The organism is Pantoea sp. ICBG 828 (assembly GCF_002928355.1).
GTDB lineage: Bacteria > Pseudomonadota > Gammaproteobacteria > Enterobacterales > Enterobacteriaceae > Pantoea > Pantoea dispersa.
This window is the reverse complement of sequence record NZ_POWN01000008.1, coordinates 56993-114663: the sequence shown is the minus strand read 5'-3', so window position 1 is coordinate 114663 and position 57671 is coordinate 56993. Positions and strand designations below refer to the sequence as shown.

The 57671-nt window shown below is 59.9% G+C and carries 44 protein-coding genes (2 of these 44 running past the window's edge); 34 read left to right on the top strand and 10 right to left on the bottom strand.

Annotated features, from left to right (window positions below; genetic code table 11):
• The 14 genes from dppA to C1Y43_RS18870 all read left to right on the top strand — a co-directional run.
• A protein-coding gene (gene dppA, locus C1Y43_RS18935) for a dipeptide ABC transporter periplasmic-binding protein DppA (protein WP_021507022.1) crosses the window boundary here: on the top strand, positions 1-515 show its final stretch. Its footprint begins 1096 nt before the window's first position; only the last 515 of its 1611 coding nucleotides appear in the window; its start codon lies beyond the left edge, outside the window; its stop codon occupies positions 513-515.
• A 245-nt stretch (positions 516-760) separates the two neighbouring features.
• On the top strand, positions 761-1780 hold the full coding sequence (dppB, locus tag C1Y43_RS18930; protein ID WP_021507021.1) for a dipeptide ABC transporter permease DppB: 1020 nt from the start codon (positions 761-763) through the stop codon (positions 1778-1780).
• Between the two features lie 9 nt (positions 1781-1789).
• Positions 1790-2692: a dipeptide ABC transporter permease DppC gene (gene dppC / locus C1Y43_RS18925; protein WP_021507020.1), complete on the top strand. Its 903-nt coding sequence runs from the start codon at positions 1790-1792 to the stop codon at positions 2690-2692.
• Positions 2693-2704: 12 nt separating this feature from the next.
• Positions 2705-3691 carry a dipeptide ABC transporter ATP-binding protein gene (gene dppD, locus C1Y43_RS18920; protein WP_021507019.1) on the top strand — a complete coding sequence of 329 codons (987 nt, stop codon included), beginning with the start codon at positions 2705-2707 and terminating at the stop codon, positions 3689-3691.
• Entirely contained in the window at positions 3681-4691 is a 1011-nt protein-coding gene (gene dppF, locus C1Y43_RS18915) for a dipeptide ABC transporter ATP-binding subunit DppF (protein WP_021507018.1), read from the top strand. Before dppD ends, dppF begins: the two co-directional genes overlap by 11 nt.
• Positions 4692-5165: 474 nt before the next feature.
• Positions 5166-5798 carry a cellulose biosynthesis protein BcsO gene (gene bcsO, locus C1Y43_RS18910; RefSeq protein WP_104189238.1) on the top strand — a complete coding sequence of 211 codons (633 nt, stop codon included), beginning with the start codon at positions 5166-5168 and terminating at the stop codon, positions 5796-5798.
• A complete protein-coding gene (gene bcsQ / locus C1Y43_RS18905) occupies positions 5789-6589 on the top strand; it encodes a cellulose biosynthesis protein BcsQ (protein WP_031279622.1) in 801 nt (266 codons plus the stop codon). The genes bcsO and bcsQ (C1Y43_RS18905) overlap by 10 nt, the downstream gene beginning before the upstream one ends.
• 61 nt (positions 6590-6650) lie before the next feature.
• Positions 6651-8756, top strand: coding sequence for a UDP-forming cellulose synthase catalytic subunit (gene bcsA, locus C1Y43_RS18900; RefSeq protein ID WP_021507015.1), 2106 nt, complete (start codon positions 6651-6653; stop codon positions 8754-8756).
• Entirely contained in the window at positions 8753-11272 is a 2520-nt protein-coding gene (gene bcsB / locus C1Y43_RS18895) for a cellulose biosynthesis cyclic di-GMP-binding regulatory protein BcsB (protein WP_104189236.1), read from the top strand. The genes bcsA (C1Y43_RS18900) and bcsB (C1Y43_RS18895) overlap by 4 nt, the downstream gene beginning before the upstream one ends.
• Before the next feature lie 11 nt (positions 11273-11283).
• Positions 11284-15087: a cellulose biosynthesis protein BcsC gene (locus tag C1Y43_RS18890; RefSeq protein ID WP_104189235.1), complete on the top strand. Its 3804-nt coding sequence runs from the start codon at positions 11284-11286 to the stop codon at positions 15085-15087.
• Complete coding sequence (bcsD, locus tag C1Y43_RS18885) at positions 15087-15533, top strand: cellulose biosynthesis protein BcsD (RefSeq protein WP_058758083.1); 447 nt, start codon at positions 15087-15089, stop codon at positions 15531-15533. The genes C1Y43_RS18890 and bcsD overlap by 1 nt, the downstream gene beginning before the upstream one ends.
• 9 nt (positions 15534-15542) lie before the next feature.
• The gene (locus C1Y43_RS18880) at positions 15543-16547 is read left to right on the top strand and encodes a glycosyl hydrolase family 8 (protein WP_031279620.1); all 1005 of its coding nucleotides are present in this window, start codon (positions 15543-15545) and stop codon (positions 16545-16547) included.
• A gap of 223 nt (positions 16548-16770) precedes the next feature.
• Positions 16771-17070 (top strand): BrnT family toxin, encoded by a 300-nt coding sequence (locus C1Y43_RS18875; RefSeq protein WP_104189233.1) that lies wholly within the window; start codon positions 16771-16773, stop codon positions 17068-17070.
• Positions 17051-17353, top strand: coding sequence for a BrnA antitoxin family protein (locus C1Y43_RS18870; protein ID WP_058775497.1), 303 nt, complete (start codon positions 17051-17053; stop codon positions 17351-17353). The genes C1Y43_RS18875 and C1Y43_RS18870 overlap by 20 nt, the downstream gene beginning before the upstream one ends.
• A 5-nt stretch (positions 17354-17358) precedes the next feature.
• On the opposite strand, the gene bcsC is transcribed toward C1Y43_RS18870, so the two are convergent.
• From bcsC to bcsR, 5 genes are read right to left on the bottom strand one after another with little or no spacing between them, the layout of a single operon-like run.
• Positions 17359-20739 carry a cellulose synthase complex outer membrane protein BcsC gene (bcsC, locus tag C1Y43_RS18865; RefSeq protein WP_104189231.1) on the bottom strand — a complete coding sequence of 1127 codons (3381 nt, stop codon included), beginning with the start codon at positions 20737-20739 and terminating at the stop codon, positions 17359-17361.
• Positions 20732-23029: a cellulose biosynthesis cyclic di-GMP-binding regulatory protein BcsB gene (bcsB, locus tag C1Y43_RS18860; protein ID WP_369974318.1), complete on the bottom strand. Its 2298-nt coding sequence runs from the start codon at positions 23027-23029 to the stop codon at positions 20732-20734. Before bcsB (C1Y43_RS18860) ends, bcsC begins: the two co-directional genes overlap by 8 nt.
• 15 nt (positions 23030-23044) lie before the next feature.
• Positions 23045-25660, bottom strand: coding sequence for a UDP-forming cellulose synthase catalytic subunit (gene bcsA / locus C1Y43_RS18855; RefSeq protein ID WP_104189227.1), 2616 nt, complete (start codon positions 25658-25660; stop codon positions 23045-23047).
• A complete protein-coding gene (gene bcsQ, locus C1Y43_RS18850; protein WP_104189225.1) occupies positions 25657-26388 on the bottom strand; it encodes a cellulose biosynthesis protein BcsQ in 732 nt (243 codons plus the stop codon). The genes bcsA (C1Y43_RS18855) and bcsQ (C1Y43_RS18850) overlap by 4 nt, the downstream gene beginning before the upstream one ends.
• Entirely contained in the window at positions 26388-26582 is a 195-nt protein-coding gene (gene bcsR / locus C1Y43_RS18845; RefSeq protein ID WP_104189223.1) for a cellulose biosynthesis protein BcsR, read from the bottom strand. The genes bcsQ (C1Y43_RS18850) and bcsR overlap by 1 nt, the downstream gene beginning before the upstream one ends.
• Positions 26583-26781: 199 nt before the next feature.
• Between bcsR and bcsE the strand changes: the two genes are divergently transcribed.
• The 6 genes from bcsE to C1Y43_RS18815 all read left to right on the top strand — a co-directional run bounded on the left by bcsE (position 26782) and on the right by C1Y43_RS18815 (position 35628).
• The gene (gene bcsE / locus C1Y43_RS18840; protein WP_104189221.1) at positions 26782-28326 is read left to right on the top strand and encodes a cellulose biosynthesis protein BcsE; all 1545 of its coding nucleotides are present in this window, start codon (positions 26782-26784) and stop codon (positions 28324-28326) included.
• Entirely contained in the window at positions 28323-28511 is a 189-nt protein-coding gene (gene bcsF / locus C1Y43_RS18835) for a cellulose biosynthesis protein BcsF (protein WP_010617915.1), read from the top strand. Before bcsE ends, bcsF begins: the two co-directional genes overlap by 4 nt.
• A complete protein-coding gene (gene bcsG, locus C1Y43_RS18830; RefSeq protein WP_104189219.1) occupies positions 28504-30141 on the top strand; it encodes a cellulose biosynthesis protein BcsG in 1638 nt (545 codons plus the stop codon). Before bcsF ends, bcsG begins: the two co-directional genes overlap by 8 nt.
• A 204-nt stretch (positions 30142-30345) precedes the next feature.
• Positions 30346-32358: a biofilm formation regulator HmsP gene (gene hmsP / locus C1Y43_RS18825; protein ID WP_199189159.1), complete on the top strand. Its 2013-nt coding sequence runs from the start codon at positions 30346-30348 to the stop codon at positions 32356-32358.
• Between the two features lie 232 nt (positions 32359-32590).
• Entirely contained in the window at positions 32591-33871 is a 1281-nt protein-coding gene (locus C1Y43_RS18820) for a dicarboxylate/amino acid:cation symporter (protein ID WP_031279619.1), read from the top strand.
• A gap of 242 nt (positions 33872-34113) precedes the next feature.
• A complete protein-coding gene (locus C1Y43_RS18815; protein ID WP_058771050.1) occupies positions 34114-35628 on the top strand; it encodes a pitrilysin family protein in 1515 nt (504 codons plus the stop codon).
• 135 nt (positions 35629-35763) lie between these two features.
• Here the strand turns inward: C1Y43_RS18815 and C1Y43_RS18810 are convergent, their stop codons facing one another.
• Together C1Y43_RS18810 and C1Y43_RS18805 are read right to left on the bottom strand one after the other, a co-directional pair.
• The gene (locus tag C1Y43_RS18810; RefSeq protein WP_058771051.1) at positions 35764-36636 is read right to left on the bottom strand and encodes an alpha/beta hydrolase; all 873 of its coding nucleotides are present in this window, start codon (positions 36634-36636) and stop codon (positions 35764-35766) included.
• Between the two features lie 396 nt (positions 36637-37032).
• Positions 37033-37971 carry a sugar kinase gene (locus tag C1Y43_RS18805; protein ID WP_058771052.1) on the bottom strand — a complete coding sequence of 313 codons (939 nt, stop codon included), beginning with the start codon at positions 37969-37971 and terminating at the stop codon, positions 37033-37035.
• Positions 37972-38254: 283 nt separating this feature from the next.
• Here C1Y43_RS18805 and pdeH point away from each other — a divergent pair, with 283 nt between their 5' ends.
• Positions 38255-39028, top strand: a complete 774-nt coding sequence (gene pdeH, locus C1Y43_RS18800; RefSeq protein WP_021506997.1) for a cyclic-guanylate-specific phosphodiesterase — start codon at positions 38255-38257, stop codon at positions 39026-39028.
• A gap of 61 nt (positions 39029-39089) precedes the next feature.
• Positions 39090-41150 (top strand): AsmA family protein, encoded by a 2061-nt coding sequence (locus C1Y43_RS18795; RefSeq protein WP_104189215.1) that lies wholly within the window; start codon positions 39090-39092, stop codon positions 41148-41150.
• Here C1Y43_RS18795 and ppiC read toward each other — a convergent pair whose 3' ends face one another.
• Positions 41151-41432 carry a peptidylprolyl isomerase PpiC gene (gene ppiC, locus C1Y43_RS18790; RefSeq protein ID WP_058758095.1) on the bottom strand — a complete coding sequence of 94 codons (282 nt, stop codon included), beginning with the start codon at positions 41430-41432 and terminating at the stop codon, positions 41151-41153.
• A gap of 163 nt (positions 41433-41595) precedes the next feature.
• Here ppiC and rep point away from each other — a divergent pair, with 163 nt between their 5' ends.
• A complete protein-coding gene (gene rep, locus C1Y43_RS18785) occupies positions 41596-43617 on the top strand; it encodes a DNA helicase Rep (RefSeq protein ID WP_104189213.1) in 2022 nt (673 codons plus the stop codon).
• Positions 43618-43758: 141 nt separating this feature from the next.
• On the opposite strand, the gene ppx is transcribed toward rep, so the two are convergent.
• Together ppx and rhlB are read right to left on the bottom strand one after the other, a co-directional pair.
• Entirely contained in the window at positions 43759-45243 is a 1485-nt protein-coding gene (ppx, locus tag C1Y43_RS18780) for an exopolyphosphatase (protein WP_031279616.1), read from the bottom strand.
• Between the two features lie 6 nt (positions 45244-45249).
• The gene (rhlB, locus tag C1Y43_RS18775; RefSeq protein WP_031279615.1) at positions 45250-46545 is read right to left on the bottom strand and encodes an ATP-dependent RNA helicase RhlB; all 1296 of its coding nucleotides are present in this window, start codon (positions 46543-46545) and stop codon (positions 45250-45252) included.
• 116 nt (positions 46546-46661) lie between these two features.
• On the opposite strand from rhlB, the gene trxA reads away from it, so the two are divergent.
• From trxA to wzxE, 11 genes are all read left to right on the top strand, one after another.
• A complete protein-coding gene (gene trxA / locus C1Y43_RS18770) occupies positions 46662-46994 on the top strand; it encodes a thioredoxin TrxA (RefSeq protein WP_021313352.1) in 333 nt (110 codons plus the stop codon).
• A gap of 346 nt (positions 46995-47340) precedes the next feature.
• Complete coding sequence (gene rho, locus C1Y43_RS18765) at positions 47341-48600, top strand: transcription termination factor Rho (RefSeq protein ID WP_021506991.1); 1260 nt, start codon at positions 47341-47343, stop codon at positions 48598-48600.
• Between the two features lie 280 nt (positions 48601-48880).
• The gene (gene wecA, locus C1Y43_RS18760; protein ID WP_021506990.1) at positions 48881-49957 is read left to right on the top strand and encodes a UDP-N-acetylglucosamine--undecaprenyl-phosphate N-acetylglucosaminephosphotransferase; all 1077 of its coding nucleotides are present in this window, start codon (positions 48881-48883) and stop codon (positions 49955-49957) included.
• 37 nt (positions 49958-49994) lie between these two features.
• The gene (gene wzzE, locus C1Y43_RS18755) at positions 49995-51044 is read left to right on the top strand and encodes an ECA polysaccharide chain length modulation protein (protein ID WP_058771054.1); all 1050 of its coding nucleotides are present in this window, start codon (positions 49995-49997) and stop codon (positions 51042-51044) included.
• 10 nt (positions 51045-51054) lie between these two features.
• A complete protein-coding gene (gene wecB, locus C1Y43_RS18750; protein WP_058758100.1) occupies positions 51055-52179 on the top strand; it encodes a non-hydrolyzing UDP-N-acetylglucosamine 2-epimerase in 1125 nt (374 codons plus the stop codon).
• A gap of 2 nt (positions 52180-52181) precedes the next feature.
• Entirely contained in the window at positions 52182-53441 is a 1260-nt protein-coding gene (wecC, locus tag C1Y43_RS18745) for a UDP-N-acetyl-D-mannosamine dehydrogenase (protein WP_104189211.1), read from the top strand.
• Positions 53438-54514, top strand: coding sequence for a dTDP-glucose 4,6-dehydratase (gene rffG, locus C1Y43_RS18740; RefSeq protein ID WP_021506986.1), 1077 nt, complete (start codon positions 53438-53440; stop codon positions 54512-54514). Before wecC ends, rffG begins: the two co-directional genes overlap by 4 nt.
• Positions 54515-54537: 23 nt before the next feature.
• Entirely contained in the window at positions 54538-55419 is an 882-nt protein-coding gene (gene rfbA, locus C1Y43_RS18735; RefSeq protein ID WP_058781635.1) for a glucose-1-phosphate thymidylyltransferase RfbA, read from the top strand.
• Positions 55397-56092 carry a dTDP-4-amino-4,6-dideoxy-D-galactose acyltransferase gene (rffC, locus tag C1Y43_RS18730; RefSeq protein ID WP_104189209.1) on the top strand — a complete coding sequence of 232 codons (696 nt, stop codon included), beginning with the start codon at positions 55397-55399 and terminating at the stop codon, positions 56090-56092. The genes rfbA and rffC overlap by 23 nt, the downstream gene beginning before the upstream one ends.
• Positions 56092-57222, top strand: a complete 1131-nt coding sequence (gene rffA / locus C1Y43_RS18725) for a dTDP-4-amino-4,6-dideoxygalactose transaminase (RefSeq protein WP_021506983.1) — start codon at positions 56092-56094, stop codon at positions 57220-57222. Before rffC ends, rffA begins: the two co-directional genes overlap by 1 nt.
• Positions 57222-57671, top strand: partial view of a lipid III flippase WzxE gene (gene wzxE / locus C1Y43_RS18720; RefSeq protein WP_058758104.1) — the start only. The gene runs 804 nt beyond the window's last position; only the first 450 of its 1254 coding nucleotides appear in the window; it begins with the start codon at positions 57222-57224; the stop codon falls past the right edge of the window. The genes rffA and wzxE overlap by 1 nt, the downstream gene beginning before the upstream one ends.

The following is a 57671-nucleotide window of genomic DNA, read 5'->3' as shown; positions in this document are numbered from 1 at the left end:
CGGGCATGCCGGATGGCTTCAGCATTGACCTGTGGGCGATGCCGGTACAGCGTCCGTACAACCCGAACGCCCGTCGCATGGCGGAAATGGTTCAGGCTGACTGGGCGAAAATCGGCGTGAAAGCCAAAATCGTTACCTTCGAGTGGGGCGAGTACCTGAAGCGTGCTAAAGCCGGTGAACACCAGACCGTGATGATGGGCTGGACCGGTGATAACGGGGATCCGGATAACTTCTTCGCCACCCTGTTCAGCTGCGCGGCAGCGAAAGACGGTTCCAACTACTCACGCTGGTGCTACAAGCCGTTTGAAGATCTGATTCAGCCAGCGCGTGCTGAAGCCGATCACAACAAACGTATTGAGCTCTATAAGCAGGCGCAGGTGGTGATGCACGACCAGGCGCCAGCACTGATCATCGCGCACTCAACCGTGTACGAGCCAGTGAGCAAGAAAGTGAGTGGCTATGTGGTTGATCCATTAGGTAAACATCACTTCGAAAACGTCGACATCCAGGAATAACCTTTCGGATTATCGCGGTCAGGGCCAGCATGGCTGGCCCTCGGGCGGCACCTTCGCCGCCCGTACTCCGCACTTTATTTCCGGCTAATTTCTTATAAACCCTCAATACCTTGCGCTGATGCAGCGTGAAGTATGACGGGGATTTTGAAGCGCTTCTTGCGTCGCGTCCGGCTATGCCGGCTGCGGATTGTGAGCAATGTAGTCCATGGCGTTAGCGCCACGGAAAATGACTGAGAATCCGGCTTATGCTGCAATTCATACTCCGACGTCTGGGCCTTGTCATCCCGACGTTCATCGGTATTACATTATTGACCTTTGCCTTCGTTCACCTGATCCCCGGCGACCCGGTGCTGATCATGGCCGGTGAACGCGGCATCTCCCCTGAACGTCATGCGCAGCTGATGGCCCAGTTTGGTCTCGATCAGCCGATGTGGAAACAGTACATCACTTACATCAATGGCGTGCTGCATGGCGATCTCGGCATCTCGCTGAAAAGCCGCATCCCGGTGTGGGATGAGTTCGTGCCGCGCTTTAAAGCCACGCTCGAGCTGGGCATCTGCGCCATGATCTTCGCCGTTGCCGTGGGTATTCCGGTCGGCGTGCTGGCGGCGGTGAAACGCGGCTCTATTTTCGATCACACCGCCGTGGGCATCTCGCTGACCGGCTACTCAATGCCGATCTTCTGGTGGGGCATCATGCTGATCATGCTGGTGTCGGTGCAGCTCAACCTGACGCCGGTCTCCGGTCGCGTCAGCGACACCATCTTCCTTGACGACAGCCATCCGCTCACCGGCTTTATGCTGATTGATACGCTGCTGTGGGGCGAAGAGGGCGACTTCAAAGATGCGGTGATGCACATGATCCTGCCGGCCATCGTGCTGGGCACCATTCCGCTGGCGGTGATTGTGCGTATGACGCGCTCCTCGATGCTGGAAGTGCTGGGTGAAGATTACATCCGCACCGCACGCGCCAAAGGCCTGACGCGCATGCGCGTGATCGTGGTGCATGCGCTGCGTAACGCCATGCTGCCGGTGGTCACGGTGATCGGTCTGCAGGTGGGCACGCTGCTGGCGGGCGCCATCCTCACCGAAACCATCTTCTCCTGGCCGGGACTCGGCCGCTGGCTGATCGAAGCACTGCAGCGCCGTGATTATCCGGTGGTGCAGGGCGGCGTGCTGCTGGTGGCAATCCTGATCATTCTGGTCAACCTGCTGGTTGATCTGTTGTACGGCGTGGTGAATCCGCGCATCCGTCATAAGAAATAAGGGGGAATCATGTCTGCTGTTGATCCCGCAAGCGTCACCGCTGCACCGAAGCCGATGACCCCGATTCAGGAATTCTGGCACTATTTTAAACGTAACAAAGGCGCGGTTATCGGCCTGGTTTACATCATTCTGATGCTGCTGATCGCCATCTTCGCCGATGTGCTGGCACCGCATGCCCCGGCTGAGCAGTTCCGCGATGCGCTGTTGCACCCGCCGGTGTGGCAGGAGGGCGGTAGCTGGAAATTTATTCTGGGCACCGATGACGTCGGCCGTGACATCCTGTCGCGCCTGATGTTTGGTGCGCGCCTGTCGCTGCTGGTGGGCTGCATGGTGGTCGTGCTGTCGCTGATTCTGGGCGTGATTTTCGGCCTGATGGCCGGTTATCTCGGCGGCGTGGTGGATGCAGTGATCATGCGCCTCGTCGATATCATGCTGGCGCTGCCAAGCCTGCTGCTGGCGCTGGTGCTGGTGGCCATCTTTGGCCCGTCGATTGTCAACGCCTCGCTGGCGATCACCTTCGTCGCGCTGCCGCACTACATTCGCCTGACGCGCGCAGCGGTGCTGGTGGAAGTCAATCGCGACTACGTGACCGCCTCCAGCGTGGCCGGTGCCGGTACGCTGCGCCAGATGTTCATCAATATTCTGCCTAACTGCCTGGCACCGCTGATCGTGCAGGCGTCGTTAGGTTTCTCCAACGCCATCCTGGATATGGCCGCGTTGGGCTTTCTCGGTATGGGGGCGCAGCCGCCGACGCCGGAGTGGGGCACCATGCTCTCCGACGTGTTGCAGTATGCGCAGAGTGCCTGGTGGGTCGTGACCTTCCCCGGAGTGGTCATCCTGCTGACGGTTCTGGCCTTTAACCTCATGGGCGATGGTTTGCGTGATGCACTCGACCCGAAACTCAAGCAGTAAAGAGGCACCGAGATGGCGTTATTAAATGTAGAAAAACTGTCGGTGCATTTCGGCGACGAAAAGGCACCGTTCCGTGCGGTTGACCGCATCAGCTACCAGGTAGAACAGGGCCAGGTCGTCGGGATTGTCGGCGAGTCCGGCTCCGGTAAATCGGTCAGCTCGCTGGCGATCATGGGGCTGATTGACTATCCCGGCCGCGTGAAAGCAGAGAAGCTGGAGTTCAATCAGCGCGACCTGCAGCGCATCTCCGAAAAAGAGCGCCGCCAGCTGGTGGGCGCAGAAGTGGCGATGATCTTCCAGGACCCGATGACCAGCCTAAACCCGTGCTACACCGTGGGCTACCAGATCATGGAAGCGCTGAAAGTGCATCAGGGCGGCAGCAAGCGCACGCGGCGTCAGCGTGCTATCGACCTGCTGGAGCAGGTGGGCATTCCCGATCCGGCGTCGCGGCTTGATGTCTATCCGCATCAGCTGTCTGGCGGCATGAGCCAGCGCGTGATGATCGCCATGGCCATTGCCTGTAAGCCGAAGCTGCTGATTGCCGATGAGCCAACCACGGCGCTCGACGTAACCATTCAGGCGCAAATCATCGAACTGCTGCTGGAGTTACAGAAGCAGGAGAACATGGCGCTGATCCTGATCACGCACGATCTGGCGCTGGTGGCCGAAGCGGCGCAGCACATCATCGTGATGTACGCCGGTCAGGTGGTGGAAAGCGGCAAAGCGGTGGATATCTTTAAAGCGCCGCGTCACCCGTATACGCAGGCGCTGCTGCGTGCGCTGCCGGAGTTTGCCGCCGACAAAGCGCGGCTGGCGTCGCTGCCGGGCGTGGTGCCGGGCAAGTATGACCGCCCTAACGGCTGTCTGCTCAATCCGCGCTGCCCGTACGTGACTGACCGCTGCCGTACTGAAGAACCTGAGCTGCGCGATATTCCGGGCCGCCAGTCCAAATGTCACTTCCCACTGGATGATGCCGGGAGACCGACTTATGAGTCTTGATAACACCAAGCAGGATTACCTGCTGCAGGCGATTGACCTGAAAAAACACTATCCGGTGAAAAAGGGTCTGTTCGGCCAGGAGCGCCTGGTGAAGGCGCTGGACGGCGTCTCCTTTAACCTCGAGCGTGGCAAAACGCTGGCGGTGGTGGGCGAATCCGGCTGCGGTAAATCCACGCTCGGACGCCTGCTGACGATGATTGAAACGCCGACCGCCGGCGAGTTGTACTGGCACGGGCAGGATCTGCTGAAACACGATCCGCAGGCGCAAAAGCTGCGCCGGCAGAAAATCCAGATTGTGTTCCAGAACCCGTATGGCTCGCTCAATCCGCGTAAGAAAATCAGCCAGATTCTGGAAGAGCCGCTGGTGATCAATACCGCGCTGAGCAAAGCGGAACGGCGGGAAAAAACGCTGGAGATGATGGCCAAAGTGGGCCTGAAAACTGAGCACTACGATCGCTATCCGCACATGTTCTCCGGAGGTCAGCGCCAGCGTATCGCTATTGCACGCGGCCTGATGCTCGATCCCGACGTGCTGATTGCCGATGAGCCGGTCTCGGCGCTCGACGTCTCGGTGCGCGCTCAGGTGCTCAACCTGATGATGGATTTACAGCAGGATCTCGGCCTGTCCTATGTGTTCATCTCGCATGACCTGTCGGTGGTGGAGCACATCGCCGACGAAGTGATGGTGATGTATCTCGGACGCTGTGTGGAAAAGGGCAGCAAAGAGGCGATCTTCAGCAACCCGCGCCATCCGTATACTCAGGCGCTGCTGTCGGCCACGCCACGCCTCAACCCGGACGAACGCCGCGAGCGCATCAAACTGACCGGTGAGCTGCCGAGCCCGCTAAATCCGCCGCCGGGCTGTGCGTTCAACGCACGCTGCCGCCGTCGTTTCGGTACCTGCGTGCAGCTGCAGCCGAAACTGAAGCAGTATGGTGAGCAGCAAATCGCCTGCTTCGCCGTCGACCAGGATGAGAATCAGCCGGTGGCGACGCCGTAATTACGGCCAGTCAGTGCGAAAGGCTCCTGCGGGAGCCTTTGTTATTGGTGGCATGATACATGAGTAAAATTAACCTGACGTGTCTTAATCGCCTGCGATGGCAGAAATGTATTACGCGACTGAATCTTTAAATCGCTGGTCCTGAACGACAGCGAAAAGGTTAAGGCAAATTCTGAATCCGTGCCGCATTGTGTGAGCGCCGTCACGGCCAGAGATAACTGCATATTTCCATGGTAAGTTGTTTATTATCAGTGCTTTAGCTTAATTATCTTGCGGCTACTATTTCCGTTAATCGATTTTTATTAATCCTGCTCAATTAATCAGTGCATGCTTTTTGCATCTGTATATTTTCAATCTTTCAGATAAAACTCTTTTGTCGAATCTGCGGTTTTAATAATCAGAATTCTCTCACCGTGTCTTAACGTGTGTGTTATATTCGCGGAAATTACCCCTCCGCTTTAACAGGCTCTGATCATGAAGAACTACGACGATCTGCAGCGTTTCCAGGAAAAAACGCAAACGCTGGACATTGCTTTTAAGGATATGTCCGGGCAATCGCTGGAAGCCGATCACAGCCAGTGGGCGATCATCCGTCAGCTGGCGACGGATGATGAGCCGGAGCTGGGTAGCGGCCAGCGCGTCGATCTGCCGCAGCCGCAGCCAATTCGCGGCGATGAGTTTGTCGCGCCGCCGCAGGCTCTCAATCCGGCGCCCGTCGCCCGCAGTGAAAAGGCATCGCTGCTGCAGAGCCTCGCCGCCAGCGCGCCGGCACCCGACACAGAAACACCGCGCAGCGCGTTATTCCCGCCAGCAAGCAGCGCGCCCACTGCCGCATCCGTGTCGTCGCTGGTACCGGCAGCCACGCACGTAGCGCGTCAGGCGGCCACTTCACTGTTCCCACCGCCGCCGGTCAGCGCGCCGGTCGCTGAACAGGCGGTCGCCCCTGCTGCCGCAGCACCGGCCACTGCGCCCGCCGTGGCGCAGCCGGAGCCTGCTACGCCCTCGCGCTTTGGCGCACTGTTCCGCTCGCGTGCGGCGGAACCGGTTCATTTATCTAAAGAAACACTGCTCAAACCGTTACTGGAGAAGATCGCGCTATGCCATTAGTTTGTGTGTGCTCGCCAAAAGGGGGAGTAGGAAAAACCACCATGGCGGCCAACCTGGCCTGGAGTCTGGCGCGTGCCGGCAGCAAAGTGCTGGCGATCGATTTTGACGTACAAAATGCGCTGCGCCTGCATTTTGGCGTACCGCTGCACGACAGCCGCGGCTTTGTGGCGCGCTCGGAAGAGCAGGCTGACTGGAGTCAGTCAATCCTTACCACCGGCAGCAACATCTTTGTCATGCCTTACGGTGAAGTGACTGAAGCGCAGCGTGAGCGCTTCGAACACAACCTGGCGCACGATGCCCATTTCTTAAAACGCGGCCTGGATACCGTTCTGAATTATCCGGGTCTGGTGATTATTGCGGATTTTCCGCCAGGACCCGGTCCGGCGCTAAAAGCCATGCAGGCGCTGGCCGATATGCATTTAGTGGTGATGCTGGCGGATACCGCCTCGGTGGCGCTGCTGCCGCAAATTGAAAACCATCGCATGATTGGCCAGCCATTAAATAATCAGCACGGTCATTATTTCGTGCTCAACCAAAGTGATAATCGCCGGAATATCAGCCGTGAAGTAACCGCATTTATGCAGCAGCGGCTGGGCGATAATTTACTCGGCGTGGTGCACCGCGATGAAAGCGTGGCTGAGGCCAATGCCTCGCAGCAGTCAATCTATGATTTCAGCCCGGCTTCAGCAGCGGCGTTTGATATTGAACTGGTGGCAAAACGGGTGGCGAATATCCTGAATATCAATGTAGGCAACGGCGAAGTTCAGGCACCGATCCGCAGTCATTATTAACAAGCCCGGCCGCCAGCGGCCTGGTTCAAATAATAACAACACAGCTTCTTCAGGGTGAATCATGAGTAAACTCGGGTTTTACCTGCTGCTGCTGGTGCTTGCACCGGTCGCTGCGGTAATCGTCATCACGCCTATGGACAGCCAGAAACAGTATATTTTTGGTTTGATCAGTATTGGCATGATGTTTTTACTGGGCTTCAGTAAAAGCCGTAAAATAACCATTGTGATGGTTTTTCTTTCCGCGCTGATGTCTACCCGATATATCTGGTGGCGCACCACGGAGACGCTGCAGTTTAATTCCGAGATTGAAGCGATTCTCGGTATCGGCTTATATCTGGCCGAGCTGTATGTCTGGCTGATCTTAATTCTCGGCTTCCTGCAAACCAGCTGGCCATTAAAACGCACCATCGAACCGCTGCCGGATGATACCCGCTTGTGGCCGACGGTCGATGTCTACGTGCCGACCTATAACGAAAGCCTCGACGTGGTGCGGGATACCGTGCTGGCGGCGCAGTGTATCGACTACCCGCGCGATAAGATCAAAGTTTACCTGCTGGATGATGGCAAACGCAGCGAGTTCGCGGTATTTGCCGCCGACGTTGGCGTCGGCTATATCACCCGTGACGATAACCGCCACGCCAAAGCCGGTAACCTCAATCACGCCATGAAAATTACCAAAGGCGAGCTGATTTGCGTGTTTGACTGCGACCACGTGGCAACGCGTACGTTCCTGCAGGCCACCGTCGGTCCGTTCCTGAAAGATCCGAAGCTGGCGCTGCTGCAAACGCCGCACTACTTTTACTCGCCGGATCCGTTCGAACGTAACCTGCGCGCCGCGCGCAGCATCCCGAATGAGGGCTCGCTGTTTTACGGCCCGGTGCAGCAGGGCAACGACAACTGGAACGCCACGTTCTTCTGCGGCTCCTGTGCGGTGATTCGCCGCAGCGCGCTGGAACAGATTGGCGGCTTCGCGGTGGAAACCGTCACCGAGGACGCGCATACCGCGCTGAAAATGCAGCGTCTCGGCTGGGGCTCGGCGTTCCTGGCAATTCCGCTGGCGGCGGGACTGGCGACCGAACGTCTGGGGCTGCACGTGATTCAGCGTACCCGCTGGGCGCGCGGCATGACGCAGATTTTCCGCGTCGACAATCCGCTGCTGGGCCGTGGGCTCAAGTGGCAGCAGCGTCTGTGCTACCTCAACGCCATGCTGCACTTCCAGTTCGGCCTGCCGCGCGTGGCGTTCCTCACCGCGCCGCTGGCTTACCTGCTGTTTAACCTGAATATTATCCACTCGTCGGCGTCGCTCATCTTTGCCTACGTACTACCGCATCTGGTGATGTCGCTGTACGTTAACTCGCGCATGAACGGCAAATTCCGCTACACCTTCTGGGGTGAAATCTACGAAACCGTAATGTGCTTCCACCTGGTGATTCCGACGCTGCTGACCCTGCTGTCGCCAAAGCACGGCAAATTCAACGTGACGGATAAAGGCGGCCTGCTGGACCAGGGCTTCTTTGACTTCCACATCGTGCGGCCTCACGTCATCGTTGCCGCGCTGCTGTCGATTGGCATCGTGGCCGGCGTGGTGCGTGCCGTGGCGCATGATTACTTCGGGGTGGACCCGTATGTGATTGCGCTCAACGTCGGCTGGGCGGTGTTCAGCCTGATTATTCTGATGGCGGCGATTGCCGTGGCGCGTGAAACCAAACAGGTGCGTAAAACCATTCGTATCGAGGTGCAGATCCCGGCGGTGATTCACTACGCCAGCGGCATCTCTTCGCGCACGCAAACCAGCGATCTGTCGATGGGCGGCGCGCAGCTGGATGCGCCGGACAACCGGCATGAGCATGATGAAATCGAAGAGATCGATCTGCTGCTGAAATCGGGTGCCATCACCATTCCGGTGAGCAAGATCTCCGGTGATGAGGAGACCATTCGCCTGCGCTTTGGCGCGATGCCGCTGGCGCGCCGCCGTGAACTGGTGCGCGTGGTGCTGGCGCGGGCCGATGCGTGGATCCAGCCGGAATATAAGCAGGACAACCCGCTGGTGTCGCTCGGCACCATCATCCGTACCGTCTTTGAGCTGTTCTGGCTGAGCTGGAAAGATCGCCGTGAGGCGCGCAAGCGTGATGGCCAGGCAACGGCCAAAGAGGACAGCGCAGCATGAAAACATTGACGTACACGCTGCTGGCCAGCGCGCTGACCACCACGCTGCTGCTCGCCCCTGCCTGGGCAGAGACGCCGGCAGTAACCCAGGACAGCGCCGCGCTCTCTGACGTACCGCCGCCGCAGGGGCTGGATGGCAGTGCCGATCCGCAGCTGAAGCAGGCCGCGGGCGACGCGCCGTACACGCCGGGCGATGCAGCGCCGGTGCAGGAAAATACAGCACCCGCACAGCCGGCAGAGTCAGCACAGCCGGCAGAGGCAGCAACACCAGCAGCATCGGCGGCGCCTGACATCGTCATACCGCCGGTGGCTGCGGAGGCACCGGCTGCCGCTGAACCCGCTGGCGCGCTGTTAAACCAGCCGGTGAGCAGCACCATTTCGGTGGCGCAGATGGGGCAGCCGCGCGGCATCACCCTGACCGGCGGCCAGCTGCAGTCCGGTATTCTGTTTACCCTGCCGGGCGATGAGGTGATCACTAATGCGCGGCTCAACCTGTCGCTGCGCGTCTCTGCCGCGCTGGCGTCGCGCAACACGTCGCTGCAGCTGATGCTCAACGGCCAGCCGCTCGGCACCCTGCCGCTGGGTGCCAGCGACAGCGATGTCAGCGACTATCAGCTGGATATTCCGGCGGCGATGGTGGTTTCCAGTAATAACCTCAGCTTTAAAATCAACGATGCCGACAAGCTGCTGTGCGAAAAAGAGAGCGCGCAGCAGTATCAGGTCACCATTCTGCCGAAAACCACGCTCAGCCTTGAAGGCCAGCAGCTCAACATCGGCACCAGCCTGCGCAACTTCCCGCGTCCGTTTATTGATGTGCAGCGCATGACGCCCGCCAGCGTGACCTTTGGTTTTGCCGCTAACGTTTCGCCGGATAGCGTCAGCGCCGCCGCGCTGGTGGCTTCCTGGCTCGGCATTCAGTCGGATTACCGTGGCATCCGTTTCCCGGTGGTGCGCGGCGATCTGCCCGAGCACAACGGTATCCTGATCGGCCATCCGGGTGACAAAATCGGCAGCGTGACGCTGCCTGCGGCGAAGGGGCCGCTGCTGCAGGTGATCGATAACCCCAACAATCCGGTGTACAAACTGTTGCTGGTGGTCGGTGCAGATGATGCCCAGCTGCGCCAGGCGGCCAACCGCCTGACCACGCAGCCGCTGGCCACCGATGCCAGCAGCCTGAACGTACCGCCGCAGCCGATTGGCACGCGCAAACCGTACGACGCACCGCGCTGGATCAACACCAGCCGCCCGGTGCGCCTCAGCGAGCTGCTGCGTAAAGATCAGAGCCTGACCACCACCGGTATCTGGCACGATGCGCTGCGGGTTAACTTCCGCGCGGCGCCGGATCTGTTCCTGTGGGACGGCGACGCGATTCCGGTCAATCTGCATTACCGTTTCCCGTCGGAAAGCTGGATCGATGAAAACAATTCGTTCCTCAACGTCACGCTGAACGGCACTTTCCTGCGCAACCTGACGGTGAACAAAGTCGGGCTGCTGGAGAGCGCCTGGCACCGGCTGGGCGGGGATGCACGCCAGGAGCAGTACACGCTTAAGCTGGAGCCATACCTGATTTACGGCGACAACCAGCTGGCGCTCTACTTCAACATCAAGCCAAAGGCGGATGCGCCGTGCGGCGTGCTGCTCAACAACAACATCAAGAGCCGTATCGAAGAGGATTCGTGGATCGATCTGAGCCACACGCGCCACTTCACCATGCTGCCGAACCTGTCGTACTTCGTCGGTGCTTCGTTCCCGTTCTCGCGGCTGGCGGATTTTTCGCAGACCACGCTGCTGCTGCCGGAGGCGCCGGGTGATGCCGAGATCGCGACGCTGCTGGACATGGCCGCGCGCGCCGGTAACGCCACCGGCGTGCCGCTGGTGCAGAACCAGGTGTTGTTTGGTCTGCCGAACGGTGGCACCAATCTGACGCGCCTGCAGCACAGCGATGTGCTGGCAGTGAGCACCATGCAGCACAGCGCCTTCACGCAGCAGATGCTGGCCGGCACCGCTTACCAGACCAGCGGCAACACGCTGGGCGTCAAAGAGCCGACCACCGTCGATAAGCTGCGCGGCTGGCTGACCGGTGACTGGTCTCGCCAGCAGCTGGATGCCGATCGCTACTTCTCTTCGAATGAAGCGTGGCGCGGCTTTGTCAGCTATCGCTCACCGTGGAGCGCCGATCGTCTGGTAGTGATGACGGTTGCCACCAGCGATCAGCAGCTGCTGCGTTTGCACGATGATTTGAATTCGGCGCGCATCAACGCCGGCATCCGCGGTGATACCGCCATCATCACCGATGAGAATGGTATCCGCAGCTTCCGCGTCGGGCCGCAGTTCCCGAGCGGTGAAATGCCGTGGTACATGATGGTGGTGTGGTATGCCAACCAGCACTCGGTACTGATGGCGCTGGCGGCGCTGCTGCTGTCGGCGCTGATCGGCAGTGCAGCCTGGGTGATGCTGAAGCGCCACGCGTGGTGCCGTCTCCACCCGAAAGACGATAGCCACTCCGGCCGCAAGTAAGGATAAAAATAATGAAAAAACAGCTGATAAGTGCCGGTATTCGTCAGGCGTTGCTGCTGGGCGGCGCGCTGACCTTCTCACAGCCGCTGCTGGCGGCGGAGAGCACCAATCCCGCGTTACAGGCGCTGTTCGACCAGGCGGCCTACTGGCATCAGAAAGCGCATGACGATCTGGCGAAAGCCTCGCTGCAAAAAATCCTGATGGTGGAGCCGAACAATACTCAGGCGCTGTATCTGCTGGCGCTCTATTCACAGCAAAGCGGTAGCGCGGCCGATGCGGCACAGTGGCGCGCCCGCCTGAGTGCGGTATCGCCCAACGATCCGCATCTGACGGAGCTGGACAACGCCCGACAGCTGCAAAGCATTCCGCAGGCGCAGCTGTCACTGGCGCGTCAGCAGGCGCGCAGCGGTAACATCGCCGCCGCGCTGCAAACCTGGCGCAACACCTTCAGCGGTAACGAGCCGCCACCCAGCGTGGCGGCAGAATATTATCTGACCATGGCCGGCGACCGCACGCTGCTGCCGCAGGCGGTGGAAGCGCTGCGGCAGTTTGCCGCTGACCATCCGCAGGATACCGGCGCTCAGCTGGCGCTGGGTAAAGCGCTGACCTATCAGGAAGCAACGCGCCGCCAGGGTATTGATGTGCTGGCCAGCCTGGCGGACGGTAACAAAGAGGCCGACCGCTCGCTGCGTCAGGCGCTGCTGTGGCTGGCGCCGCAGGCGTCGGATGCCGCGCTGTATCAGACCTGGCAGCAGCGCCATCCGCAGGATAGCGCGGTGATCGATTACTACCGTAAAAATGTCGGCGGCGCTGAGAAGGGCGCGGGCTTTACCGCGCTGAACAGCGGTGACGTCAGCGGCGCGCAGAATAATTTTGAAAAAGTGCTGCAGGCCAACCCGCAGGACGCCGATGCGCTGGCCGGTATGGGCTATGTGGCGCAGCGCGCCGGACGCTACGCTGAGGCCGCCGATTATCTGACGCGCGCCGCACAGCTGGGCGGCGATCAAAGCCAGCAGCGTCAGCAGCAGGCGGCCGATGCCCGCTTTTACGCGCAGCTGGCGAATGCCCAGCAGGCGCTGAAAAACGGTGACAGCGCGCAGGCGCTGGCGCTGAGTGAGCCGCTGACGCAGGCCGAGGGCGAGAAAGGCGTGTCGGCGAAGCTGTTCCGTGCCGATGTGCTGCGCCGCAGCAATCAGCTGCAGCAGGCGGAGCAGACCTACCGGGCCATTCTGCAGAGCGATGCCGATAACCGCAGCGCCAAAGAGGGCCTGTTCTATGTGCTGCGCCAGCAAAACCGCAGCGCCGAAGCCAATACCCTGCTGGCATCATTGCCCGACAGCGTGCGCCAGAGCGTGGCACCGCGCGGTAACAGCAGCGATCCGCTGCGTGCGCAGGCAAAACGCGAGCTGGCGGCAGGCAACCGCAGTGCGGCCATCGCCACGCTGAACAGCGCCATTCAGCGCTATCCCAGCGACGGCTGGCTGCGACTCGATCTGGCGCGCATCTACCGCGCGCAGGGCGATAGTTTACTGGCTGCCAACGTCATGCAGCCGACCCTGCGCAGCGGTGCCAGCACCAGCGAGCTGTATGCCGGTGCGCTCAACGCCAGCGAGAGCGGTGCCTGGCAGCAGGCCAGCCAGCTGCTGGCGCGCATTCCCAACGGCAGCAAGAACAGCGAGATGCGCGAACTGGCGCAGCGCGTGAATTTCAATCTGCAAATGGCCACCGCCGATCGCTATCTGGCGCAGGGATCTGACGCGGCAGCGGCCAATACGCTGCGCGCGCTGGCCGCCACGCCGCCCGCCAATCCGGTCGATGCCGGTAATCTGGCACAGAAACTGGCCAAAGCCGGCGATCTCACCACGGCGGTGACGGTGGTGCGCGGCAACATGCAGCGCGGCGTGCAGGGCAACGCCGGTGATTACGCCGCGCAGGTGGCGGTACTGAATCAGGCGGGACTGACGACCGAAGCGCAGAGCTTCCTCAGCAGTCCGGAGCTGCAGGCGCGCAGTACGCCCACGCAGCTGGCCGGCATCCGCAACGGTTATCTCATCAATGAAGTCGAGCGCCTGCGCGAGCAGAAGCAGTACGCCGCCGCCTATGACAAGCTGGTGGGCGCGCTGCAGCACGATCCGCAGAACCGCGATCTGATGTTTGCCATGGCGCGTCTGTATCAGTCCGGCAAGATGAACAAAGAAGCGGGCGTGGTGTATGACTATCTGCTGACGCAGGATACGCCCACTCAGGATGCGCGCACCGGTGCTATTGATGTGGCGCTGGCGCAGAACGACGTCGACAAAGCGAACACCTTAACCCGCGGCCTGCGCAATGAGCAGACGCCGGATCGCCTGTTACTGCTGGCGCGCGTGGCGGAAGCTAACGGCGAGCACAGCCAGGCGATGAGCTACCTGCGCAGCGCGCGCGGCCAGCTGATTGGTCTGCAGGGCGCACAGAGCGGCAGCGTGCCGACCGTTGGCGGTCTGGCGCTGGCGGACAATCCGTTTATCAACCGCAGCACCTCGCCGGTGTCCGGTTCGCCTTCCAGCTATGGCACAGTGATGCCGTGGCAAACGGCACCGGCCACCAGCAGCAGCGCGCAGGACGTCACGCTGGCGAGCACCACGCCGGATGTCCGGCAGAGCCAGACGCTGCGCCAGATTGACGAGATGATGGACAATCTGCAGGAGAAAACCGGCACCTGGGTACAGGGACAGATGCAGGTGCGCGGACGCGACGGCGAATCGGGGCTCAGCAAGCTGACTGAAGCCAAAGCGCCGCTGACCTTCTCGACCGTGCCGTTCGGCGAGTCGCGCTTCGACTTTACTATAACGCCGGTGTCGCTCACCGCTGGCAGTGCGGCTGGTGATGCGTGGCGTCGCTTCGGCAGCAACGCGCTGGTGCAGGGCAATGTGGTGGCATCCGGCGCGGCCAAAATAGACGACACGCCGTCTTCGTCGACCGATTCGCAAAAGGCCACCGGCGTGGAACTGAATATGGCGCTGAAGGGCGACAGCTATAAGATCGATCTCGGCAGCACGCCGCTCGGCCAGGATCTCAGTACGCTGGTGGGCGGCGTGCAGTGGTCACCGAAGCTGACCGATTTCCTGACGCTGATCCTCACCGGTGAACGCCGCGCCATGACCGACAGTCTGCTGTCGTACGTTGGCGTAGAGGACAAGACCAGCGGCAAGCGCTGGGGGCGCGTCACCAAAAACGGCGGCAACGCCATGCTGAGCTTCGATAACGGCGACGCGGGTTTCTACGTCGGCGGCGGCGCTTACAGCTATCTGGGCGAGAACGTGGCGAGCAACAACAGCGTGCAGGCCACGGCGGGCGCTTACGTGCGGCCTTACCACTACGACGACCGCGAGCTGAAGGTCGGCATGAGCCTGTCGTGGATGGATTTCTCCAAAAACCTGAGTTACTTCAGCTACGGTCAGGGCGGCTATTTCAGCCCGCAGAATTATGCCGCGGTGTCGTTCCCTGTCGACTTCAGCCGCAAGTTTGATGACCTGAAAGTCAACGTTGGCGGTTCGGTCGGCTATCAGTCGTACAGTCAGGACAAGAGCGCATATTTCCCCAACGATCCGTCGCTGCAGTCCCAGCTGCAAAGCCTCGCCGATCAGGGCTTTGTCAAAAGTGCCTATTACAGCGGTGAGAGCAAAAACGGTATCGGCTATAACCTGCACGCCGGTGCCGATTATAAGATTAATAAAGATGTCACCATCGGCGGCCAGCTCGGCTATGACACCTTTGGCGATTACAACGAAAGCACAGCCAATCTGTACTTCCGTTATCTGTTTGGAGACAACTAATGAGTGAGCAACCGGGCGCACGCATCAGCCATCCGTATCAGCCGGGCTGGTTTGATCTGGTCAGCGTGATGATTGAGAGCATGCTGGATAACGCTGGCGCGGAGGCGGAAGCCTTCCTCAACGGCGTGGGCGAATTGCTGGCAACGCGCTATCCTTTGCCGGAGGCGCGCACCGTGCAGGATCTGGAGCGCGAAATTAATCTTCAGCTGGCGCGCTTTAACTGGGGCTTTGTTCAGCTGCAGCCGCAGCAGAACGCGATTATGCTTGAGCACCATGCCCTGCCGCAGGGCGACAGCCAGCTTGATGCAGAACGCTGGCAGCTGGCGCTGAGCGCAGTGCTGGCCGGCGTGTACGCGCAGTGGCTACGTGCGCAGGGTGGCAGCGCGGCGGTACCGCTGACGCTGGAAAAAATCGACGGCGGCACGCTGCATTATCGATACCAATAGGAAGCTGTGATGAGAGTGATGCGGTTCTGGCGTCAGTGGATGCTGTGTTTCATGGTGATATTTTTCAGTGCTCAGGCGGCCGCCGATGGCTGGAGCAGTTACAAAAGCCGCTTTATGAGCAGCGACGGCCGCATCAGCGATACGGCCAACAACAACGTCAGCCACACCGAAGGTCAGGGCTACGGCATGCTGCTGGCGGTGGCGTATAACGATCGCGCCACCTTTGATTTGCTGTGGCAGTGGACGCGTACCCATCTGCGCAATCCGCAGAATGACCTGTTCTACTGGCGCTATACGCCGGGCGCAGCCGATCCCATCGCCGATAAGAATGATGCCTCGGACGGGGATGTGCTGATCGCCTGGGCGCTGCAGCGCGCGGCGCAGAAGTGGGGCGGTGATTATCAGCAGGCGTCGGATCGCATTCAGCGCGCGGTCATCAAGCTAACGGTGATCGACTACGCCGGCCGCAAGGTGATGCTGCCGGGCGCGCAGGGCTTCAATAAAACCAGCTATGTGGTGCTTAACCCTTCCTATTTCCTGTTCGCCGCATGGCAGGAGTTTGCGCAGCACAGCCATCTGCGCGTGTGGAACACGCTGATTGATGATGGCCTTGCGCTGCTGGGCGACATGCAGTTTGGCAAAACCGGCCTGCCGCTGGACTGGGTGGCGCTGAACGCCGATGGCTCCGTCGCGCCGGCGGTCGGCTATTCCAACCGCTTCAGCTATGACGCGATTCGTATTCCGCTGAATATCTGGTGGTACGATCCGCAAAGCCTGCGGCTGGTGCCCTTCCAGCGCGTCTGGCAGGGCTACGCGCGCGACACCACGCCAGCGTGGTTTGATGTGCTGGCCAACACCCCGGCACCTTACAATATGGAAGGTGGCCTGACCGCGGTGCGCGACCTGACGCTCAACCAAACCGGCTACCTCAGCGACCGCCTGGCGCCGGAGCAAAACTATTTCTCCGCCAGCCTGCAACTGCTGACCTGGCTGGCTTATCAGGAGAAGCGATAGCCTCTCTGTGCCGGACGGAATTAACCTTCCGTCCGGCCGATCACCATCAGGCCCGCCCGCCTGGTTTCAAACCGCTGTTCCAGCGTTTCACTCGATTCCAGACCTGTCTGTATTTCATTTCATTCCTGTACTGACCGCGCAGCTATTGCGCCCGATCAACACCATCAGCGCGTACTACACGCAATTTGTCATGCTAAAATGTATAGACAAAAGTGTATGATAAATGCAAACGGAACCGGAGTTTGAGTGGGATACCACCAAGGCGGAAACAAATTTCCGCAAGCATGGTATCCGCTTTGAAGTTGCAGCCCGCGTGTTTGAGGATCCTTTCCACCTGTCGGTGCAGGATCGTTATGAAAATGGGGAATATCGCTGGCAAACCCTTGGTAATGTTATGGGGCATGTGGTCATTCTGGTGGCCCATACGGTGCGCTTCGAAACAGATGTTGAGCGAATAAGAATTATCAGCGCACGCCATGCAACGCGTATTGAGAGGAGGCGCTATGAGCAAAGTCAGGTTTAAACGCAGTGAATTACCGCCGCTCACCGATAAGCAACAGGCGGAGCTGGATGCTTTGAGCCGGAAACAGGACAGCGACATCCAGTGTGATGATATTGCGCCGTTAGACGACAGTTTCTGGCAGGCTGCCGAACGGGGGCGTTTTTACCGCCCGGTAAAAACCCAGGCTTCGATCAGAATTGATGCGGATATTCTTGAGTGGTTGAAGGCGCCTGGCAAAGGTTACCAGACGCGCCTCAACGCGATCCTGCGAGCCGCGATGCTAAGAGAACTGCAGGGTAAATAGTGTGCTTATTTAAAATCCGCATACGGTTCCAGTGGCTGTGGTGGCATATCCATGTCGCCGTTCCAGCCGGCCATTGAGTAGCGCACATACAGCAGCCCGTGGCTTGGGGTGTAATCTTTCGCCTGCTGAATATCCATGGCCAAACCCAGCGACCAGTGCGGCGTGATGCGCCGCTCTATCAACGCCTGCACGGTATAGCCGAAACCGCGTCCGGAACTGCTGTCCGATGACGGATTGCTGGCCAGCGTAAAGCCGGGATTCACCGGGTAGCGCGCCTGAGCGTCGGTGGTTGACTGTGACCACGACACCGAGCCGCCGAGTTCATACGACCAGTTTTCCGTGCGCTGACGCCAGGTCAGCGGCACCGCCAGCGAGAAGTAGCGCTGCGGGCTGTAATAGCCGCCCTGGCCAAAGGTGTAGTCGCTCAAATCTTTCTGATAGTGCCACAGCATACTGTTCAGGCCGATGGTGGCGCGCTGGTTGTCGCTATTGATCAGCTTGTAGTAATAGCCTGCCATCAGCCGTTCGCGGCTGTTATCCGCCACGTTTTCACCGCTGATCTGATGGGCGCTGAGATCGGCCCACACGCCGTGCGCGCCGCCCCGATCGTAACTCAGGCCGATGCCGCCGCCGGTCGCGACGACGCCGCCCCAGTTTTTGCCGCCGTTGGTGGCCGGATCGCGCGCGCCGGCGTAAGCCAGCAGCGAACTGGAGATTGGGCGACGTGAAGCCGTAAAGGTGACGCCGAGATCGTCGAGGTCGGTTTTCCAGCTTACGCCACCGACCCAGTTGGTCACGGTGAAACCGAGCGGCGTGGTGCCGATATCGGCGGACCAGCGATCGTTGTGCCAGCCGACGCCCAGCGCTGTACCTTCGTCCCGCTGGGTGAAGTCGCGCCGGCAGCCCCCGGCGTTGGCGTCGTTACAGCTGCCGAACAGTTCACTGTGGCTGCCATCCGTGGTGGAAAACGTCCCGGCAGACACCTGTACGTGATCGACGCGCACAAAGCTGCGGCCATCGGCCAGCGGGGTTTCCGCCTGCAGCATGGTGGTATGAGCGGTGAAATCGGAGGTGCCACCGTTGCCTTTGTCGCGCGAGTAGTCTTGTTCCAGCGTCACGGTGGTGTCCTGCTGGCGATACAGGTCAGCGGCGTCGCTGCGAATGCTGCGTTTTAACCAGTCGTCCTGTGCCTGCGTGCGCGTCAGCCGGGTATAGCGGACGTTATCGTCTGGCAGCGCAGGCGTGATGCCACTGGCGACCATCGCCGCGCGGTAATCCTGCTGTGCCAGCGCGGGCTGGCGCTGCTGTCTCTCCAGCCGCGCGGCGTCACGCAGCACCAGCGCTTTTTCCTGTGACGGCGCGACAGCGGCGGCGCGGGTTTTCAGCGCGCTGAACAGCTGCCGCGCTTTGCTGGTATCGCCGCTGTTCTGCCAGGCGAGCGCCACGCGCCGGCCGCTGTTCAGGCTCTGCTGTGCCACGCTTTCCGGCAGGCTGTGCAGCGCTGCACGGGCCTCGGTGGTGCGCTGCAGCGCAAGCAGCGCTTCGATGCGGCCGAGCGCGGCATCGTTGTTGCTGGCGTCCTGTTGCAGCACCTGCTGATAACCGGCCAGCGCTGTTGTGGCATCGCCCCGCTCCAGCGCCCAGTCGGCCAGCGTAATGTCGCGGCGCGACGAGGCCGGCTGCTGTTGCAGCAAGCGGATGGCGGCGGCTTCATCGCCGCGGGCGCGTAATTCTGCGGCGCGCCCGAATGCCTGGTTTTGCGCCAGGCGGTCCGCCAGTTCGCGCATATTGCTGTCCCAGCGAGCGGTGGGTAAACGGTGCAGCGTGGCCAGCGCGGCGGCATCGTCGTCGCCGGATGACTGCCACAGTGCCGCCGCATACAGCGCGGCAGGCTGCTGCGGCTGCTGGCGCACCATCGCGGCCATTACTGCCGCGCCTGCCTGGTTGTCACCACTGCTGCGTAGCGCATTGGCCAGCCGCCAGGCCAGCCAGACATCATCCGGTCGCGCCTGAGCCGCCTCACGGTATTTCGCTACCGCCTGCGGCCATTGCTGCTGCTGCGCCAGCGCGTCTGCGTCGGCCAGCAGGCTCTCAATACGTAAATTGCTCAGGCGCTGCTGCGCCGTGCCGTTACTGCGGTCAAGGCGCAGCGCCTGCTGCCAGTACTGCCGGGCTAACGCGCTGTTTTTACGCGCCTGCGCCACATCACCGAGGCCGATGAGCGCCCAGCTATCATTACTGTCGATGGCCTGCGCGCTGCGGTACTGCCGCTCAGCGCCGGATAAATCCCCCTGCTTCAGCGCCGCGTCGCCGCTGTCGATAGCCAGCCAGTAACGATTGGTCTGTAACAGGGACTGCCACTTGCCGATTTGCGTGCTGGCCTGGCCCGCCTGAGTCGCTTTCTGTAGCCAGCTGATGGCGGCGGCGCGGTGACCGGCACGCGCCTGTGCCTGGCCCATGGCACCGAGCAGTTCGGCGTCGTCCGGATTGGCCTTCAGCGCCGCCTGTAATGCGCCGATTGCCGCCGCGCCGCCGCCAGCTTCGACCAGCGCCAGGCCGCGCATGCGCTGGCGGAAGGCCGGATCGGCCAGCATTTTTTGCTGACGCGCCAGCTCATCCGCTCCGCGCTGTTGCGCATCGCCGCTGGTGAACACCTGCAGATACTGCTGCAGGCTGGCAACGCTGCGCTCGCTCACCGGCTGGTTCTGGATCTGCTGCAGCCACAATTCAGACGCGGCATCGCGGCCGCCGTCGCGGTTGGCCAGCTGACGCAGCTGGGTCACCGCCTGATCCGGCTGATTATTATCAAACGCCATGCGCGCCAGCTGTAGCTCGACGCCGATATTGCCCGGATAACGCTGCTCCAGCGCCTGCAACTGACGCCAGGCGAGCGGCTGCTGGCCTGGCAGGCGCGCCACCAGTCGCCAGTACTCCAGTTCGGTGTTTACATCGGGAAAGACGCCGTGAAACAGCGCATCCCACGCGGTTTTGGCCTCCGGCAGCCGTCCGGCGGTGGCCAGCAGCCGCGCCTGCTGCAGCTGCTGACGTCCTTCGGGGCTCATCAGGCGCAAACCTGCCGCAGATTCGCGCGTGGCGGCGTCATCCGGCGCAGCCTTTTGCAGCGCATCGAACAGCTGCTGCGCTTTGGCCTGATCGCCCTGACGCAGCGCCATACGAATGCGTGCCGCCAGCACCTGCGGGTTATCCGGATCGATTTTTTCCAGCCGGTACAGCGACTGCTGCACCAAATCGTATTTGTTGGTGGATTCGCCGGTACGAATCTGCATCAGCAGCCACGCGACCGGCGCCACCTGCGGACCGGGCGCGGCCGCCACGCTGCCGGCCAGCGCACTGGCGATCAGCAGCGCAAGCGGTAACTTATTCATCGTCATCCAGCTCAGCCAGGCGGCGACGGCTCACCATGCGCATCAGGCGCCAGGCCATCAGGGCGAACAGGATCACCACCAGCACGGCACATATCGCCAGCCATACCGGATGGGTGGCCAGCAGATTCCACAGCCGCTCCCACCACGGCAGATGCCCGACAAAGTAGGTATCGCCCACGCGCACACTGTTGACGCCGGACTCCCGGACGATGCTGACAGAACCGAACATCGCCGCGCGTTTGCCGCTGTCGCGCAGCGCACCGTTCAGCAACTCCCAGCCGCGCGGGCTGTCAGCCAGCAGCGCCACCACACTGCGCTGATCGTGAAACGGCGACTGGAAGCCAGCCAGAGCGCCGAGCGGACCGCGCGAACTGATGCCGGTCTGGCTTTCGGCGGTGCGCTCGCTGGCTGACAGTGGCACGTTGGGCGCGCTGCCCGGGCGCGATGGCATGTTGAGGGTGCTGCGCGTGCGATCCACCAGCAGATTGATCGCCGTCTCCGCCTGCAGATCCGGCGGAATGCTGCCGATCAGCAGCAGATCGGCATCGTGGTCTTTCGCGTTGCGCCAGTCATCGCTCATCTGCACGCGCAGTGCCGGATAGCCGGTCTGGGCGCCGATCGCCCCCAGCGCGTCAAGCAGCGTACTGACTTCGCCGCTCTCCGGTTTTGCCGGCACCAGCACCAGGGTTTGCGCCAGATCGGCGAAGCGGCTGAACGGGAAGCCAGCGCTGGCAAACGCGCCGAGCGAGGGCATTTCGATGTAGTGACGATAGCCGGAGAAATCGATGCTGGAGCGATCGTCGATCACCGCATGATGCGCGACGGGGGTGACGGTCTCACAGCGGCCATCTGCAGTGCCGCCGATAAAGGTATTGGCGTAGTCAAAATCAAAGCGCAGCTGGTTCACCACACCGAGACGCAGTGCCGGAATGGTCAGCTGACGGCTGTTGTCCTGCAGGCCCTGCATCAGCGGAATGCGCATCAGCTGCTGGCCCGCGCCATCTTTACTGGTCAGCGGATAATCCTGCATGAACTGGTTATTGAGATGCACCGCCAGCCGTGAGCCGTCCTGCTGCACCGGTGAGGTGTAGCGATAGATCAGGTCCATATCAATGCCGCGTGCGCGCACCAGGAACAGATCCGGCGGCAGGTTGAGCGTCAGGCTAATCGGGTTGGGTTGCAGGCCATCAGCCTGCAGCTGGTTCTGATACTGCGTCAGTTCACCAAAGGTGGTGCGGCGATCGGTGCGTACCCAGTTTGGCGCATCGTACGGCTGGCGCGGGGCCAGCAGTTTCACGCTGTCGATGGTGGCGCGCTCGCCGCGCAGCAGCAGTTCACCCTGCGCAATGCCCTCTACTGCAGTGATCAGATCGTTATCGTCGCGGCCGAGAATCAGCAGCATCTTCTGATAGGGATTGTCCGGCTGGCTGACCATTTCCACGGTGGGTTTGTCCACCGGCGGCAGCGTTTGCAGGAAGTCCGGCCGACGATCGTTGGTGGCGAATACCACCGCATGCTGTCCTTCCGGCAGCTGGTTATACAGCACCGGGAAGGACTGGCCGCGCCACTGCGCCTGGCTACCGAACCACGAGGCCAGCAGGCCTGCCGCACGCTGCTGCTGCACATCCGGCTGGCCGCTGAACACCATAGGCAGCTGCAGCGGCCGGTTGTCGCGCGCGTCAAAGAATGGCTCCGGGAAATGGGAGAGATCGTTTTTCAGCGGCAGCTTCTGCAGCGTCAGGTCCAGTTTGCTCGCTTTACCGATATCCAGCCAGATGGTGCTGTTGGCCGGATTTTCACACACGTTGGCGTAGTGGCCGACCAGTTCCAGGCGGATGCGGTTGAAGTCGCTAATGTAGCGCGGGTCGATCGCCAGCTGCGTCTGGTTTTCTTTGCCGAGCTGATCGGCGGTGACGGTGACCAGTCCCACCAGTTCATCGTTGAGATACACCTTGAGCTGCGACTGCGTCGGCAGCAGCGCCGGCGAAGGCCGGTAGTTGAGCGTCAGCAGCGCGCGCGTGACCACTTCGTCGCTGCGCACGCCGAACTCAATCTGGCTGGTGGGGACGGTGCCGCGCAGCGTCATGCTACCCGGCGGCGGTGCCACCTGGGTAAACAGCAGCTGGCTATCGCGCAGCGGAGCGCTGGTATCGAGCGGTTGGTTCACGTCGGACAGCGGCGCAGAGGTTGCCGCAGGCGGTGCAGCAGGAAGCGCCGCCGGAAGTGCCGCCTGCGCCAGAGATGCCGTGCCCAGCAGCAGGGCGGTGAACCAACTCAGTTTTCTCGTCATGGTCATATCATCAGCTTAGGTAAAATCAGTGTTGAGCGTTGCCGGTCGCGGACGGACGCTATGCGGCAACAGCGTTGCCAGCCAGTGCAGTCCGGCGGTCAGGCCACGGAACAGGCGGCGCAGCGGTGCCGGACCATACTCCGCCAGCCGCAAATAGCCTTTGAAGCCGAGCAGCATAATGTCCGCCAGGCTCTGCACCGGTTTATCCTCCGGAAAACCGTCCTGCCACAGCGCCCAGGTATCGGCGCGCGCAAAGGTGCACTGAATAAATTCGATGTGCTGGCGGGTGGAGAGCTGGTGCAGGCGGATACCCGCGCGGCGGCCAAATACGCGCTGTACCTGGCACGGGAAGCTGAACTCCTGCTGTCCGCGCCGCAGCAGCAGCGAGACGCTTTCGTTCTCGCGCAGTGCATCCGGCTCGCGCAGTTCGACGCCCACGCCGCCGTCAGAGTAGTCGCGCAGCGTGCACGGCAGCATATGACCATCGGCGCGTGCCAGCGCCGCCGGCATGGCGATCTCCACGCGGTGCGCTTCACGAATTTGACGTGCTTCCACCGACACCGCCACCGCGCCGCCGAGAATAATCATGTTGTAAACCACCCACACCAGACTGACCCAGATGGTGAGCAGCTCATTGGCCGGGCCGTGCGCCATGCGCCAGAAGCCCATGCCGATACCGGCAATGTTCAGTAGCACCAGCAGCATATAGGGTTTGGTGATCACCCAGTCGAGATGGCGCTCTTCTACCAGGCCCCCTTTGGCGGTCACATTGAATTTGCCTTTGTGCGGATTAAACAGCGCGACGGTGGTGGGGCGGGCGATGTACCAGGCGAGCACGGTTTCATACACCTCGCTCCAGAACGAGTGGCGCCAGCGCCCCTGGATGCGCGAGTTGGTCAGACTGGTATGCACCATGTGCGGCAGCACGTAGATGGCGATGGCCAGCGCGGGCGCATAGATGATGTAGGCATGGCACAGCAGAAACGCCAGCGGCGCCAGCAGAAAGATCAGCCGGGGAATACCGGCAAGAAAGTGCAGCATGGCATTGGCGTAACACAGCCGCTGTACCAGCTTCAGCCCTTTGCCAAACAGCGGATTATCGAGACGGAAGATCTGCACCATGCCGCGCGCCCAGCGGATGCGCTGACCAATATGCGCTGACAGACTTTCGGTCGCCAGCCCGGCAGCCTGAGGAATGCGGATGTAGGCCGAGGTGTATCCGCGGCGGTGCAGTCGCAGTGAGGTGTGCGCATCTTCCGTCACGGTCTCCACCGCAATACCGCCAATCTCATCCAGTGCGCTGCGGCGCAGCACTGCGCAGGAGCCGCAGAAAAAGGCGGCATCCCAGGTGTCGTTACCATCCTGCACCAGACCGTAAAACAGCGAGCCTTCATTCGGCGTCTGGCGGAAGCGGCCGAGGTTGCGCTCAAACGGATCCGGTGAGAAGAAGTGGTGCGGCGTCTGCAGCATGCCCAGCCGGTGATCTTTCAGGAACCAGCCCATGGTGAGCTGCAGGAACGAGCGCGTCGGCACGTGGTCGCAGTCAAAAATCGCCACGTATTCGCTGCGGCAGGTGGTTTTCAGCGCATGGTTGATGTTGCCGGCCTTGGCGTGTTCGTGGCTGGGGCGCACCACGTAATTGACGCCCACGCTGGCAGCAAACTCGCGGAACTCCTCGCGCGTGCCGTCATCAAGAATATAGATGTTGAGTTTATCCTGCGGCCAGTCGATGCCCAGCGCAGCATAGATGGTGGGTTTGACCACGCTGAGCGGCTCGTTGTAGGTCGGCACCAGAATATCGACGCTGGGCCAGCTGGCGATCTCCGGCGGCATGGAGACCGGCTGGCGGTTGAGCGGCCACAGCGTCTGGAAATAGCCCAGCACCAGTACCGTCCACGCGTAGGTTTCCGCGCCAATCAGCAGCAGGCCAAACGTCAGGCTGAGCGGATCGTCCCAGTTAAGGGTTTCCGTATAGCGCCACCACAGATAGCGGCAGGAGATGGTGAGCGACAGCACAATCAGCATGATGGTCACCAGCCGGCCCGGCATACGGCGCACCAGCATGGCCAGCGCCCACAGCAGCAGCACAAACACAAACTGCGTGGTGATATCAAACGGCTGCGAGATGCACAGCAGCGCCAGCAGGCTGGCGGCGATCGCCACTACGATGAACAGCAGCTGACGCACGCGCCGTGGCAGGCGCTGCAGCCAGCGTTCGCTGCGCTGCGGCACGCCGCTGTGCTCCAGCCGCGCCGGCAGGTGCGCCAGCCATTGATACAGCTGCTGGCGCCAGCGGAACAGCGAGCCAAAGGCGTTAAAACGTTTACGCTCGCTGCGCGCGCTGCCGTCCAGCGGCAGCATAATAAGCAGCCACAGGCTCTGGAGTGCATAGCGCACAATATCGAGCGGACGCGGGCGCAGCGGAGAGATATGCGGGAAGTAGCGCTGACGCTGCTGCAGCACGCGCCGCCACGCCGGCGTTTCCAGCCGCAGCAGCGACCAGGCGAGCACGCACCACAGCAGATGCAGCGCGACCGTTAACCGCCCGGCGCCGTGCTGACGCGCCAGGTGCGCGCGCTGCTGCAATGCCTGCGAGGCCTGCGGCACCAGCAGCCAGCGCAGCGCATTCATGCGCCACCTCCGGCGACATGCAGCAGCAGCCAGTTGGCCAGCGTATTGATCTCTTCGCTGGCCAGCGCATGCGGACGCCAGGCGCCCACCGGCTGTTTCATCATCAGCGCTTCCGCCAGCGCTTCATCGCGATGAATCACCTGTGGAATCAGGTTCTTAAGCGAGCGCAGCCACAGCTGATGCAGATCCTGCTGCAGCTGGCTGTTGGCGTTGAACTGGTTAATCAGAAACAGCGTCTGCGGCGAAAAGTGCGCGCGGTGCAGGCGCAGCTGGCAGTTGGCATCCAGCGTTAACAGCTGAAGCAGCCGATCGGCGGCCGGGATGAACGCCAGCTGCCACGGCAGCAGATCCGCCGGAAGGTCGAAAATAATCCACTGATAGCGCTGTTTCAGGGCCGGCAAAGCCTTAAGCAGCGGTTGTGCAATTTCCGCTGTCGCTGCGTTTAAGGATAAGGTCTGCTGATGCGTGAGCGTGCCAGACGGCAGAAAATCCAGCCCCGGCTGATAGCGCAGCGCGCTGTGCTGCCACGGCTGGTTATCCAGCTGCGCACGCAGCCAGCCGTGCGGCGTGTCGAGCGGCAGATTAAAGTGGGCCGCCAGTTGATTGGCTGGCGAAAGGTCGATAAGCAGCACCGACTGCTGCAGCGCGTTTAGCGCCCAGCCCAGCGCGGCACTGAGTGCCGTCGCGCCACACCCGCCGCGCAGCCCCTGTAAGGCGAGAACCGGCATTAGCGTGGTGACTCCGGTCCCTGCGTGCATTCCTGCAACAACGGCCAGCGCGACAGCAACTGTTGCAGACGCGCTTCACGGGCAATATCAATATAGCGAAACGCCTTCAGTGAAAAGGCGTCACTCAGGGCGTTAATATCATCCTGATCTTCGCTGCCGACAGCGGTCAGTGAAAAAGCATTTTCAGTTTTCATTACTTTTTTGCCACCAAAGAAACGACAACGGATAAAGAGGGGTGATATTTTTCTTGTCGCGTATAAAACCGCAGCCAGCGATTTCTGGCCCGGCAAAGTTCAAACAGTCTGGCGCGTGCGCAGCTTTTTTTATTTCAGCAGTTCCAATCGTTGCCGTCTATATTAAACTAGCCTGGATTGTACAGATCGCGACGCTAATATGAAAAATCTTTATACGCTTGGCCTGCAGCAGGTACAACAGGAATTAATCGCCCTGCAGTCGCCGGGATTTTACTGGATAACCTGCCAGCGGCCCGAAGACGCACGAACGCTGTTACGTCAGGTGGTTAGCCAGCAAAAGGCGGCCACGCTGGTGAGCGCGGATGAACCCCCGCAGGCGCTGTTAACGCCCGATCCGCCCGGCGGTCCGGCGCGTATTCCCTTATTTTCGCTGCCTGCCAATAAAGCCAGCCTGCAACATCTGGCCAGCGATATGGCGCGCGTAATGAATAAACGTAGCGGTCTGGTCATGTTTTATAGTCAGGCGGCGCTGTGGAGCAAATTATCCCCGGATGAACTGACCGTGTGGATAAAAGGCTTGCGCCGGGTTCTGTTAAAAAAACAAATGACGCTGCTAATGATCACCTGCGGAACCGCAATTATTCCCCTGCGAAATCATCTGCAGCGTTATTTTCGTCAGCTTGATGGTGTCGCCCATTTAGAATTTCAGCAGGATAGCTGGCAATATCGAATTAACTGGTGGTACTCCGCCGATAAATTGCTGGCCGACCGCGCTATCCGCCTGAACTGTATTGATAATCAGTTTATTGCGCAGGCTGAAGCTGCCGCGTCACAGCCGCTGAGCCTCAATGATGAAAACCAGTTTCTGGCCCAGCAGGATGTGCTGGAAGGGGCGCCGCCGCTTTCCGCGCAGTGGCAACTGTTCAGCGATAACGAGAGCGTGTATGCGCGCGGGCAGCAGGCCAACGCCGCCACGGTCATCTTTAGCCTGGCCCATAATCAGGATGTGCCGACTCTGGCGAGCATGGTCCATGGTTTGCGGCGATCGCGCGGCAACGCGCTGAAAATCGTGGTGCGGGAACTTGGCACCAGCCTGCGCTACAGCGATGAACGTTTGCTGCTGGCGTGTGGCGTTAACAGCATTGTCCCGACGGCGGCGCCGCTGTCGCGCTTGCTGACCGCGCTGGAAGGCGTGCAGGGCCAGCAGTTTACCCGCCACGTGCCGGCCGATCTGTCGGCGCTGGTACAGGCGCTACAGCCGCTGCAGCAGAAAGGCTATTTGCCGCTGGAGCGTTTCTGTGCGGCGGTACAGCAGTTGATGAACAATACGCTGCTGCCGGAAAACGACAAAGGGCTGATGGTGGCGCTGCGCCCGGTGCCGCAGCTGTCGCCGCCGCAGGTACTGACGCTGTGTAAACCGCGTCGTTTTGGCGATTTGGTGACGCTGGTTGACGATCGGCTCTATTTATTCCTCTCTTCCTGCCGCTTTAACGACCTGGACATTGCCCTGAAATCGATATTTTCCCTGCCGCACGACGAGCTGTTCAGCAACCGCATGGTGTGGTTTGCCGACAATCAGATTTTGTCGGAGGTGAATAAAGTGCGGCAGCTGACGCCGGTGGCGCAGGTCGAACCGCTCAGGGTACCGGCCGCTGCGCAACCTGCCGCGCCGGCAGCGGCCGCGCCGCGCGGCCCTCAGACGCCGCAGCCGATCATCATCGACCTCGGGGAACCGCACGTATGACGCTGATGGATGGTGTGCAGGTGGCGATCCTGCTGTTACTGATTTTGCTGTTCCTGAAATCGCTGTGGCGACGCTGGCTGCCGCAGCGCAGCACCAGCCTGCTGATGCGCCTGTTACCTGCCCGCGCCCTCAAATCGGAAGGGCAGTGGCAACGCCAATCGACCAAAACGGATAAACATGGATAACACACCTTCGACGCTGCACGCGGCGCGCTGGCGCGGCCTCGGCGGCTGGAACTTTTACTTTCTGATCAAATTTGGTCTGTTGTGGTACGGCTATCTCAACTTCCATGCACTGAGTAATCTGGTGTTTCTGGCGTGGCTGCTGTTTCCGCTGCCGTCAGCGCGGCTGCATCGTCTGCGCCAGTGGGTTTCGCTGCCGATTGGCTTCGCGCTGTTCTGGCACGATACCTGGCTGCCGGGTCTGAACTCGCTGCTCAGCCAGGGCAGCCAGGTGGCGGGATTCTCGCCGGCCTATCTGCTGGATTTGCTGCAGCGCTTTATTAACTGGGAGATGATCGGCGCGGCCTTTGTGCTGCTGGTGATTTACCTGTTCGTGGCGCAGTGGATTCGCGTCACCGTGCTGGTGTCACTGGCGCTGATCTGGCTGAACGTACTGACGCTCGCCGGCCCGGCGGTCAGCCTGCTGCCCAGCAAAGCCGCCGCACCGCCGGTGGCGCTGAATGACAAACCGGCCGCCAGCCCGGCCGCGGCGGGACTCGATCAAAGCGCGCCGCCCACCAGCGCCAACCTCACCGCGTGGCTGAATCGCTTTTACGATAGCGAACGCCAGCGCGTCACGCACTTCCCTGATGCGCTGCCCGCCGATTCGCAGCCGTTCGATATTCTGGTGATCAACATCTGTTCGCTGGCGTGGTCGGACATTGATGTGGCGCAGCTGCGTGACCATCCGCTGTGGAAGCACTTTGATATCGTGCTGAACAACTATAACTCCGCCACCGGCTACAGCGGCCCGGCCGGTATTCGCCTGCTGCGCGCCAGCTGCGGCCAGACCTCACACAGTAACCTGTATAAAGCCACCGACCAGCGCTGCTATCTGTTTGATAATCTGGCGAAGCTGGGCTTTAAGCAGCAGCTGATGATGGACCATACCGGCGTGTTCGGTAACTACCTGAAAGAGCTGCGCGAGGACGGCAACATGCAGGCGCCGCTGATGTCGCAGGCCGGGATTGCGCCAGAGCTGACGTCTTTTGATGGTTCGCCGGTGTACAACGACGGGCAGCTGATGCAGCGCTGGCTTGATGATCGCAGCAAAAGCAGCGATGCGCGCAGCGCCACCTTCTACAACCTGATTCCGCTGCACGACGGTACGCGCGAGCTGGGCAGCACCCGCACCGCCGAGTGGCAGCCGCGCGCACGGGTGCTGTTCGACCAGCTCGATACCTTCCTGACCAATCTGGAGAAGTCGGGACGCCGGGTGATGGTGCTGGTGGTGCCGGAGCACGGTGCGGCACTGCAGGGGGATAAAATGCAGATGTCCGGGCTGCGCGACATTCCGAGCCCGGGCATCACCCACGTGCCGGTTGGCATTAAATTTGTTGGCATGAAAGCGCCGCATCAGGGCCAGCCGCTGACCATCGATACGCCTGTCAGCCTGCTGGCGATTTCCGAGCTGGTGTCGCGGGTGGTGGACGGTCAGGTGTTTAACGCACCGAACGTCAACATGTCGGTGCTGGCGGATAACCTGCCGCAGACGCCGGTGGTGTCGGAAAATGATAACGCCGTCGTGATGATGTACCAGGGCAAACCGTGGATTCGCCTTAACGGCGGCGACTGGGTAGCCTATCCGCAGTAAAACCTGAGCGGCAAACGGTGCGGGCTGGCGCGCACCGTTTTGTCTCTGCGCCGCTAATGGCTGACAAAATGCTGAAACAGCGCGCAAAGCGGGGCAGTTGCGTGATTTTCGCCTTTATCCCGGCGCAAAAAAATGCTGACCTGGGATATACTTGCTGCGCATTCCGGCAACTGTCACGGCCCCCGGCGGCCAGGAGAGGTTTTGTTGCGCGTCAGTCGTTCGTTAACGATAAAGCAGATGGCCACCGTGTCCGCCGTGGCGCTGGTCACCATCTGTATTTTTATCGTCATCCAGTTATTCCATTTTGTGCAGCAGCGCAGGGTGGATTACGCCCAGCAGATGGAGAACGTCGCGCATACCGTGCGTCAGCCGCTGTCCGAAGCGGTGCTCAAAGCCGATATTCCGCAGGCCGAACGCATTCTGAATACCCTTAAGCCGGCGGGCATTCTGTCGCGCGCCGATGTGGTGCTGCCAAACGCCTTCCAGGCGCTGCACGCCGACTTCGCGCCGGAGAAACCGGTGCCGCGCTTTGTCGCCCGGCTGTTCGAACTGCCGGTGCAGATTACGCTGCCGCTCTATTCGGTCGAGCGCAGCGGGCTGCCGAAGCCGATTGCCTATCTGGTGCTGCAGGCTGATTCGTCGCGCGTTTATCAGTTCCTGCTCAGCACGCTATCCACCATGATCACCACCTATCTGCTGCTGGCGCTGATTCTGTCCGTGGCGATCAGCTGGTGTATCAACCGGCTGATCGTGCATCCGCTGCGTAATATTTCGCGTGAGCTGCAGGAGCTGCCGCCGCCCGCCATTCTCACCCATAAGCTGGCGCTGCCGCACAATCATCGCGACGATGAGATCGGCATGCTGATTCGCAGCTACAACCGCAACCAGCAGGTACTGGAGTCGATTCACGATGAGATGAGCCGGCTGACCACCCATTTCGCGGTGACCGATTTGCCCAACCGCGCGCTGTTTCTGGCGCTGCTTGATCAGCACATCCGCCATCGCCACAGCCAGCAGCCGTGGGGGCTGATGGTGATCCGCATCGAAACCCTGCAGGAAGCCAATGGCGTCCTGAGCGATGAGCAGCGCGATACGCTGATGCTGACGCTGGTGGAAAAAATCCGCAGTACCATTGATGACCATACCCTGCTGGCACAGACCGGACCGAGCGACTTTGCGCTACTGATGAAGCGTGCGCACAACCCGTTTCGCGCCATGCGGCTGGCGCGCAACCTGATGCTACGCATCAACCAGCCGGTGAACCTGTATCAGCTGCAGCTGCGCCCCAACGCCAGCATTGGTCTGGCGCTGCGTGATGACAACACCGTGTCCGCTGGCGAACAGCTGGCGCGCGCCACGTCGGCGATGATGTCGGCGCGCCATCAGGGTAAAAACCAGATTCTGTTCTTTGACCCGGCGCTGACCGAGCGGGCGCAGAAGCGCTTAACCCAGGAGCACGACATCCTGCAGGGCCTGCAGGATGGCCAGTTTGCGCTCTATCTGCAGCCGCAAATCAATATGGCCACTGGCGAGCTGGCCGGCGCAGAAGCGCTGCTGCGCATGCGTATGCCGGACGGCAGCTACGGGTTATCCGAAGAGTTCATCGCCAGCGCCGAAGAGATTGGCGTCATCTCCGCGCTCGGCCGCTGGGTTTTTGAAGAGGCGTGCCGCATTATCGCTGGCTGGCAGCGCCACGGCATCAATCTGCCGCTCAGCGTGAATATCTCCGCAGTACAGCTGCGCGATGCCAGCGTGGTGAGCCACCTGCAGGGGCTACTGGAGCGCCACCGCATTGCGCCGGGTAACTTCGTGCTGGAGATCACCGAAACCGCGCAGATTGGCGATGCTGAACAGGCGATGGCGCTGCTGCGCTCGCTGCAGCAAACCGGGGTGGCGGTCGCGCTGGATGATTTCGGCATGGGCTACTCCAACCTCAACTACCTGCATCAGTTCAAAGCGCTGCCGGTCAATAAGCTAAAAATGGATCGCAGTTTTGTCGCCGCGCTGCCGGATGATGACACCATGGTGCGCATCGTGGCGGCAATTGCCGATATCATTCACCTCGACGTGATTGCCGAAGGCGTCGAAACCGCCGAGCAGCGCGACTGGCTGCTGGCGCGCGGAATTACTATAGGACAGGGCTATTTATATGCTGAAGCCCTGCCGTTATCGGTGTTTAACCAGCGCTGGCTGGCCAGCTCGTCACCGTCTGAATAATCACCTTATTTATTGATTTTCCTTGCAGAATTGCACCGTTATGGGGTGCTGAAGCGTTTCAGTTCATAGTTAGAGTTTTGTAACTTTTGTAAGGAATGTAAGGGTATACTAATCCTGTTAACAGAGTGTTATTTTCCTCGCCATCGGTAAGGTCATACGCTTCCAGGCGGCTTGCCGCATGCGTTTCTCCATAACAATGGCGGTGAATGCCGTCTATACCTGGACACCTGTTATGAAACTGTTCAAAAGCCTCTACTTTCAGGTACTGGTTGCCATCGGCATCGGCGTCCTGTTAGGCCACTACTACCCTGAGTTAGGCGCGCAAATGAAGCCGCTTGGCGATGGCTTCGTTAAGCTGATCAAGATGATCATCGCCCCCGTGATTTTCTGTACGGTGGTGACCGGTATTGCCGGCATGGAGAGCATGAAAGCAGTTGGACGGACCGGCGCAGTGGCGCTGCTCTATTTCGAAATTGTCAGCACCATCGCGCTGATTATCGGTCTGGTGGTGGTCAACGTGATCCAGCCGGGCGCGGGAATGAACGTCGATCCGGCGACGCTGGATGCCAAAGCAGTTGCGGTCTACGCGCAGCAGGCTGAGCAGCAGGGCGTGATTGCCTTCCTGCTGGACGTGATCCCGAACAGCGTGGTCGGTGCCTTCGCCAGCGGTAACATCCTGCAGGTGCTGCTGTTCGCTATCCTGTTCGGCTTTGCGCTGCATCGCCTCGGTAACGCCGGCACCGTGATGTTCAACGTCATCGAGAGCTTCTCGAAGGTGATTTTTGGCGTGATCAACATGATCATGCGTCTGGCGCCGATTGGTGCGTTCGGCGCCATGGCGTTCACCATCGGTAAATATGGTGTCGGATCGCTGGTGCAGCTCGGTCAGCTGATTATCTGCTTCTACATCACCTGCGTACTGTTCGTGGTGATTGTGCTGGGCATTATTGCCCGCTGGGCCGGCTTCAACATCTTCAAGTTTGTTGCTTACATCAAAGAAGAGCTGCTGATTGTACTGGGAACGTCTTCGTCCGAGTCGGCGCTGCCGCGTATGCTGGACAAGATGGAGAAGCTGGGCTGTAAGAAATCGGTGGTCGGGCTGGTGATTCCAACTGGCTACTCGTTCAACCTTGATGGCACCTCGATTTACCTGACCATGGCGGCGGTGTTTATCGCTCAGGCGACCAACGCCCACATGGATGTCTTCCACCAGATCACGCTGTTAGTGGTGCTGCTGCTCTCCTCCAAAGGCGCGGCAGGGGTGACCGGCAGTGGCTTTATCGTGCTGGCGGCTACGCTGTCGGCGGTGGGACATCTGCCGGTGGCCGGTCTGGCGCTGATTCTCGGCATTGACCGCTTCATGTCGGAAGCCCGTGCGCTCACCAACCTGGTGGGTAACGGTGTGGCGACTGTGGTGGTGGCGAAATGGGTCGGCCAGCTGGATGAAGCGCAGATGAAAGCGACGCTTTCTTCAGCGAAAAAGGTCAATAACGCTTCACAGACCAGCGCGTAATCCTCTATTTGCGTTAATTTGTCGTGAAATGCCCGCTGTCGCTTGCCCTGACAGCGGGCATTTGCATAATAACCCCATTGATTTTTTTCCCGATTTTTTTCCTCGTCGCGCGACATCCTGGCCTTCCTGTGGTCAAAGAGTCTGTCGTTGAATAAACGTGGCGGCAGCCTGCCGCCGTGGTTCGCTGAAAAGCGGCCGCCTATGGCGCGCACGAGCGTTTATCTGTTTGAGTAGGGGTTCACATGCAGGGCACCAGAATTCGGCTTTTGGTTGGCGGATGGCTGCTTGCGGCATCTGGCTTCGGCGTCCACGCCGAAACACTTCAGCCTGATCCCGCATGGCAGGAAGGCAAACTGGACAATGGTTTCAGCTGGCAGCTGCTGACCACACCACAACGTCCAAGCGATCGCATCGAGCTGCGCCTGATTGTTAATACCGGTTCGCTGGTGGAAAGCGCCCAGCAAACCGGGTTCAGCCATCTTTTACCGCGTCTGGCGATGGTACATAACACCGCGCTGGATACCAATCAGCAGCGCGCACTGTGGCAACAGGCGATGGATCCGCAGCGACCGCTGCCGCCGGCCATCTCGTCTTATGATTTCACCCAATACAATCTCAGCCTGCCGAACAACCGGCCGGAGCTGCTGAAAGAGGCGCTCAGCTGGCTGGCGGCCACCGCCGGTAAAATGACCATCAATGAGCAGGTGGTGTCGACCGCACTGACCGCCACCGATCCCATCGCGACCTGGCCGCCCAATACGCAGGATGTGTGGTGGCGCTATCGCCTGAAAGGGTCGACCATGCTGGCGCATGATCCGGGCGAACAGCCGCGTGCGCCGGTGGATATCGCGCAGCTTAATGCGTTTTACCAGCAGTGGTACACGCCGGACGGCATGACGCTGTACGTGGTGGGCAACGTGGATAGCCGCAGCATGGCGGAGCAGATCAACAAAGCGTTCTCGCCACTGCAAGGCAAACGGGTGGCGCCCGCGGCGCTGCCCACGCTGTCGCCGCTGCCGCATCAGCCAATCAACCTGGTTAACGGCGGCATGATGCAGGATCGCCTGTCGCTGGTGTGGGATACGCCATGGCAGCCGATCCGCGACTCGCAGAATCTGCAGCGCTACTGGCAGAGCGATCTGGCGCGCGAAGCGCTGTTCTGGCACGTCCAGCGCGCGCTGGCCGACAGCAAAGCGCAAAACGTGCAGGTTGGCTTCGACTGTCGCGTGCTGTATCAGCGTGCGCAGTGCGCCATTAACATGGATTCGCCTAACGCGTCGCTGGCGCAGAACCTGAACCAGGTGGCGCGTGAGCTGGCCACCGTGCGTGACAAAGGTCTGCCGCAGGAGGAGTTTGATGCGCTGATGGCGCAAAAGCTGCTGGAACTGAACAAACTGTTTGCCACCTACGCGCGCACCGACACCGATATTCTGATGGGGCAACGTTTGCGCTCGCAGCAGAATTCCGTGGTGGATATCGCGCCTGAGCAGTACCAGAAACTGCGTCAGGCGTTTCTCAGTGAGTTAACGCGCGACCAGCTCAACCAGGAGTTGCGCCAGCAGTTAACGCAGGAGCTGACCATGGTGCTGATTCAGCCGCAGGGTGAGCCCGAAACCAACGTCAGGATGCTGCAGGACAGCTGGGACAAGGTGATGAAGGTTCCGGATGCGCCTGCCGCCGCTGCTACCCCGGACGAAGCTAAACCCGAAAATAATGGCAGCGCGAGCGCGACAGATCCGGCTCAACCCTCGTCATAACACAGGGCGCATAAATCCCCCGCAATAAGGTGCGCAGCAGCAAGGCGGCACGGGTGTTCATCCTCAGGAGCTTACGTAAGTGACCGGGATGAACGCGCGCCGCCAGCGCCGCTGCGGTTCAACGTAGCAGGGGCATCAGGTCTTTGCGCGCAGCCATTCGGTCACCAGCATCGGCCAGCTGGCCAGCGGCAGATCCGCCACGCCACGAATCCCAAAGCCGTGGCCACCTTTCTGATAAAAGTGAATTTCCGCCGGTACCTTGTGCTCCCGCAGGGCACTAAAAAACACCATGCTGTTATTAACGGAAACCGTCTCATCGTCAGCGGCGTGGATCAGCAGCGTCGGCGGCGTCTGGCCGTGCACGCGCGTCTCCAGCGAATAAGCCTCAATGCTTTTCTGATCCGGCCACGCGCCCAGCAGGCGGGTGCGTGAACTTTCATGCGCCAGACCGTCGCGCATGCTAATGACCGGATAAAGCAGTACCATCGCATCAGGCCGCGGTGACAGGCTGTCGGCCTGATCCTGCAGCGGATAGATTTTTTCGCCAAAGCGGGTGCCGAGGCTGGCGGCCACGTGCCCGCCGGCCGAAAAGCCCATCATCACGATGTACTTTCCGTTCAGGCCGCGCTGTGAGCGCTCGCGCAGCACGCGCACCGCACGCTGGGCATCAGCCAGCGGCGCATCCGGTCCTTCATGATGGCCGTCGTACGGCAGGCGATAGGTCATTACCGCCAGTGTGTAACCCATCGAGGTGAAAAAGGTGGCGAGGGCGCTGCCTTCGCGGTCGATCAGTACGCGCTGATACCCGCCGCCCGGTGCCACCAGCAGGGTGATACCGTTTGAGGTTTCCGGATGCCAGATCGCCATCTCCGGGCAGCGCACGCCGGTGGCGGCGCGGTCGTAAGGTTCGAACTCTCTGGCCAAATCGACGATCTGCGGCTGAGCGCGCGAGTCACTCGCGCCTGGCGCGTCGCCGTGCGGCCAGATATTGATAATTTCTGTGTGCATAAATCTGTCCTGAGCGAGTCATGTTGTCGTTATTGTGTTCGCGGTCGACCTGACAGCTTCCTGCTGTGGTTGATTAAAACATGGTCTTTTTTCGCGCGATCGTCCAGCCGAAAACCGCCGGCGTCGCCAGTTTCGGACTATGCCTGGCGGTCGGGTTTATCGTCGTAATGCATTGAATTTAAATCAGTCTGATTAGCGGCATTTAAGTGGTGAGCGTCAGGCAGAGAGGAGGCTGGATGGCGTGCGTCATTAGTAAAAATTGCCCGGTGAATCTGCGTCATTAAGCCAAATTTTCGCGGTGATATTTTTCAGCGTAATAATCAATTTGCCGTCAGGGCAGAGGGGAAATTGTCGCGACGCGTAGCAGGCAGCGCGGCGCGACACTCGTGTGCGGTATTAAACGGTTTTTGGCATCGCGCTGTGCGGAATAATCGCGCCGCGATGCTGGATCACCGTACTGGCGGTGAGATGGCCGCGCGCTGCGGCCTGCTCCACGCTGCCACCCGCGAGGCGCACCGCCAGATAACCGGCGCTGAAGGAGTCACCTGCGGCGGTGGTATCGACAATCTGCGCCGGAGCCAGTTTGATGGCCGCAACGTCCCGCAGCGGCTCGTCGCCGCGCGCCACCAGGCAGGAGTCGGCACCACGTTTGATCACAATCTCCTGCACGCCGGCGGTGCGCGTGCGCGCAATCACGTCCGCCAGCGGCTGTTCGCCCCATAGCAGGTGTTCATCATCCAGCGTCAGGAAGGCGATATCGGTGTGGCGTAGCATCGCCGCATACGCCTGCTGCGCACTGGCGCTATCCGCCCACAGACGCGGCCGGTAGTTGTTGTCAAAAATCACGGTGCCACCGTTTTGCCGGCAGGCACTGAGCAGCGCCATCAGCTTTTCGCGGCTGGCCTGAGGCAGGATCGCCAGGCTGATGCCGCTCAGGTAGAGATAGTCGTAATGCGCCAGCTGCTGACAGATGGCTCCGGCCTGCGGGCTATCCAGCCAGAAGCGCGCGGCAGCATCGCTGCGCCAGTACCAAAAGGTGCGCTCGCCGTGGGCATCGGTTTCGATGAAGTAAAGCCCGGGCATTTTGTCCGGCAGGCGCTGCACCAGCTGCGTGTGCACCTGCTCCTGCTGCCAGGCCGCGATCATCTGGTCGCTGAAGCTGTCGGTGCCAAGCGCGGTGACATACTCCACACGCAGCTGGCTGGGATCGCTCTGCCGTGCCAGATAGACTGCGGTATTCAGCGTATCGCCGCCAAAGCCGCGTTTGATGTTCTCACCTTTTTCGGACAGCTCAATCATGCATTCGCCAATAATGGCGATGGTTTTCTGCGTCATGGTGTTTGGCCTGTAGTGAATGCTGCGCTCTAGTCTCGCGTCTGGTATGGCAGTCGTCAATGCTTTTTAAAACGCTGTTTTAATTTGCCTTAAGGCGTAAAACCGCGCTTCTGCACCGATTTAGCGGCCAAACCGGGGGTTGTTTTGCCGATTAAGCCGCAGACACGCTGCTAGACTCAACAGCTCGTGTGGCTGCGCAGACCAATAAAGTTATCCAGGGGAGAGCCGATACTTGCCACTGAGATGCTATTTGCAGGCACTCAATACCAACCAGGAAAACACCATGGTGATGAAGAATTTGAGTCATCGGCTGCCTTTTTCTCCCGAACTTGAGCAACAACAGGAAACCCGTCTCTACTGGCAGCAGTGCCAACGGTGCTACACTTTCCAGCCGATTTACCAGGTTTCTGGCCGCTTACTGGCTATTGAACTGCTTACCGCCGTGGTGCATCCCGCCGCACCTGAGCAAAACGTGTCACCCGAAGACTATTTCGAGGCGCTGACCATTGCCCAGCGTCTCGACATCGTCCAGGAGCAGCTTGAACTGTTATTACAGTGGGCTTCCTTCTTCAGCCAGCGTCAGCTGGTGGCCTCCGTCAATATTGATGGTCCCACATTATTGGCCATTCAGCAGCATGCGCCCGTGCGCGCGCTGATCGTCCAGCTGCCGTGGGTGCGCTTCGAACTGACCGAACATCACGCGCTGCCGCAGGAAGAGATGGTGGCGCAGATGCCGGAGCTGGGCCCGCTGTGGCTGGATGACTTTGGGTCCGGCATGGCCAACTTCTCCGCGCTGACCGAACTGCGCTACGACTACATCAAGCTTTCGCGCGAGCTGTTTATGCTGCTGCGCGCCAGTGATGAGGGCCGCTCGCTGTTCTCGATGCTGCTGGCGCTGATCAACCGTTACTGTAACGGCGTGATCGTCGAAGGGGTGGAAAACGAGGAGGAGTGGCAGCAGGTACGCAACTCGCCCGCCATGGCCGCACAGGGCTATTATTTTTCACGTCCGCTGCCGTTTAACCAGCTGGAAAACCTGGTACTTGAGCTTCCGTGATTCCGTTCTGCCGCGTCTCGACTATCTTTAAGGAGACGTGGAAGGGCAAGGAGGAGGCAAAATGTCGCGTACAGGAAAAATAATTAGCTGGGTGGTCGGGATTTTATTGTTGCTGGTTGTGGTGGTCGTGGTGATTATCGCCACCTTTGACTGGAACCGCCTGAAGCCAACCATCAACCAGAAAGTCTCGGCAGAACTGAACCGGCCGTTCGCTATTCGCGGCGATCTTGGCGTTGCCTGGGTGCGCAATCGCGAAGAGCCAGGCTGGCGCAGCTGGGTGCCGTGGCCGCAGGTGCACGCTGACGATGTCATGCTCGGTAATCCACCCAGCGTGCCGGAAGTGACAATGGTGCATTTGCAGCGGGTGGAAGCCACGCTGGCGCCGCTGGCGCTGCTGCACAAAGAGATTTACCTGCCGTGGATTAAGATGCAGCAGCCGGATGCGCGACTGGTGCAGACCGCCGATAAGAAAAATAACTGGACCTTCAACCTCGCCAGCAGCGAAAACAGCGACCCCAACGCGCCGCCTTCGGCATGGTCATTCCGCCTTGATAATATCCTGTTCGATCAGGGACAGCTGCGCTATCGCGACGCCATCAACAAAGCCGATGTCACGGTGAAGATCAATCCGCTGGGTAAACCGGTGCCGTACGCGCAGGTCGCCGGCGGTAACGACCAGCAAAAAGGGGCCGGCGATTTTGTGTTTGGCTGGCAGGCGAGCGGGACCTACAACAACCAGAAACTCGATGGCGACGGTAAGATTGGCGGTATGTTGTCGCTGCGCAGCAAAACCACGCCGTTCCCGTTGCAGCTCGACGTACGCAATGGCACCACACGTGTGCGCGTGGATGGCACCCTGCAGGATCCGCTCAATCTCGGCGGGCTGGATGTGCGGCTGCGTTTCTCCGGCGACACGCTGGCAAATCTGTACGGCTTAACCGGTGTGCTGCTGCCGGACACGCCACCGTATGAAACTGACGGCCATCTGATTGCGCGTTTCAACGAAGAGAACGGGCCGCTGTTCCGCTACGAAAAATTCAACGGTCATATTGGTGACAGCGATATTCACGGTTCGCTCAGCTATCGCCAGGGCAAACCGCGTCCGACGCTGAGCGGCGAGCTGACATCGAACCAGCTGCGTATGGCGGACCTTGGGCCGCTGATTGGGGTTAACTCCGGCAAAGGCAGTGAAAAAACGGCGCAGGCCAAAGCGCAGCGCGGTGAGGCCAGCACCCAGCCGGCGGATCGCGTGTTGCCACATGACAAGTTCGATACCAAAAACTGGGATGTGATGGATGCTGACGTGAAGTTCAGCGGCAAGCGTATCGAGCACAGCAGCAAGCTGCCGCTCAGCGATCTCTATACCCATCTGCAGCTGAAAAATGGCGACCTGCTGCTGGATCCGCTGCGCTTCGGCATGGCTGGCGGCAGTATTAATTCGACCATCCATCTGGAGGGCGATCGCTCACCGATGCGCGGCCGCGCCGACCTGCATGCGCGCAAGCTGCAGCTGCGTCAGCTGTTCCCGGATGTCACCGCCATGCAGCGTAGTCTCGGCCAGCTCAACGGGGATGCCAGCCTGACCGGCACCGGCAATTCGGTGGCCGACCTGCTGGGCACCAGCAATGGCGAGCTGAAACTGTTGATGAACGATGGCCTGATCAGCCGCAGCCTGATGGAGATTGCCGGGCTGAACGTTGGTAACTATGTGGTGGGTAAACTGTTTGGCGACGATGAGGTGCGCATCAACTGTGCCGCGACCGACCTGAATATCCGTCAGGGACTGGCGACGCCGCGGCTGTTTGTGTTCGATACCGAGAACGCGGTGATCAACGTTACCGGCAACGCTAACTTTGCTAATGAGCGCTTGGATCTGTCGATCAATCCGGAGAGCAAGGGCATTCGTATCATTACGCTGCGTTCGCCGCTGTATGTGCGCGGCACCTTCAAAAACCCGGATGCCGGAGTTAAAGCCGGTCCGCTGCTGGCGCGCGGTGCCGCAGCCGTCGCGCTGGGGGCAGTGGTCGCGCCGGCGGCCGCACTGCTGGCGCTGATTTCGCCGAGCGACACCGATGACAATCAGTGCAGCAACGTACTCCAGCAGATGAAAAGCAAAAAGTGATCAGTTACGCCACAGCACTTTGATGATGTGGTAGCCAAAAGCGGTTTTCACCGGTCCGTAAGGTTGCAGCAGCGGGCAGGTGAACACCGCTTTATCAAACGCCGGCACCATCTGCCCTTTGCGAAACTCCCCCAGATCGCCCCCGTTACGCCCGGACGGGCAGGTCGAGTGTTTTTTTGCCAGTTGCTGAAAGTTCGCGCCTTTTTCCAGCTGCGCCAGCAGCGCTTTCGCCTGCGCTTCCTGTTTCACCAGGATATGTAAAGCCGCCGCGGTTTTCGCCATGATGGTGTTCCCGTTATGTATAATGTGCGACGCATTATAGCGTAGCGCGCGTCAGTTGTAGGGTCGCCATTGATGGCGACCTTTGCGCTCAGGTGCGCATCAATGCGCACCCTACGGCGCGATGTAAATCTTACTGTCTGATCAAATTGAGTGATGTTTTTCTATGCGTCTTAATCCCGGCCAACAACGTGCTGTCGAATTTGTCACCGGTCCCTGTCTGGTGCTGGCCGGTGCGGGCTCCGGTAAAACCCGCGTGATCACCAATAAAATCGCCCATCTGATCCGTGAATGCGGCTATCAGGCGCGCCATATCGCGGCGGTGACCTTCACCAACAAGGCGTCGCGCGAGATGAAAGAACGTGTGGCGCAAACGCTGGGACGCAAAGAGGCGCGCGGCCTGATGATCTCAACCTTCCACACCCTGGGCCTGGAGATCATCAAGCGCGAGTACAAGGCGCTCGGCATGAAATCGACCTTCTCGCTGTTCGACGATCAGGATCAGCTGGCGCTGCTTAAGGACCTGACCAAACAGTGGCTGGAAGAAGATAAAACCCTGTTGCAGCAGCTGATTTCCACCATCTCCAACTGGAAAAACGACCTGGTCGACCCGCAGGGCGCGGCCGGTCTCGCCAAATCACAGCGCGACCAGATTTTTGCCCACTGCTACGCGCTGTACGATCAGCATCTGAAAGCCTGTAACGTGCTGGATTTCGACGATCTGATTCTGCTGCCGACCCTGCTGCTGCAGCGGAATCAGGAGGTGCGCGAACGCTGGCAACAGCGCATCCGCTATCTGCTGGTGGATGAGTATCAGGACACCAACACCAGCCAGTATGAACTGGTGAAGTTGCTGGTCGGTGCCCGGGCGCGCTTTACCGTGGTCGGCGATGACGATCAGTCTATCTACTCGTGGCGCGGCGCGCGGCCGCAGAACCTGGTGCTGCTGAAAGAGGATTTCCCGGCGCTGGAAGTGGTGAAGCTGGAGCAGAACTACCGCTCGACGCAGCGTATTCTTAAATGCGCCAATATCCTCATTGCCAACAATCCGCACGTGTTTGAAAAGCGGCTGTTCTCTGAGCTGGGCGAGGGCAGCGAGCTGAAAGTGCTGAGCGCCAACAATGAAGATCACGAAGCTGAGCGCGTGGCGGGCGAGCTGATTGCCCATCACTTTATTAATAAAACCCAGTACAAAGATTACGCGATTCTTTATCGCGGTAACCATCAGTCGCGCGTGTTTGAAAAGCTGCTGATGCAGAACCGTATTCCTTATCGCATCTCCGGCGGCACGTCGTTCTTCTCGCGGCCGGAAATCAAGGACTTGCTGGCCTATCTGCGCGTGCTGACCAATCCGGAAGATGACAGCGCGTTTCTGCGCATCGTGAACACGCCACGCCGCGAGATCGGCCCGGCGACGCTACAGAAGCTGGGTGAGTGGGCCAATATGCGCAACAAAAGCCTGTTAAACGCCAGCTTTGATATGGGGCTGGAACAGACGCTTTCCGGGCGCGGGCTGGAGCATCTGCAGCGCTTTACCCACTGGCTGAATGAAATCGTTCAGCTCACCGAGCGTGAACCGGTGAATGCGGTGCGCGACCTGATTCGCGGCATCGACTACGAAAGCTGGCTGTTCGAAACTTCCCCCAGCCCGAAAGCGGCGGAAATGCGCATGAAGAACGTCAATACGCTGTTTCAGTGGATGACCGAAATGCTGGAGGGCGACGAACTTAACGAGCCGATGACGCTGGCGCAGGTGGTGACGCGCTTTACCCTGCGCGACATGATGGAGCGCGGCGAGAGCGATGAAGAGCTCGATCAGGTCCAGTTGATGACGCTGCACGCCTCGAAAGGGCTGGAGTTCCCCTATGTCTATCTGGTGGGCATGGAAGAGGGGCTGCTGCCGCATCAGAGCAGTATCGATGAGAACAATATCGAAGAGGAGCGTCGCCTGGCCTACGTGGGCATCACCCGCGCGCAGAAAGAGCTGACTTTTACTCTGTGCCGCGAGCGCCGTCAGTACGGCGAGCTGGTGCGTCCGGAACCAAGCCGCTTCCTGCTGGAATTGCCGCAGGATGATGTGGCGTGGGAGCGTGAGAAAAAGGTGATCAGCGCCGAAGAGCGGGTGAAAACCGGGCAAACGCGCGTCGCCGGCTTACGTGCGATGCTGGAGAACGCGAAGAAGGGGTGATTATTTCGTCAGAGCCGCAAGCCTGGTCTCTGGCGAAAATCGTTGCGCGCGCCGCAGAGGCAAAGCGCCCGGCAAAGCAAACTTCACTCGCGTAAAAGCGCAGTTGCCGGGCGTTTTTCAATGCAGCAGCAGCAGGTTCGATCAGGAAATCGTCAGCAGCCAGTGCACATACGACTGGTAATGGCTCTCCTGCTCCAGCAGCTCGGCGCGCAGCGGATGCGCAGCCAGCCAGCCTGCCGGCAGCGTCAGATGCAGCGCATCATCATCCGCCTGCAGACGCACCGCCGGCAGCGTGTCGTCGCGCCGCCGGCTGGAGAAGATGATTGCCAGCCGCAGCAGACGGCTCAGCCGCTCCGCCATGCGCGGCGGCACGGCGTTTTGCTGCGTCAGCAGCGCCAGATCAATGCTGCCGCTCTGGTTCTGCAGCAGGCAGGCCAGCATTTTTTTCTGCGCGGGGGTGAAACCAGGAAGATCGAGATGGCGAATCAGATATGCGGCGTGCTGCGGTGCCTGGCGGAAATCGACGCTCAGGCCAATTTCGTGGATTGAACAGGCGCTGAGGAGTAAATCGCGACATCGCTGATCCAGCTTCCAGCTGCTGCTCACCTGACGGAAAAAGCTCTCTGCCAGCTGGCGCACGCGGCCCGCCTGCTCAACATCAATGGCGAAACGACGCTGAACGTTCTGCAGCGTGCGGCTGCGAATATCGCGGTCAATCGGCAGATGCAGCATGCCGTACACCAGCCCTTCGCGCAATGCGCCGCCGGCCAGCGTCATGCTCTCAATGCTCAGCTCGTGAAAAATGGCGATCAGAATCGACAGGCCGCTGGGAAACACCAGCGCGCGCTCCAGCGTCAGCCCTTCAATCTCCAGCTCCTCCAGCTTGCCGCACTGAATGGCACGCTGTTTGAGCTGCTGCAGTTTGCTCAGAGTGATGCGCTCATCCATGCCCTGCGCCACCATGATCTCCTGCAGTGCCTGGACGGTGCCGGACGCGCCCACGCAAATCTGCCAGCCTTTCTCTCGCAGTGCCGGCGCAATCGGACGGATCATTTCACGTGCGGCCTGTTCGGCCTGGGCAAAGTTCTCTTTGGCGAGATGACGATCGCTGAAGAAGCGCTCCAGCCAGGTCACACAGCCCATCGACAGGCTAAACAGCGTAGTGGCGTGCGCACCTTCGCCGGTCACCAGCTCGGTGCTGCCGCCGCCGATATCAACCACCAGCCGCTGGTCAGAGCCGCCGGTGGTGTGCGCAACACCCTGATAGATCAGGCGCGCTTCTTCCTCACCGCTGATGACGTTCACCGCGCAGCCGAGAATCTGTTCCGCCTGAGTCAGGAAATCCTGCGCGTTACTGGCAATGCGCAGCGTGGCGGTTGCCACCACGCGGATTTGTTCCGGGGGAATGTCCTGCAACTGCTCGGAGAACAGACGCAGGCACTGCCAGCCGCGCTGCATCGCCTCAGCCGAGAGATGGTTGGCCGCATCAAGACCTGCCGCCAGACGCACCTTGCGTTTAATTCGCGCGACGGTCTGAATACTGCCGGACACTTCGCGCACCACCAACATATGAAAGCTGTTAGAACCTAAATCAATCGCAGCATAAAGTGACGATGCGCTTAGCATGTGTGCTTAACCCGAACGTTTACGGTTGTTGTTGCGCGGGGCACCGCCGCGACGGTTGCTGTTGTTGCCACCGCGACGTGGACCGTTGCCCGAGCGGTTACGCTGCAGGCGTTTCGGTGGCGGCAGGTCGCTCAGCAGGGCGTCGCTGTTGTACTTGCTCACCGGAATACCGTGACCGATGTACTCTTCAATCGCCGGCAGGTTGAGCGCGTACTCTTCACAGGCCAGGCTGATGGAGTGACCGCTGGCACCAGCACGACCGGTACGGCCAATGCGGTGCACGTAATCTTCGCGATCGTCCGGCAGGTCGTAGTTGAAGACGTGCGTAACTGCCGGGATGTGCAGGCCGCGCGCGGCGACGTCGGTGGCAACGAGGATATCCACATCACCTTTGGTGAAGTCGTCCAGAATGCGCAGGCGTTTTTTCTGCGCCACGTCGCCGGTCAGCAGGCCCACGCGGTGGCCATCGGCAGCCAGGTGGCCCCAGATATCTTCACAGCGGTGCTTGGTGTTGGCGAAGACGATGGCGCGATCCGGCCACTCTTCTTCCAGCAGGGTCTGCAGCAGACGCATCTTCTCTTCGTTCGAAGGATAGAACAGCTCTTCTTTAATGCGGTGGCCGGTTTTCTGCTCGGGCTCAACTTCAACGTATTCGGCGTTGTTCATGTGCTCGAACGCCAGTTCACGTACGCGATAAGAAAGCGTGGCCGAGAACAGCATACTCAGGCGCTGGGTGGCCGGCGGCATGCGGCGGAACAGCCAGCGAATGTCTTTAATGAAGCCGAGATCGAACATGCGATCCGCTTCATCCAGTACCACGACCTGAATGGCGCCGAGGTTGATGTGATTTTGTTTGGCGTAGTCAATCAGGCGTCCGGTGGTGCCCACCAGAATATCGACGCCGTCTGCCAGCACTTTCAGCTGCTTGTCATAGCCGTCGCCGCCATAGGCCAGGCCCAGCTTCAGACCGGTGGCCTGCGCCAGCGGCTCGGCATCGGCATGAATCTGCACCGCAAGCTCACGCGTCGGTGCCATGATCAGCGCGCGTGGCTGATTAACCTGGCGGCCTTCAGCAGCAGGATGAGAAAGAAGATAATGAAACGTTGACGTCAGGAACGCCATCGTTTTGCCGGTACCGGTTTGCGCCTGACCCGCGACATCACGCCCTGAAAGCGCAAAAGGCAACGCGAGCGCCTGAATCGGCGTGCAGTTATGAAAGCCTTTCTTATCAAGGGCTTCCACTACCTGTGGGTGCAGGGCGAAGTCGGAAAACTTCTGTTCTGTTAAGTGTGTTTTGCTCATAGTGTGGTAGAATATCAGCTTACTATCGCTTTACGAAAGCGTATCCGATGAAATAAAGTCAACCTACGTTGGTATATTTTACGCCAATTCGCCAGGCATAATCTTTGGAGTTAAACATGAGCAGCGATAAAATCGTTCACCTGACCGATGACAGTTTCGACACTGACGTGCTGAAAGCCGACGGTGTGACGCTGGTAGATTTCTGGGCTGAATGGTGTGGTCCTTGCAAAATGATCGCCCCGATTCTCGACGAAGTCGCAGAAGAGTACGACGGTAAGCTTACCATCGCCAAGCTGAACATTGATGAAAACCCAGGTACTGCGCCAAAATACGGTATTCGCGGTATCCCGACCCTGCTGCTGTTCAAGAACGGCGAAGTGGCGGCGACCAAAGTGGGTGCGCTGTCTAAAGGTCAGCTGAAAGAGTTCCTGAACGCTAACCTGGCCTAAGCCCGGCGCGGTGTTTGTTCGGCAGTGGTGAATTTTTTCGCCACTGCTGGACGTCTCCCTTCAGGCGTGTTAAGTTGACCTCACTGCATTACGCACTTACCTTGTAGTTTGCATCTAAAGTTTTCCCTTGTCAGACCCAGCTCGCATTGAACGTTTTCGTGGTTTGGCAATCTGACGGCTAGCACATTCGGCATCACCTTTCGACCGTCTCCTCGCTTCCTATCGCCACATCTGACGATAACCGTCGAGCAGCGTTGAAAAAGAGCCATTAACAGGCATGGAATTTTTGCCATACCATTCACGACAAACATTTCGAGAATTACCCCGAGTTTAAGAACCCATCACTATGAATCTTACCGAATTAAAGAATACGCCGGTTTCTGAGCTGATTACTCTCGGCGAAAATATGGGGCTGGAAAACCTGGCGCGTATGCGCAAACAGGACATTATTTTCGCCATCCTGAAACAACACGCGAAGAGCGGCGAAGACATCTTCGGTGATGGTGTGCTGGAGATACTGCAGGATGGATTTGGTTTCCTCCGCTCCGGAGACAGCTCCTACCTCGCCGGTCCCGATGATATCTACGTTTCTCCCAGCCAAATCCGCCGCTTCAACCTCCGCACTGGTGACACCATTTCTGGCAAAATCCGCCCACCGAAAGAAGGTGAACGCTATTTTGCGCTGCTGAAAGTTAACGAAGTTAACTACGACAAGCCAGAAAACGCCCGTAGCAAGATTCTGTTTGAAAACCTGACGCCGCTGCACGCGAACAACCGTCTGCGCATGGAGCGTGGTAACGGTTCGACCGAAGACCTGACGGCGCGCGTGCTGGATCTGGCATCGCCAATCGGTCGTGGTCAGCGTGGTCTGATCGTCGCACCGCCGAAAGCCGGTAAAACCATGCTGCTGCAGAACATCGCGCAGAGCATCGCGTATAACTACCCTGACTGCGTGCTGATGGTGCTGCTGATTGACGAGCGTCCGGAAGAAGTAACCGAAATGCAGCGTCTGGTGAAAGGCGAAGTTATCGCGTCTACCTTTGACGAGCCGGCCTCGCGTCACGTGCAGGTTGCAGAGATGGTGATCGAGAAGGCTAAGCGCCTGGTCGAGCACAAAAAAGACGTTATCATCCTGCTGGACTCCATCACCCGTCTGGCGCGCGCCTACAACACCGTAGTGCCGGCGTCGGGTAAAGTCCTGACCGGTGGTGTTGACGCCAACGCCCTGCATCGTCCGAAGCGTTTCTTCGGTGCGGCACGTAACGTGGAAGAGGGCGGCAGCCTGACCATCATCGCCACCGCGCTGGTTGATACCGGTTCGAAGATGGACGAAGTGATTTACGAAGAGTTTAAAGGTACAGGTAACATGGAACTGCACCTGTCACGTAAAATCGCTGAGAAGCGCGTGTTCCCGGCTATCGATTACAACCGTTCCGGTACGCGTAAAGAAGAGCTGCTCACCTCTCAGGAAGAGCTGCAGAAGATGTGGATCCTGCGCAAAATCATCCATCCGATGGGTGAAATTGATGCAATGGAGTTCCTCATCAATAAACTGGCAATGACCAAAACCAACGACGAATTCTTCGATATGATGAAACGCTCGTAATCTGTTGCCGCCGGTAACGGCCTGAGCCAGCCGGCTAACGGCACAAATTGCCAGGATTTATGACTAACGCCACGTCTTAACGTGGCGTTTTTCATTTGTGGGCATTAGGATTATGCCTGTCAGGAAGCAGACATATTGACTGAGGCAGCAAAGCGGCGGTTTTTTCAGCAAACGCACGCGCTGCGACAGAATTCAGACCAGGGATATACAGCAATGGCGGGAAAATTGCTTATTGTTGTCCATGATTTTAGCTGAGAGCGTTAACGTGAATTTACTCACTATGAGTACTGAGCTTGGTTTAGTTTTTCTTTTTTCTTTAGCGTTCCTGTTTTTTGCTCGTAAAGCGGCTAAAAAAATTGGGCTTGTGGACACGCCGAATTCCAGAAAACGACACCATGGCGCCATTCCGTTAGTCGGCGGTATCTCCGTGTATGCGGGGATTTGCTTCGCCTTTGCCATCTCAAATTATTATCTGCCGCACGCCGTGCTGTACCTCTTCTGCGCCGGGGTACTGGTGCTGGTCGGCGCGCTCGATGACCGCTTTGATATCAGCGTCAAAATCCGTGCCGTGGTTCAGGCGGCGATTGCCATCGTGATGATGGTCGGGGCAAAACTCTATTTACTGAGCCTGGGTTTTATCATTGGTCCGGTCGAGCTGATCGTCGGGCCTTTCGGCTATGTGCTGACGCTGTTCGCGGTATGGGCAGCGATCAATGCTTTCAATATGGTGGACGGTATTGATGGTCTGCTGGGTGGCTTATCCTGCGTCACCTTCGCTGCGATGGGCATCATCCTCTACTTTGACGGACAGACCAGCCTGGCGATGTGGTGCTTTGCGATGATCGCCGCCACCATTCCCTACATTCTGCTTAATCTCGGCTTTTTAGGCCGCCGTTATAAAGTGTTCATGGGTGATGCCGGCAGTACCATGATCGGCTTCACCATCATCTGGATTCTGCTGGAAACGACGCAGGGCCTCAGCCATCCCATCACGCCAGTTACCGCCCTGTGGCTGATTGCTATTCCGCTGATGGACATGGTAGCGATCATGTATCGTCGCCTGCGCAAGGGCATGAGCCCGTTCTCGGCCGATCGTCAGCATATCCATCACCTGATCATGCGGGCCGGTTTTACCTCCCGCCAGGCATTTTTATTGATTACCGTGGCCGCCGCGCTGCTGGCCGGAATTGGCGTGCTGGGCGAATATCTGGCATTTATTCCCGAGTGGGTCATGCTGGCGCTGTTCCTCGCTGCTTTCCTCCTTTACGGTTATTGCCTGAAACATGCATGGCGTGTCGCGCGCAAAATCCGTCGTATCAAACGTCGCTGGCAAAGCAGCGGCGAAGAGAAAAAATAATTACCCAGATAAGTACCCGGATAAGGACACTTTTGTTATGACCTCTGTCGTTGTGGAGAACGAACTGGATGTACGCGGCCTCGGCTGCACGTTGTGGCGCGGCAAAGGCTGGATTATTGGCCTGGCGCTGCTGTTTGCGCTGCTGGCGTGGCTGGCTTCCATGTTAATGAAGCAATCCTGGAGCGCCACGGCGGTGACCGATCGGCCGACGGTGAATATGCTGGGCGCATTCTTTGTGCAGCAGCAGTTCCTCAATAATCTGGATGTGCGCAACGAGACCGTCAGCCTGAATACGCCAGCACCGACGGTGATGGATGAGGTCTATCAGGAGTTCACCATGCAGCTGGCGTCGTGGGATACGCGTCGCGATTTCTGGCTGCAGACTGATTACTATAAGAGCCGAAAAAGCGGTAATGCGCACAATGATGCCGCGCTGCTCGACGATCTGATCACCAACATTCAGTTCACCCCGGCTGATACCACTCACAATACGCTGGATAACATTAAGCTGATCGCGGAGACCGCCGGCGACGCCAACAATCTGCTGCGGCAGTACATTGCCTATGCCAGCGAACGCGCCGCGCGCCATCTCAACGATGAGCTTAAAGGTGCGTGGCAGGCGCGCAGCGTGCAGCTGCAGGCGCAGGTCAGTCGTCAGCAGGAAGTGGCACAGGCGGTGTTTGATCGCCGTCGCCAGCGCATCGAGCAGGCGCTGAAAGTAGCCAGCCAGCAGGGCATTAAAGAGAACCGCGCGCCGGTCAGCGGTGAAGCGCTGCCGGACAGCGATCGCTTCCTGCTGGGGCAGCAGATGCTGCAGGCGCAGCTGGATACCCTGCAAGCCAGCGGACCTGCTTACGATTTAAGCTATGATCAAAACAGGGCGATGCTCAACACACTGCAGGCCGGGCCGCGCCTGGATAAACCGTTCCAGACCTACCGTTACCTGCGCACGCCGGAAGAGCCGGTCAGCCGCGATAGCCCACGTCGTCTGTTTATGATGGTGATGTGGGGCGCGATCGGTGCGCTGGTGGGTGCCGGCGTAGCGCTGGTGCGTCGTCCGCGTGCAACATTCGCCAACCGTCACTAAGAGAATCCGCGTGAAAGTTCTGACTGTATTTGGCACGCGCCCTGAAGCGATCAAAATGGCTCCGCTGGTGCAGGCACTGGCGCAGGATGCTGCCTTCGAATCGCGCCTATGCGTGACGGCACAGCATCGTGAAATGCTTGACCAGGTACTGCGCCTGTTCCGGCTGCAGCCCGACTATGACCTCAATATTATGCGGCCCGAACAGGGACTGACCGAGATCACCAGCCGTATTTTGCAGGGTATGAAGACCGTGCTGGCAGACTTCCAGCCAGACGTCGTGCTGGTGCACGGTGATACCACTACCACCTTTGCCGCCAGCCTGGCCGCGTTTTACCATCAGATTCCGGTGGGCCACGTTGAGGCGGGTCTGCGGACCGGTAACCTGATGTCGCCGTGGCCGGAGGAGGCCAACCGCACCCTGACCGGTCATCTCGCCAGCTATCACTTCACGCCGACAGAAAATTCGCGGCAAAACCTGCTGCGCGAAAATCTGCCCGACGCGCGCATTTTCGTCACCGGCAATACGGTGATCGATGCGCTGCTGTGGGTACGCGATCGCGTGCTGGATGATGCCGATCTCAATGCCCGCCTGGCGGCGCGTTACCCGTTCCTTGAGGCCGGTAAAAAGCTGATTCTGGTTACCGGCCATCGGCGCGAAAGCTTTGGCGAAGGCTTTGAACGCATCTGCAGCGCGCTGGCGCAGCTGGCGCGTCAGCATCCGCAGCTGCAAATCGTCTATCCGGTGCACCTCAACCCTAACGTCAGCGAGCCGGTGAACCGTATTCTGAGCGGTATCAACAACATCATTCTGATTGAGCCGCAGGAGTACCTGCCGTTTGTCTGGCTGATGAATCGCGCCTGGCTGATTCTTACCGATTCCGGTGGCATCCAGGAAGAGGCGCCGTCGCTAGGCAAACCGGTGCTGGTGATGCGCGAAACCACCGAGCGGCCGGAAGCGGTCGCGGCCGGTACGGTGAAGCTGGTCGGCACCGACGTGAATAAAATTGTTGCTGAAGTCAGCCTGCTATTGCAGGACGACGAGGCGTGGCAGGCGATGAGCCGTGCGCACAATCCGTATGGCGACGGCCATGCCTGCGCGCGCATCCTGCAGGCACTTAAACAACACAGAGTTTAACTATGCGTTTTTCAACCATTTCCGTTATCGGACTGGGCTACATTGGGCTGCCGACGGCAGCCGTTTTTGCGTCGCACGGGAAACAGGTCATCGGCGTGGATATCAATGCGCGCGCGGTGGAAACCATTAATCGCGGCGAAATTCATATCGTCGAGCCTGAACTGGGCGACGTAGTACGTGCAGCGGTGCACAACGGCAACCTGCGCGCCACCACCCAGCCTGAAGCTGCCGACGCCTTTCTGATTGCCGTGCCGACGCCGTTTGTCGGCGATCATCAGCCGGATCTCAGCTACGTGCAGGCGGCTGCGCTGTCGATTGCGCCGGTGCTGAAGGCCGGCGATCTGGTGATCCTCGAATCAACTTCGCCGGTGGGCGCTACGGAACAGATGGCGCAATGGCTGGCGGCGGCGCGCCCGGATCTGCGCTTCCCGCAGCATGGCGAGCAGCCTGACGTGTTTATCGCTTACTGCCCGGAGCGCGTGCTGCCGGGGAAAGTGATGGTCGAGCTGCTGGAAAATGACCGCGTGATTGGCGGCATGACGCCGGCCTGTTCGGCGCGCGCCAGCGAGCTGTATCGCATTTTCCTGCGCGGCGAGTGCGTGGAAACTAACGCGCGCACCGCAGAGATGTGCAAGCTGACGGAAAACAGTTTCCGCGATGTGAACATCGCCTTTGCCAACGAACTGTCGCTGATCTGCGCCGAACAGGGGATCAACGTGTGGGAACTGATTGCGCTGGCGAACCGCCATCCGCGCGTCAATATCCTGCAGCCGGGACCGGGCGTTGGCGGCCACTGCATTGCGGTCGACCCATGGTTTATCGTGGCGCAAAACCCGCAGCAGGCACGGCTGATCCGAACCGCGCGTGAGGTCAACGATGCCAAGCCGGGCTGGGTGCTGGATCAGGTTAAACAGGCGCTGGCCGAGTGCCTGACGGCCAGCGGCAAGCGTGCCACGGACGTGACTATCGCCTGCTTCGGTCTGGCATTCAAACCTAATATCGATGACCTGCGTGAAAGCCCGGCGATGTCGGTGGCGCAGCGTATTGCGGGCTGGCACAGCGGCCGCACCTGGGTGGTCGAGCCGCATGTGGCGGATATTCCGCCGCAGCTCGCCGAACGCGCTACGCTGGTGTCGCTGGCTGATGCCCTGCAACACGCCGACATCCTGGTGATGCTGGTCGATCATGCGCAGTTCCGCGCCGTCACCCCTGAAGAGGTGACGCAGCCGTGGATTGTGGATACCAAAGGAGTCTGGCGATGAAACAGTTTTTAGTCACCGGCGGCGCCGGTTTTATTGGCTCCGCGCTGGTGCGCTTCCTGATTGCCAATACCGACCACCGGGTGGTGGTGGTGGATAAGCTGAGCTATGCCGGCAATCTGGCGTCGCTGGCACCGGTCGAGCAGGATGCACGCTTTGCTTTTGAGCAGGTAGATATCTGCGACCGCGCCGCGCTGGATCGCGTGCTGGCGCAGTATCAGCCGGACTGCATCATGCATCTGGCGGCAGAGAGTCACGTGGACCGCTCGATTGACGGGCCAATCGCCTTTGTCGAAACCAACATTGTCGGCACCTACCAGCTGCTGGAGGCGACGCGCCATTACTGGAACGGCATGACGGATGAGCGCAAGAAGGGCTTCATCCTGCACCATATCTCCACTGACGAGGTGTTTGGCGATCTGCACGGCACGGAAGATTTCTTTACCGAAACCACGCCGTACGCCCCGAGCAGCCCTTATTCGGCGACCAAAGCCAGCAGCGACCATCTGGTGCGTGCGTGGCTGCGCACCTATGGGCTGCCTGTGGTGGTCACCAACTGTTCCAACAACTACGGGCCTTACCATTTCCCGGAAAAACTGATTCCCCTCACCATTATCAATGCGCTGGCCGGTAAGCCGCTGCCGGTGTACGGCAACGGCAGCCAGATTCGTGACTGGCTGTATGTGGAAGATCACGCCCGCGCGCTGTACACCGTAGTCAGCAGCGGCAAAGTGGGCGAGACCTACAACATTGGCGGCCACAACGAGCGGCGCAATATTGAGGTGGTCGAGACGCTGTGTGATTTGCTGGATGAGCTGGCACCGCAACAGCGCGCTGCCGGGCTGAGCAGCTACCGGGAACTGATCACCTTTGTTCACGATCGTCCCGGCCACGACCTGCGCTATGCCATTGATGCCAGTAAAATCGCCCGTGAACTGGGCTGGACGCCGCAGGAAACATTCGACAGCGGCATCCGCAAAACCGTGCAGTGGTATCTGGCCAATCCGCAGTGGTGGCAGGCGATTCTCAACGGCAGTTATCGCGGCGAGCGTCTGGGCTTAGCCACCCCGCGTTAAGCGCGCATGCAGGAGGAGCAACGATGAAAGGTATCATCTTAGCCGGTGGCTCGGGCACGCGCCTGCACCCGATAACCCGGGCGATATCCAAGCAGCTGCTGCCGGTGTACGACAAACCGATGATCTACTATCCGCTGTCGGTGCTGATGCTGGCGGGGATTCGCGACATTCTTATTATTACCACGCCGGACGATCGCGCCCATTTTGAGCGGCTGCTGGGGGATGGCTGTGAATTTGGCCTGCAGCTGCAGTATGCCGAGCAGCCGAGCCCGGATGGCCTGGCGCAGGCCTTTATCATCGGTGAATCCTTCATTGGCGACGACAGCTGTTGTCTGGTGCTGGGCGACAATCTCTACTTCGGCCAGGGCTTCAGTCCGAAACTGAAAAAGGTGGCCGCGCGCAGCCACGGTGCCACGGTTTTTGCCTATCAGGTCATGGATCCGGAACGTTTTGGCGTGGTGGAGTTTGATGACGACTTCAACGCGCTGTCGATTGAAGAGAAGCCGCAGCAGCCGAAATCGCGCTGGGCAGTTACCGGCCTCTACTTTTACGATAACCGCGTGGTGGAGTTTGCGAAGCAGGTGCAGCCCTCGGCGCGCGGCGAGCTGGAAATTACCGCCATCAACCAGATGTATCTGGAGCAGGGCGAACTGGCGGTGGAGCTGTTGGGGCGCGGCTTTGCCTGGCTGGACACCGGCACCCACGACAGCCTGATTGAGGCCAGCGTGTTCGTGCAAACGGTGGAGAAACGCCAGGGCTTTAAAATTGCCTGCCTCGAAGAGATTGCCTGGCGCAACGGCTGGCTGAGCGATGAGCAGCTGCTGGCAGCGGCACAGGCGTTGACCAAAACCGGCTACGGCCAGTATCTGCTGGATATTCTGCATGCCCGTCCGCGTCAGTATTGATCCCCTTGCGTGGGAGAGCGACTTCTTCCGCTGCGCCACGGCGCGGCTGACGCTGGACGGCGATGTGCCGCTGGCCGAGGCGCTGCAGCAGCCTTACACGCTGTGGCAGGTTAAGGTGCCGGCGCAGGACAGCGCGGCGATAGATGCGCTGAGCCAGCATGGTTTTCAGCTGGTGGAAGGCGAAGCGGATCTGGAGATCAATATCAAACGCACCGAACGGCAGACCGGCGTGCGCATCGCGCGCGAAGCGCAAATCCCGCAGCTGCGCGCGGCAGCGGCCCAGGCGTTTAGCCAGAGCCGTTTTCGTGCCCCCTGGTTTGACGCTGAAGACAGCGGCCGCTTCTACGCACAGTGGATTGAGAACGCGGTGCGCGGCACTTTTGATCACCAGTGTCTGATCGCCTGCGACGAGCAGGGCGCGCTGCAGGGTTTCGTCTCCATGCGCGAAGTCGCCGGTGATGCGCGTATCGGTCTGCTGGCGGTGCTGCCGGCGGCGCAGGGCAACGGCGTCGGTCAGCGTTTGCTGCTGGCAGCTGCCGACTGGGGCCGGGTGCGCCAGCTCGAGCGTCTGCGGGTCGCGACCCAGCTCAGCAATCTTACGGCGATGCGCCTCTATTTACGCAGCGGTGCCCGGCTGGAAAGCACCGCCTACTGGTTTTACAGGAAAGCCTGATGATCCCATTTAACGCGCCCCCGGTTGTGGGCACCGAAGTTGACTATATGCAGTCGGCGATGGCCAGCGGCAAGCTGTGCGGCGACGGCGGTTTTACCCGACGCTGTCAGCAGTGGATGGAGCAGCATTTTGGCAGCAAAAAAGTGCTGCTGACGCCCTCGTGCACCGCTTCGCTGGAGATGGCCGCGCTGCTGATCGATATCCAGCCCGGCGATGAAGTGATCATGCCGAGCTACACCTTTGTCTCCACCGCCAACGCCTTCGTGCTGCGCGGCGCCACCATTGTGTTCGTCGACGTGCGTCCGGATACGCTGAATATCGACGAAACGCAGATTGAAGCAGCAATCACGCCGAAAACGCGCGCCATCGTGCCGGTACATTACGCGGGCGTGGCGTGCGAGATGGATACCATCATGGCGCTGGCAGCGAAGCATCAGCTGTATGTGATTGAAGATGCGGCGCAGGGCGTGATGTCGCAGTACAAAGGGCGCGCGCTGGGCACCATCGGCCATATTGGCTGCTTTAGCTTCCATGAGACGAAAAACTACACCGCCGGCGGTGAAGGCGGCGCCACGCTGATCAACGAGGCGAAACTGATCGAGCGTGCGGAGATCATCCGCGAAAAAGGCACCAACCGCAGCCAGTTCTTCCGCGGACAGGTGGATAAATATACCTGGCGCGATATTGGTTCCAGCTACCTGATGGCGGACTTGCAGGCGGCTTATCTGTGGGCGCAGCTGGAAGCGGCGGAACGCATCAACCAGCAGCGTCTGCGCCTGTGGCAGAACTATTACGACGCGCTGCAGCCGCTGGCGGCCAGCGGGCGCATTGCGTTACCGGCGGTGCCGGCCAGCTGCCGTCACAACGCCCACATGTTCTATCTCAAATTGCGCGACAGCGAGGATCGCCAGGCGCTGATTAACTGGATGAAGGAAGCTGAGATCCTCACCGTGTTCCACTATATCCCGCTGCACTCCTCACCGGCCGGCACGCGTTTTGGCCGCTTCCACGGCACGGATGCGTTCACTACGCGCGAGAGCGAGCGCCTGCTGCGGCTGCCGCTGTTCTACAACCTGTCGGACAACAACCAGCGTACGGTAATCAGTTCGCTGCTGAGCTTCTTTGCCTGATGTCGTTAGCCAGAGCCTCAGTGTGGACCGCCTCGTCCACGCTGGTAAAAATTGTCGCTGGCCTGCTGGTGGTGAAACTGCTGGCGGTGAGCTTCGGCCCCGAGGGTGTCGGCCAGGCGGGTAACTTTCGCCAGCTGATTACCGTGCTCGGCGTGCTGGCCGGCGCGGGTATCTTTAACGGCGTAACCACCTATGTCGCGCAGTTCCGCCAGCAGCCGGCGCAGCTGCGTGCCGTGACCGGCACCGCGTCGGCAATGGTGCTGGGGTTTTCCACACTGCTGGCGCTGCTGTTCCTGCTGGCGGCGGAGCCCATCAGCCGGGCGCTGTTTGGTCACGCCGCCTGGCAAAACGTGGTGCGTATCGTCGCCTTTTTGCAGCTGGGCATTGCCTGGGCCAACCTGACACTGGCGCTGCTGAAAGGTTTTCGCGATGCGCGCGGTAACGCGCTG

Excerpts from the sequence above, each read along its gene's own strand:
- dppB (WP_021507021.1), top strand. The coding sequence starts at position 761 with ATGCTGCAATTCATACTCCGACGTCTGGGCCTTGTCATCCCGACGTTC.
- dppC (WP_021507020.1), top strand. The coding sequence starts at position 1,790 with ATGTCTGCTGTTGATCCCGCAAGCGTCACCGCTGCACCGAAGCCGATG.
- dppD (WP_021507019.1), top strand. The coding sequence starts at position 2,705 with ATGGCGTTATTAAATGTAGAAAAACTGTCGGTGCATTTCGGCGACGAA.
- dppF (WP_021507018.1), top strand. The coding sequence starts at position 3,681 with ATGAGTCTTGATAACACCAAGCAGGATTACCTGCTGCAGGCGATTGAC.
- bcsO (WP_104189238.1), top strand. The coding sequence starts at position 5,166 with ATGAAGAACTACGACGATCTGCAGCGTTTCCAGGAAAAAACGCAAACG.
- bcsQ (WP_031279622.1), top strand. The coding sequence starts at position 5,789 with ATGCCATTAGTTTGTGTGTGCTCGCCAAAAGGGGGAGTAGGAAAAACC.
- bcsA (WP_021507015.1), top strand. The coding sequence starts at position 6,651 with ATGAGTAAACTCGGGTTTTACCTGCTGCTGCTGGTGCTTGCACCGGTC.
- bcsB (WP_104189236.1), top strand. The coding sequence starts at position 8,753 with ATGAAAACATTGACGTACACGCTGCTGGCCAGCGCGCTGACCACCACG.
- C1Y43_RS18890 (WP_104189235.1), top strand. The coding sequence starts at position 11,284 with ATGAAAAAACAGCTGATAAGTGCCGGTATTCGTCAGGCGTTGCTGCTG.
- bcsD (WP_058758083.1), top strand. The coding sequence starts at position 15,087 with ATGAGTGAGCAACCGGGCGCACGCATCAGCCATCCGTATCAGCCGGGC.
- C1Y43_RS18880 (WP_031279620.1), top strand. The coding sequence starts at position 15,543 with ATGAGAGTGATGCGGTTCTGGCGTCAGTGGATGCTGTGTTTCATGGTG.
- C1Y43_RS18875 (WP_104189233.1), top strand. The coding sequence starts at position 16,771 with ATGCAAACGGAACCGGAGTTTGAGTGGGATACCACCAAGGCGGAAACA.
- C1Y43_RS18870 (WP_058775497.1), top strand. The coding sequence starts at position 17,051 with ATGAGCAAAGTCAGGTTTAAACGCAGTGAATTACCGCCGCTCACCGAT.
- bcsC (WP_104189231.1), bottom strand. The coding sequence starts at position 20,739 with ATGAATAAGTTACCGCTTGCGCTGCTGATCGCCAGTGCGCTGGCCGGC.
- bcsB (WP_369974318.1), bottom strand. The coding sequence starts at position 23,029 with ATGACGAGAAAACTGAGTTGGTTCACCGCCCTGCTGCTGGGCACGGCA.
- bcsA (WP_104189227.1), bottom strand. The coding sequence starts at position 25,660 with ATGAATGCGCTGCGCTGGCTGCTGGTGCCGCAGGCCTCGCAGGCATTG.
- bcsQ (WP_104189225.1), bottom strand. The coding sequence starts at position 26,388 with ATGCCGGTTCTCGCCTTACAGGGGCTGCGCGGCGGGTGTGGCGCGACG.
- bcsR (WP_104189223.1), bottom strand. The coding sequence starts at position 26,582 with ATGAAAACTGAAAATGCTTTTTCACTGACCGCTGTCGGCAGCGAAGAT.
- bcsE (WP_104189221.1), top strand. The coding sequence starts at position 26,782 with ATGAAAAATCTTTATACGCTTGGCCTGCAGCAGGTACAACAGGAATTA.
- bcsF (WP_010617915.1), top strand. The coding sequence starts at position 28,323 with ATGACGCTGATGGATGGTGTGCAGGTGGCGATCCTGCTGTTACTGATT.
- bcsG (WP_104189219.1), top strand. The coding sequence starts at position 28,504 with ATGGATAACACACCTTCGACGCTGCACGCGGCGCGCTGGCGCGGCCTC.
- C1Y43_RS18820 (WP_031279619.1), top strand. The coding sequence starts at position 32,591 with ATGAAACTGTTCAAAAGCCTCTACTTTCAGGTACTGGTTGCCATCGGC.
- C1Y43_RS18815 (WP_058771050.1), top strand. The coding sequence starts at position 34,114 with ATGCAGGGCACCAGAATTCGGCTTTTGGTTGGCGGATGGCTGCTTGCG.
- C1Y43_RS18810 (WP_058771051.1), bottom strand. The coding sequence starts at position 36,636 with ATGCACACAGAAATTATCAATATCTGGCCGCACGGCGACGCGCCAGGC.
- C1Y43_RS18805 (WP_058771052.1), bottom strand. The coding sequence starts at position 37,971 with ATGACGCAGAAAACCATCGCCATTATTGGCGAATGCATGATTGAGCTG.
- pdeH (WP_021506997.1), top strand. The coding sequence starts at position 38,255 with ATGGTGATGAAGAATTTGAGTCATCGGCTGCCTTTTTCTCCCGAACTT.
- C1Y43_RS18795 (WP_104189215.1), top strand. The coding sequence starts at position 39,090 with ATGTCGCGTACAGGAAAAATAATTAGCTGGGTGGTCGGGATTTTATTG.
- ppiC (WP_058758095.1), bottom strand. The coding sequence starts at position 41,432 with ATGGCGAAAACCGCGGCGGCTTTACATATCCTGGTGAAACAGGAAGCG.
- rep (WP_104189213.1), top strand. The coding sequence starts at position 41,596 with ATGCGTCTTAATCCCGGCCAACAACGTGCTGTCGAATTTGTCACCGGT.
- ppx (WP_031279616.1), bottom strand. The coding sequence starts at position 45,243 with ATGCTAAGCGCATCGTCACTTTATGCTGCGATTGATTTAGGTTCTAAC.
- rhlB (WP_031279615.1), bottom strand. The coding sequence starts at position 46,545 with ATGAGCAAAACACACTTAACAGAACAGAAGTTTTCCGACTTCGCCCTG.
- trxA (WP_021313352.1), top strand. The coding sequence starts at position 46,662 with ATGAGCAGCGATAAAATCGTTCACCTGACCGATGACAGTTTCGACACT.
- rho (WP_021506991.1), top strand. The coding sequence starts at position 47,341 with ATGAATCTTACCGAATTAAAGAATACGCCGGTTTCTGAGCTGATTACT.
- wecA (WP_021506990.1), top strand. The coding sequence starts at position 48,881 with ATGAGTACTGAGCTTGGTTTAGTTTTTCTTTTTTCTTTAGCGTTCCTG.
- wzzE (WP_058771054.1), top strand. The coding sequence starts at position 49,995 with ATGACCTCTGTCGTTGTGGAGAACGAACTGGATGTACGCGGCCTCGGC.
- wecC (WP_104189211.1), top strand. The coding sequence starts at position 52,182 with ATGCGTTTTTCAACCATTTCCGTTATCGGACTGGGCTACATTGGGCTG.
- rffG (WP_021506986.1), top strand. The coding sequence starts at position 53,438 with ATGAAACAGTTTTTAGTCACCGGCGGCGCCGGTTTTATTGGCTCCGCG.
- rfbA (WP_058781635.1), top strand. The coding sequence starts at position 54,538 with ATGAAAGGTATCATCTTAGCCGGTGGCTCGGGCACGCGCCTGCACCCG.
- rffC (WP_104189209.1), top strand. The coding sequence starts at position 55,397 with ATGCCCGTCCGCGTCAGTATTGATCCCCTTGCGTGGGAGAGCGACTTC.
- rffA (WP_021506983.1), top strand. The coding sequence starts at position 56,092 with ATGATCCCATTTAACGCGCCCCCGGTTGTGGGCACCGAAGTTGACTAT.